Here is a 57671-nt window from a genome sequence, read left to right as displayed (position 1 = left end):
CGCCATGATGTTGTCGAATCGTATTTGGAGCAGCTCCTCCGTCATGGAGCTGCCATCGTACACGAACACCGCCATCATCTGCTTAAGATTCTCGATCGTGGGATCGCGGTAGAGTCGTTGGATCAACTTGATGCCCTCGGTCGGCATGGGCACGAACTGGCTCGGTCCGCCGGTGCCGCCGCCCATGAGAATGAGCTTGCCAACGCGGGAAGGATTAGACAGTCCAAAAGCCACCGTGCTGTGCGCCCCCATGGAATTGCCGATCACATGCGCGCGCTCGATAGCGAGATGGTCCAGCAGTGCTAACAGCGTGCGGGCATTAAGATCCGAGCGCGAGCCGGTGCAGACGATCGTGTCGCTCTTGCTCCACCCCAAGCTGTCCAGCAGCACGACCCGATATCCAGCCTCGACAAGCGGCTCGATATTGCGGTTGAAATTCGCCCAGCCGCTGGCTCCGGGGCCGGAGCCATGCAACATAACGACGGTCTCGTGACCCGCCTTCGTGTCATTGTAGTGAATACGGTATTCCTTGCCGTCCTCGTTGATGGTGGCAAAGCTGCTTGTGCTGGCCTCGGTAATGGTGATGTCCGTCATTGGTCAAAATCCTCAGCTTCCAATCAATCCCGTGGTTTCACAGGCAATATCTTACTCACGGCTGTGGCGGTGGCGATAAGCTTGCCCTCCTGCCACAATTCGCCTGTGACATTACAAACCTCCCGGCCATGCCGCACGAGCTTTGCCATACCGCGGAAGCCGCCCGGGGTACCGGGACGGATGAAGGATGTGTTGAGGTTGAGCGTCGCGATGCTCGCCCCTGGGCCAATCGCATTAATGATGAGCAGGGAAGTCACATCATCTAGCATGGCGCAGAGAATGCCCCCTTGCACCTGTTCGGCCGGGTTGAGGAACTGGGGACCGATCTGATAACTGCACTCGACCTCATCCTCATTCTCTCCGATCCGCAGCACCGCGCAGCCGAGGGTCTGTGAGATGCCGGGCAGTATCAACTCACCATCTCTAATTTTATGCAGCAGCCCGGTCATGTCATCGCCCTTTGAAATCCGGCTTGCGCTTCATGGACCATGCCCGCGTACCTTCATCCAGATCTTCGGAAACATCCGCGGCAGCAATATCCGCCTCGCACGATGCGATGTCCAACGCACCATCTGCGATCTGATTGAGATATTTCTTCATACCCAACAGTGCCAACGGTGCCATACCGGCCAGCCGGTAGCTAAGCGCATCAGTTTCCACCGCAAGCTTCTCCATCTCGACGATCTGGTCAAGGAACCCAACCCGCAGCATCTCGTTAGAATCCAGCTTGGCGCCGGTCAGCAGAATTCGCTTGGCATTACCAAGGCCGAGGCGCGTAACATAGCGCGCCATGCCCGAGCGGTAGAAGAGCAGGCCAAACTGCGCCGCCGGGACGAACATCTGGCACTCCGGAACGCCGAGCCTGAAATCGCAGCTCAACGCAAGGTCCGTCGCGCCGCCATAAAGTCCGCCATTCAGCGCCGCGACGGTGACCGGCCGCGCCGCCGCAACATCATTCACCATCTGCTCGAACAAGGCCGTCGTCTGCGGTCCACCAATGCTGCCGATATTGAAACCGCCGCAGAAACTCTTACCCTCCGCGCGGATGCGCAGAACCATAACCTCCTTGCAGCCATTCACCTTGGCGACATGCATCCGGATCGCCTCGAGATCCTCCAATTCCAGCCGGTTCGCCACATCAGCGCGCGCGAGACTGATCGTCGCGATGGCGCCGGTGATTTCGAGACTTGGTCTCTGGCCCGGAGTGGTCATTGTTCCCCTCAATTGAAATTATAGATTTCGAGCGTCGTCGCACCGGCTTCGATGCGTTTTAAAACATCCGCCTCCTCCAGCTCGCGCGCCTGCGCCTTGGCGACCAGTTCCGCCGCTCGCTCCCGAGGCAACGCCACAACGCCATCACGGTCGCCTACCACCAGGTCACCCCCGGAGATTACGATCTCACCAATATAGACCGGCGCATTGAGCCAGCCGACGGCGCCGTAATCCTTCAACGTGCCGCGAATGCATAGGCCGCGCGCGAAGACCGGAAAGCCGATCTCCTCCAGCAGGCCGGCATCACGTACGCAGCCGTCAATGACCAGGCCCCCAAGTTTTTTCACCTTCGCCGCGGTACTCATGATCTCGCCCCAATAACCATAGTCGTAACCGCCGCTGGCATAGACGACCATGATGTCGCCCGGTTGAGCGATGTCCATGGCGCGGTGCAGCCAGAGATTATCACCCGGCGGAGAATGCACGGTGAGTGCGGGGCCACAGAGGCGGAACGTGTTGGCCACCGGCTTGATGGCGCAAGGCAGCGCGCCGATCTTCCCGGCGGCCTCATGGATCGTCGCCGTCGGCAACGTCGCCGCGGCGGCAACCGTTTGCGCATCCACGCGCGTGATCTTGCGTTGCGTAGTGAGGCCGGCATTGTGATGCTTCATCAGTTATCCTGCGCTGTCTGCAATTGATGATAACGGAACTGCGCCCGCGCCTCGTCCAGCCGCATGCCACCGCGCACCGCTTCGCGGATCGCAGTCTCGGCCCGCTCTATAGATTCCGCGATGTCCAGGACCTGCTGCTCGCAAGTCCTGGGAATAACGACAACACCATCGGCATCGCCGCGCAGCAGATCGCCTGGTTCAACGCGTACGTTTCCAAGATTAACAGGCACGTTCACGGCATTAAGCTGCACCCGGTCCTTTCCGGTGCGCATCCAGCTATCCTTGCTGAACACGGGGTAGCCAAGCACCATGCACAGGGAAACATCCCGGCAAATGCCGTTTATGACCGTGCCGCCCAGGCTGCGGCGATGCGCGATCTCGGTAAGGATGTCGCCCCAGACGGTTACATCCTCGCGCCCGTCATTATCCAGCACTAGCACGCTGCCCGGCGGCACATCATCGATATAATCGCCGACAGTACCAGGCGGATTTGCGGCCGGGCCATAGGACAGCGTATAGGCGCGGCCGGCGAGGCGGAATTTAGGGTCGCGCCCCTTGATCTTATACGCCTGCCCATTGATCCGAAGCTTATCCAGGGCGTCACTCAGCGTCGCCGTGTCGAGCTTGGAGGCACGCTCCACATTCTTGTCGGTCATGCTCACGAATCCTTTAGCATCTGCTCATAGGTCTTTCCCATCACCTGGCTGATCGGCGTGCCGGACAGGATGCCCTTGGACATCACTGCCTCCTTCATCACTACGGTTTCGGCGATGTCGAGGATTTCCTCAGCTCTTGCCCGCGGCAAGAAAACGATACCGCTGGAATCGGCCAGCACATAGTCACCCGGATTCACGGCAATCTCGCCGATTTCGACGGGAATGTTCGTGCCCTTTTCCACCACGCGTCCGCGTGCGGTCCGGCAGGTGAGCCCGCGCGCAAAAACCGGAAACTGATAGGTGACCGCTTCGTCAATGTCACGCACCGCGCCATCGGCGATGATGCCGGCAACGCCGCGTGTCTTGGCGCCGAGCGAGAGCAGCCCGCCCCAGCAGGCGGCCTCTATGCCTGAGCGCTGCTCGATGACGATGACGTGGTCCGGCCCCGACAGCTCGATGGCCGTGCAGCCAAGATGCACCGGCGGCCCTGGCGGCGGCTCACCCGTGCCAAGTTTGAGCGTGGTCACCTGCCCTGCGATACGGCCGGCACCGGCACGAAGCGGAATGCCGGTAACGGCGCCATGCAGCTTCAAACGGTCGAGTGCATCCGAAACGGCGCAGCAATCCAACCGCCGCAGACGCTTCACGATGTTTTTGGATTCATCGCTCATATTTTCACTCCAATATCAGAATAATGTGCGCCAGGCAGCGAAGCACAGACCCGTGCCGGTTAACGCCGGTGTCCGGTAGCCCGGCACATACGAGACCCATTCCATATCCAGCTCCTTTGCCGCCTCGGCGACGACGAGCCAGTTACGTATCTCGGAGCTGCCGGCCTGTAAAAGCTTTGGATGTATGGACGAGAGATATTCCGTGTTCTGAGTTTTCAACGCCTCGATGATGGAATGATCGAGTTGCTCATCCACGACGAAATGGCTGAGCCCGCCGGACGCCAGAATTCCGACACGCAAATCCGCCGGATAGGCTGCAACCAGCGTGCGCAATGCGGCGCCCAACTGGCTGCAGCGCCGCGGCGTCGGCTGGTTTGGTGGATCAAAAGTGTTGACGATCACGGGGATGACCGGAAGCTCTTTTCCCGCGAGATAGCGGCGATGGATGAAGGAGAATGCATGTCCCTCAAACTGGCCCGGCTCCAGCCCCTCCATCGCCGCAATGTCGAAATCACGGTCGCATAGCTCACGGATCATCCAGCGCGCCATCTCATGATGCACCGGATAATCCTTGTCCCCATCCGGTTCCTGGCGCCACATGCGGGCCCTTTGTGTCCAGTGATCCTTAGGCGTTACCACGGCCTTGGCATTGCGGATCGTATGGCCGTAATAGATCGCGAAAGCCGGGTTATTGGTATTTCGAAACAGTTCCGTTTGATCGTCGCCGACGATGATCAGCACATCGAGTTTCGCGGCGTGAATGCGCTCGCGCAACTCGTCCATGGCCGCCTGTGCCATGTCAAAACGCTCACTCATTTTCTCAGGTGTAACCATTTCGCCAGCACCCGGCGGGGCGGCGGCGAGGAGCGTATCATAATCCGTCTTCTCGCCGGCACGATTATAGTAATATGGATTCTTCGGATCGATCTGCAAAAATCCTCGCTGCCAATCCTCGCGCTGCGAGGCGAGCATGATGCTGTGGGAAGAGCCGAATGAAGCAACGAGTTTGGCCATTAGTAGCCTCTTTCAGACGATGTGGTTGGACCGCAACTCCGCGATACGCTTAGCCGTATAGCCTAGAGCACTCAGGATCGTATCCGTCTGCTCCCCTTGCTCCGGCGCGGGACTAATTTCGTTCTTTTGGTCGTAGCCGGAGAGATGGAACGGCTGCCCCACGACTGAAACCTCACCAAGCTGCGGCAGGTTGAGCGGCCAGGCGATTCCGAGATGCCTCACCTGCTCATCCTCGAACACCTGATTCACATTGTAGATCGGCCCGCAAGGCACCCCAGCCTTCAACAGCGCCTCGGTCCAATCCGCCGTACCACGGCTCTTGAACGCCTCGCCGACCGCCGCATTGACCTCGGCGCGATTCGCCACGCGCTCTGATTCAGAACGAAACCCAGGCTTTTCGATCAGCGACTCAAGCCCAAGTGCCTTGCACAACCGTACCCACATCGTCTGCCCAATGGCGGCGATGTTGAGATAGCCGTCGCTCGTGACGAACACGCCGGTTGGCACGGTGAGCGGATGTTCATTGCCGTTTGAAACAGGAACCTTCCTATCCACTAGATATTGCGCCGCCTGGAAATCCAGCATCGCAATCTGGGCCTCCAGCAGCGAGGTATGGACCCAGCGCCCTTTGCCTGAAACAGCACGTTCGAGTAGCGCCGTTAGAATTCCCATTGCGCAAAAATGCCCGGCACAGAGATCGGCGATGGGAATACCGACGCGCATCGGCCCTTCGCCAGGCTTGCCGGTAATGCTCATCAACCCGCCCATACCCTGCGCGATGGAGTCGAAACCCGGCCAGTTTGCATACGGTCCGTCCTGGCCAAACCCTGAGATGCTCGCGTAAACAAGGCGCGGGTTTACCGCCTGCAATGCCTCCGGCCCGATGCCAAGCCTGTATTTCACATCGGGGCGGAAATTCTCGACAAAAACATCGGCGTCCTTCACCAGCGCATTCAGGATCTTCCGCCCTTCCTCCTCCTTCATGTTGAGGGTCAGACTTTCCTTGCTGCGGTGCAGATTTTCATAATCCGCACGGTTGTGAGCACGGCCGCCGATCATGTCATCGCCACCCGGCGCACCGCGCGGAATTTCAAGCTTGATGACGCGCGCGCCCATATCCGCGAATAGGCGAACAGCTGTTGGCCCGGCGCGCACGCGCGAGGCATCTATGATGGTGAGATGAGAAAGGGGACCGCGCCGCATGGCTTGCTCTCTTAAAACGGTGTAAACATTGTGACGGATTGACCATCTTCGCTTGGCCAGAAAACGGCCCTCACCCGCTGGCCGATCCGCAGGGTCTTCGGCTCCGCATCGAGGATATTCGTAAGCAGGGATACGCCTTCGTCGAGCGTCACATAAGCCAGCGTATAGACCGCGTCTTTTATGGCCATCGTGCTGAAGGAGTAGATCCTCCCCTCCCCTGAGGACGCGAACCAGCTCGTGTTTATACTCAGGCAATGGGGGCAGATATCCCGCGGGTAGTAATGAACCTCGCGGCAATCGTCACAACGCTTCAAAAGAAGCTTGCCCTCATTGGCGGCTTGCCAGAAGGGTGCCACCTCCGGCAAAATGCGCGGAGACATGATCTTGCGGCCCAAGGGCTTTGTCTCGGACATACTCAAATCCTTTCCATAATCAGCGTGCCGGCCGTATGACGCGAGGCGAGCGCGCCGCCGATGCCGTTGGCAAGCGCGAGATCGCAGTTTTGCACCTGCACGGCCGGATGCGCCTCGCCGCGCAACTGGCGCACGGCTTCAATAACCTTCGTCATACCGCCGCGATTGGCCGGATGATTGTTGCAGAGCCCACCGCCATCTGTATTGAATGGCAACTTGCCAATGCCGGAGATCAGCCCTCCATCCTGCACGAATTTTCCACCTGTACCTTTCTTGCAGAAACCAAGGTCTTCAAGCTGCATCAGCACCGTAATGGTAAAACTGTCATAGAGTGACGCGTATTTGATATCGGTCGGCGTCACTCCGGCTTCGGTGAACGCGCGCGGACCGGACCAGATGGCGGCGGAATAGGTAAGATCTACCTTGCCGCCCATTGCATGCTTGGGAGCTTCACCCGTCCCCCGGACCTTTACCAGCGGTCGCTTCAACTGCCTCGCAATTTCGGGACGTGCGACAATCAGCGCGCCGCCGCCATCGCTGACCACGCAACAATCCAGCCGGTGCAGCGGGTCGGAGACCATCGGGGAATTCACCACATCCTCGACGGTTACGACATTTTTCAGCATCGCATGTGGGTTGTGCTGGGCATGATGCGAGGCAGCGACCTTGATCCATGCCAGCTGCTCGCTGGTCGTGCCGAACTCATACATATGCCGCTTGGCCACCATGCCGTAGAGATTTGCCGTGGTTGGACCGAAGGGAAGTTCAAACGCGACGTCCGGCGCATCCGGGTCCGGCGATTTCAGAGATAGCGCGGCCCCCGCGGCCCGCGGCCGCCCGGCCAGCGTAATCAGCGCCACGTTGCAGCGTCCCGCCGCGATGGCTTCAGCCGCATGGGCCACATGCAGAATCGGCGCCGAGCCACCGCATTCCGTTGAGTCTACATGTCGCAGTTTCAAGCCCAGATATTCCGCCATGGTGGTGGCACCCAAGCCCGGGGCATCACCCGCGCAAAAATATCCGTCAATATCCTCTTTCGAGAGACCGGCATCCTCCAGCGCCCCCTTCGCGACATCGCCATGCAGGCGCACGACGGAGAGATCATCGGCTTTGCGGGTAGGGTGTTCATATGCGCCGACGATATAGGCTGATCCGTTAAGACTCATTTCCGTTTCCTTGCGCCATGTGCTTGATGAAGCGCTGCAAATGATAAGATGCGTCACCAAACATCTGGTTGATGACGAGAAGCCGTTTGGCATAATGCCCGGCGCGGCATTCGTCAGTCATGCCCATGGCACCATGCATCTGGATCGCCCACTGCCCCACGCGGCGCGCGGCATTGCCGATGGTCACCTTGGCGGCAGAGATCAGCCGCGCACGCTGCCCGGCATCCTCGCTGCCGGCGGCCAGCGCGGCAACGCAGGCCATGGACTTGCTCTGTTCCAGATCGATCAACGCATCCGCGATGCCGTGTTGCAGCACCTGGAACTTTACCAGAGGCTGGCCGAACTGCTCACGTGTCTTCAGATAGTCCGTTGTCAGGTCTATCAATGCTTCTATCGCGCCCGTTGCCTCGGCACAGAGTGCCGCGGTGGCGTAGTCGATCGCGGCCTGCAAAACCGCACGCCCAGCACCGGTAATCAACGCCTCACCGGAGACCGTGGCGCCATCCAGCGTCACATGTCCGGCAGCGCGGCCATCGAGTGTACGAAATGATTGAACGGAAACGCCAGGCGTTCGCGCATCGACGATGAACAGCGCATCATCCCCGGCGCTGACCACGAACCCATCCGCCGCATCGGCCCCGGGGACATTGATCTTTGTGCCATTCAGCAACCACCCTCTATTTTGCTGCACCGCCGTTACCGCGGGTTTGGCAAGATCATACCGCCAGCCTGATTCGAGATAAGCAAGAGAAAGTCTCCTCCTACCGACAGCGATTTTCGGTAACCAGGTGGAACGCTGCGCATCCCGTCCGGCTTTGGAGAGAATATAAGCGGCCGGCAGATTGCTGGCGATCCAGCTTCCGCCACCAAGCCGGCGGCCAAGCTCCTGCGCGGCAAGCATGATTTCCACAGCCGTCAGGCCACTCCCATCATACGCGGCGGAGATATCGAGGCCGAACAGGCCCAGTTCTGCCAATGCCGCCCAGCGGGAGGCAGACAGCGTCGCGGCTTCAGCATTGCCGCATTGGTGCAACGGATATTCTCCATCGCAAAATTTGCGCACCGCGTCGCGCAGCGCAAGGTGGTCGCCGGTGAGTGAGAAATCCATGGTTCCGTCCCGCCTTACGCCGTTAGGAAGGCTTTGCTGATCAGATTGCGCTGCACCTCGCTGGTGCCGCCATAAATCGTGATCTTGCGCGAATCGAGGTAATTGGCGGCCAGCGACATGAGATCCGGCGGCGCGACCGGCGGCACCAGCCCTTGGTCACCGCGCAGCGCGGCTTCGTCGAATGGCAATGCGCCGGGACCGGCAACTTCTAAAAGCAGCTCGTAGATCTCCTGCCGCAATTCCGTGCCGCGCACCTTCAGCATCGAGGCCTCAACGCTTGGCACCCGGCTTTCCTGGTTCTTGCTCAGCATCCGCAACCCGGTAAATTCCAGCGCCATCAGCTGGATTTCCAGCGCGCCCAGCCGCGCCGCCAGTGCCGGATCATCCGCCAGCCCATGCGCCTGGGCCAATGCCCGCACACGCGCGATCTGCTGTTTCGAGGAGCCAATGCCCGCAATACCGGTGCGCTCATGTCCGAGCAGATATTTGCCGTAGGACCAGCCCTTGTTCAGCTCACCCACAACATTCTCAGCGGGCACCCGTACATTGTCGAGATATATCTCGTTGAGGTCGTTACCGCCGTCGATCATCCTGATCGGCCGGACCGTGATTCCCGGCGTCTTCATGTCAATGAGCATGAAGGTGATGCCGTTCTGCGGCTTGGACGAGGACTCCGTGCGCACGAGGCAGAAGAGCATGTCGCAGAAATGCGCGTAGGATGTCCACAGCTTGTGCCCGTTGACGATGAAATGATCACCGTCACGTACCGCCGTGGTCCGCACCTGTGCGAGGTCTGACCCTGCGCCCGGTTCGGAAAAGCCCTGCGCCCACCATGTTTCGCTGCGGCGGATGGCCGGCAGATAACGCGCCTTCTGCTCTTGCGTGCCCACCGCCATCAGCACCGGCCCCAGCATAAGAATGCCGCTGGCAATGATGCGCGGCGCGCCGCCAAGCAGCGCCTCCTCGTCAAAAATATAGCGCTGCAGCGGCGTCCAGCCGGGCCCGCCATATTCTTTTGGCCAGCTCGGGGCGCTCCACCCGCGCTCGTACAATCTCTCGTACCAGGCGACATAATCGGCGCGCTCAAGCCTCAGCCCAAGCTCCACTTTGCGCTTCAGCCATGCCGGAAGATGGTCTCTGACGAAACTTCTGACCTCTAGGCGGAACGCTTCATCTTCTGCGGAAAATTCTAGTTTCATGTCCTCCTCAAGATGCCGCCGAAGCCACGATCAGCGCATCAAGCGCCAGAATACCTTCAGGATAGGCGACGAGCGGATTGATATCGATTTCCATAATGTCGGAATTTGCCTGCATCTGCCGGCTGACCAGCGCGACGGCACGCGCCAGCGCCTTCACATCCACCCCGGCGGCGCCGCGCACACCCTGCAGCAGGGGCGCGGCCTTCAGGCCCCCGATCTCCTCCAAAATATCCTGTTCCGAAAGATTGGCCGGCAGAAGGCGGAAATCCTTCAGCACCTCGATCCACACGCCCCCCATGCCGACCAACACAACTGCGCCCCATTCCGGGTCGCGCTTGGCGCCTACTACAAGCTCCAGCCCGCGCGGTCCCATGGCTTCCACCAGCACACCGTCCAGCACCAGCTCCGGCCGGTGCGTGGCAACGTTCTGCAGCAGGGTTCCCCAACCGGCACGCAGCGCGGCTTCGTCGGCCAGCCCCACCATCACGCCGCCCACGTCACTCTTATGTGGCAGTTCGCTCGCCTGCGCCTTGATGACGACGGGGTATCCGATTGTCGCCGCAACCGCGGCGGCTTCATCGGCAGTGGTGGCCAATGCGCCGGCGGGAACCGGCAACCCCAGGGCTTTAAGCCAGGACTTGCTTTGGTATTCGGCAAAAACGCCGGAAGGCGGAACCGCGCCCGGCAGCTTCAGCACGGCCTGCGGAGCGGCCGCCCACCGCGCGGCGCGCTGCAGCGCCTGGCCGTAGAGCGACACGCGTTTCAGCGCACGCAACGCCCGGTCCGGCGAACGGAAAAACGGCACGGCCGTCTGTTGAATCGCCTCGGTGAAAAACGGTTCCAGCGGGCCGTTATCGCCCATGATCACCAGCACGGCCGGCTTGGCCGCGCGCGCCAGCGCGGGGAGCACATGGCTGGCCTTGTCCTTCTGCGCAATCTCCGGGCCGCCCATCAGACACAGGACGATGGACCCCACCGCGTCGTCGGCCAGCACGACATCGATCAACTCGCCAATCAGGCCAGGGCTGCGCACGCCGATCGTGGTATAGTCCAGCGGATTCTCCGGCACCGCGTAGCTTGGCAGCTTCTCCTTCAGCCTGGCAACCGTTTCCGCCGCGAAGGCAGGCAGTTGCAGGCCAATATCCTCCGCGAAATCGAGCGTGATGTTCTTCACCGCGCCGGAAGCGGTCATGATTGCCGGCGCGCCGGACGGCGGCGCCGGAAAACGATGCAGGATCGCTACCGTATCGAACAGCTCGTCCAGAGAATTCACGGTGACCACACCTTCGTTTTGTAGAATAGCCATGGTCACCGCATGATCGCCCGAAAGCGCACCAGTATGCGACTGAGCGGCCTCACGCGCCTTGTCACTTTTTCCAGGCATCAGCAGCACAATGGGCTTACCCACCTTGCGCGCCCGCGCAACGATGTTCAGGAATAATTTCGGGCGGCGCAATTGCTCGGCATAGAGCGCGATGCAAGCTACCTGCTTATCCGAGACGAAATGCGCCAGATAATCCTCCACACCCAACGACGCTTCATTGCCCGTGGAGACAGCCTGGGTGAGCGGAATGCCACGCCCGATGAAGGCATCACGCAGATTCGCCGCCATCGCGCCGCTCTGCGCCAGTACGGCCACGCCGGGGCGGCCGCCGCACGGGTAGGGCGCGACCGTCTCAAAGGTGATGGGAATACCGTGCTCGAAATTGGTGAAGCCCATGCAGTTTGGGCCGATGAGCAACATGCCAAGCCCGTGCGCCACCTCGGCAATCTGCTCCTGCCTCGCCCGTCCCTCCTCGCCCGTCTCAGCATAGCCGGACGCGAAAATAACCGCTGCCCCCGTGCCGCGCTCACCCAGCGTACGCACCGCCTCCAGCACCCCAGCCTCGGGAATGGCGAGCACTGCCAGGTCGACGCCTTCCGGCAGCTCATCCACACTTTTTATGCAGCGGCGGCCGTTGATCTCGGTGCTGCTGCGGCTGATCAGGTGCAGTTCACCCGCATAACCAAAACGCTCAAGATTGGCGAGAACGAATCCGCCAAAGGAGCGCGGATCGGCCGAAGCACCGACGATGGCAATGGAGCGCGGCTTAAGAACATACTCAACCGGCCGCGCGGCCTGAAGGGCGGGATGGAATAAACTGTTCATTATATCGTCTCGTGTCTTCCGGCTATTCGGGTTTAATATTCCTGTACATCACTCTGGCATACCAAACAGAAATAGGCAAGACAGCCTTATGAGGCCCGCAGCACGCTAGTTTTCACATATTTTGTTTATATAAGTTAAGGAATTATTTGAATTTTACCGCCAACATGGCAACCATTCACAACAAAAATCCTCTTTGCCATTTGAATGCCAAAAGATATGGACAGGTATATCTTTAACCTGTAATAGGTATTTAGCGATCCCCTCTGGCGCCGCAGCACCAATTTGCGGCGCCAGAATATCGCATAGGTCTAATCGCACCAAAGCACCGGAGGAGAAAGCCGATGGCCCCCCCCCAAAGGCGCCTCGGTCATACACTAAGGGACGTTTTCACGTGATCATCGACTCCCACGCCCATGTTGTCATGCCCCCGGAGAGCTTCCGGTATATGGCAGAGCTCATCGGGGGGCGCGCCAACCCCTCCACTACCCCCAGAATTTCCGACGACTCTGTGCGGAAGGTGGCGGAAGAACTAGTCCGCAGCATGGACAGCGTCGGCACCGACGTCCAGTTCATCTCTCCCCGCCCTTACCTGCAAATGCATTCAGTAAAGCCACCCCGGGTTAGCGAGCTATGGTCCCAGCACTGCAACAACATCATTGCCCGCTACGTGGCCCTATTCCCCGACCGCTTCCGCGGTGTGGCCGGCCTGCCGCAGTTCATGACCGAATCGCCCGAGGTCCGTGTGGTCGCGGAGCTGAAGCGCAGCGTAAACGAACTGGGCTTCATCGGCTGCCTCATCAACCCGGACCCCACCGAAAGCGAAGGCACCCCGGCGGGCCTGGGAGACCCGTTCTGGTACCCGCTTTACGAGGCAATGACCGCGCTCGATGTCCCCGGCCTCATCCACTCCGCCGGCAGCTGCTCGGCGCGGGAGTCCTACACGCTGAAATTCATCAACGAGGAGAGCATCGCCATCATCTCGCTCCTCGACTCTAAGGTTTTCGAGACCTTTCCTGACCTTAAGATCATTGTCGCCCATGGCGGCGGCGCCATTCCTTATCAAATGGGCCGTTTCCGTTCCTGGAGCGTTCGCAAGGGCGAGACGGTGAGCTTCGATGAAAAGCTTAAAATGCTGCATTTTGATACTTGCAACTACTCCAAGGATGCAATCGAGCTGCTGTTGCGCGTCGCAGGGACCGATAATGTCATGTTCGGCACCGAGAAACCGGGCACTGGCTCCGCCCGCGACCCTATCACCGGCCGGGACTATGACGACATGAAGCCGGTAATCGAAAGCATCGAGTGGCTCACGGCCGCACAGAAGAAGAACATCTTTGAATGCAATTGCAAGCGCGTCTATACCCGCGCATTTTGCGAAGTCTCAACCCGACCCTGAAGGAGTTTCTATAATGGCGATGACCCGCGAGGACAACGAGCTGCTGACGCGCGTCGAGAACGGTGCGCCGATGGGCGAAATGATCCGGCAGCACTACTGGCTTCCCGCTGTTCCCTCAGTGAAGCTCGAAGCGGACGGCGCACCCGTTCACGTCAAGCTTCTCGGCACCTCCTATGCCGCCTTCCGCGCCACGGATGGTAGCGTGGGCATCGTCGACGAGCAGTGCCCGCACCGCAAGACGTCGATGCTGCTCGGCCGCAACGAGAATAACGGACTGCGCTGCATCTTCCATGGCTGGAAGGTAAACACCAGCGGCGCAGTTGTCGAAGCGCCGAACCATTCCGGCGACCAGGAGCGCTTCTGCAAGAACGTGCGCGTGAACAAATACACCGTGCGCGAGGCCGGCGGCATCGTCTGGGTGTGGCTCGGCAAAGGCGAGACCGCACCAAAATTCCCGGACCTGCCATTCACGAGCCTGCCGGTCTCGCAACGCTCGGTCACGAGCACGGAAGTTCCGACCAACTGGGTGCAGGGCGTTGAGGCTTCAATGGATTCCTCACATGTCGGCGTGTTACACGAATCCACCACGCAGATCACGGCTGGCGGCGGCAACGAGCGCATGCACATGAATGTTGCGCTGGCCCCGAAGTTGGAATTCGAGGACCAGCCCTATGGCTACCGCTATGCCGCCCTGCGCGATTTACCGGACGGAAAAATCTATGCGCGTGTCAACAACTTTGTCATGCCATGGTACGGCATCATCTGCGCGCCGGATGCCAAAGGCCCCAGCACGGTGTTCTTTTCTACGCCGGTGGACGATGTCACGCACCGTGCCTGGTTCGTACATTTCAACCCGCACCGGCCGCTCGGGATGACCATCATGTCCGCCACACCGGATGTATGGAATTACCCGCCCCTGCCGCCAGGCAATAAGGAAAACAACTGGGGCCAGAACCGAGACTTGATGAAGCGCGGCCATGCCACGGGATTTCCGCAGCACCTGGGCACCGAGGACTTCGCCATGTTCATCGGCCAGGGCCGCATTGCCGACCGCACGACCGAGCAGCTCTGCGCGGCAGACGGCGCGGTGCTTCGTGTGCGCCAGCAGCTTCTGCGTTCGGTGCGCGAGTTCATGGAGGGCAAGGTTCCCACCTTCGCCGGCAACCCTCTGCTCGACTATTCCAAAGCCGTATCCATCGGCGGCGTGCTGGCGGCGGATGAACATTGGCAAAGCCTAGTGGCCGCAAACTAACGAACGAGTCTTCAAATGCAACCACACACACTCCCGTTGCGGATCGCTTACGTCGAATCCGCAACGGACTTAATCAAGCTCGTTCGTCTGGTATCTGCCGAGGGTTCCACGCTTCCAGGCTTTTCGCCCGGCGCTCATATCCAGATCGAGCTGCCCGCCAGTGCCAACGTCTCCGGCGGCAACTGGCGCTCCTATTCTCTGATTAATTTCGATCCCGCGCTGGATACGGCCACGCCCGCCCGTGAATATCTCGTCGCTATCCGCCGGGAAGATGAGGGGCGCGGCGGGTCGCTGCACGTCCATCGCAACTTCAAGGCTGGCGATGTGGTGAACACCCGCCCGCCAGCCAATAATTTTACGCTTAACCCGCACCCAGGCAGCCTGTTGCTCGGCGGCGGCATCGGTGTCACGCCCATCATCTCCATGGCGTCCGAGCTTGCGCGCCTGAAATTCGGGTTCGATTTCCATTACACCGGCCGCAATGCTGGCCAGCTCGCCTTTACGGATGTGCTAAAATCCCGTTTCGACGGCCGGCTTCATTTGCACGCCGACGACGATCCCGCCACACGCCTCGACATCGCGGCCCTTCTCAAAACCCACAACCCCAGCCAGCCGATCTATGTTTGCGGGCCGAAAGGCATGATCAACGCGACCATCGAGATCGCCGAAGGTCTCGGCTGGGCGAAGGCGGATATTCATTTCGAACTCTTCACGGAAGCGACCGCGCGGGACGGTGATCAGCCGTTCGATGTGGAACTGAAATCCTCCGGCAGAACTTTCACCGTTCCGGCCGATAAATCCCTGCTGCAAACGCTGGAAGAAAATGGCGTGAACATGCTGTATGACTGCCGCTCCGGCTATTGTGGGCTTTGCTCCGTTCCCGTGCTGTATGGTGAGATCGACCACCGCGATACATTCCTGTCGGCGAACGACTATGCGAAAGGGGATGTGATGCAGGCTTGTATCTCGCGCGCCAAAGTTGGAAGCCACCTGGTTCTCGACCTTTGACCAATCGGGCCGGCGGACAACCCGCCGGCCTTCGCGTTTCTAATGGAGAATTCTATGACCAAACTCGTAACCTATGAACTGGAAGGCAAGATCGCCCTGATCGGCCTGAACCGCCCCGAAAAGCGCAATGCCATCAATGAGGATGTGATCAACGCATTGCGTGAGGCCGTGATCCGCGCCGGCGAGGAGGCCGATACTGGTATCCTCTTCGGCCATGGCAGCAATTTCTGCTCTGGTCTCGATCTGCGTGAGGCCTTGTCCCGTGCCGGTGCCGGAACACAGCCCGCGCGCAAGCGCAAGCGCCATTCCTGGCACGAAGTGTTCGACATCATCGCCCGCGGCCCCATCCCCTTCGTCGCCGCACTGCATGGCGCGGTCGTAGGCGGCGGGCTGGAGCTGGCAATGGCGGCACATATCCGTGTCGGCGACGAGACAGCATACTTCGGCTTGCCAGAAGGCCAGCGCGGCATCTTCGTGGGCGGCGGCGGCACGGTCCGCATCCAGCGCGTCATTGGCTACTCCGTGATGGCGGATATGATGCTCACAGGCCGCATCCTCAACATCCAGGAGGGCGAGCGCGAACATATCGTGCGCTATGTTGTGCCCGCCGGCCAAGCGTTGGAAAAGGCCATGGAGCTGGCGGCAATCATCGCATGCAATACCTATGACACCAACTGGCGCATCACCAACCTGCTCCCGCGCATCAATGATTTCTCTCATGAGGACGGGCTCTTCGTGGAATATCTCAATTCTAACATGGCCCGCACAGCCGAAACCGAATCCCGTCTGCGCGACTTCGTAGAAGGCCGCGCCGCGCCGCTGCTCACCAAGAAATAAGGCCAGACAAGCATGACCGCCATTCAACAGCGCGATTCCGCCGCCTATCTCAAATTCGCCGAAGGCGAAACCGCGAAAATCCCCGGCATCGGCGCCGATGTCGTCCCCCGCCCGGTCGACAAGGCCGCCATCATCGGCGCCGGCACCATGGGCAGCGGCATCGCCATGTCTTTTGCCAACGCGGGCATTGCCGTCACGCTCATCGATGTTGACGAGGCCGCGCTCAATCGCGGCCTCGCGCGCATGAAGGACAATTACCAAAGCAGCGTCAAGCGCGGCCGCCTCACGCAGGAGGCCATGGCCGAGCGCCTGGTGCGCATCACCGGCGCCGTGGGCCTCGCGGCCGTAGTGGACGCCGATCTGATCATCGAGGCCGTGTTCGAGGATATTAGCCTCAAGCAGAACATCTTCCGTGAGTTGGACAAGCTCGCCAAGCCCGGTGCGATCCTCGCCACCAACACCTCCGGGCTGGATGTGGACGCCATCGCCGCCGTTAGCAGCCGTCCCGCCGATGTCGCGGGGGCGCATTTCTTCAGCCCCGCGCATGTGATGCGGCTTCTGGAAGTCGTACGAGCGGAAAAAACCGCGTCGGACGTTATCGCCACACTCATGCAGCTCGGCCCCCGCCTTGGCAAATCCGCCGTTCTGGCACGCGTCTATCCCGGCTTCATCGGCAACGCGCTGTTCCGCAACTACGCGCGCGAAGCGCATTTCCTCGTCGAGGAAGGTGCGCTGCCCTACCAGGTGGACAAGGCCCTCACCGATTTTGGCTACGCCATGGGCATCTTCGCCGTGCATGACCTCGGCGGAAACGATGTCGGCCTGCAAACCCGCAAGGCCCAAATGGCGACCCGCCCCACGGACCGCCGCTGGAACGACCTCATCATCCGCCTGTGTGACCTCGGCCGCCTCGGCCAGAAGACAGGCAAAGGCTGGTACAAATACGAGTCCGGCAGCCGCACCCCGGAACGCGATCCTGAACTGGAGCAGATCGTCATCGACTATTCCGCTGAAATCGGTATCGCGCGCCGCGAAATCTCCGAAGAGGAGATAATCAAGCGCTGCCTCTACGGTATGATCAACGAAGGTGCAAAGCTGCTGGAACACAAGGTGGCGCTCCGCCCCAGCGACATCGACATCGTCTATGTCACCGGCTACGGCTTCCCCGCCAAGCGCGGCGGCCCAATGTACTATGCCGACCAGATCGGCCTGAAGAACGTCTATGCTGACATTCAACGCTTCCACGCTCAACTTGGTTTTTGGTGGCAGCCCGCCCCTCTGTTGAAAAAATTAGCGGAGGAAGGTTCTAGCTTCGCCGCCTACCAAATCGCCCTGCCATCGTAGCCGGACGGCAGCTCAAACAAAAAGCCGGTGGAATTTCCACCGGCTTTTTTATTCCCCGTTCGCCCTCTGCTTATTCTCCTGGACATGGCGGCCGGTTCCGCTGCAGCGTATAGCCATTATCCGCTTTGCCCGCCCGCGCCACTCGGTCCGCCTGTGCCATGAACATGGAAGGCGGCAGCAGGAAACATGCAAGCGACGGCACCAGGATCAACGCCCCCATCATGTTGCACAGGAACATGAAGGAAAGTAGAAGCCCCATATCCGCCTGAAACTGAATCGGCGCCAGCACCCAGGTCGCCACGCCCGCGGCCAGCGTAAAGCCCGTCAGCAGCACCACCCTCCCGGTAAACAATAGCGTTCGATGATAAGCGAGCGACAGACTCTCCCCGTCGCGCATATGCTTGAGCATGATGCTGAGCACGTAAAGGGCGTAGTCCACACCGATGCCAACGCCAAGCGCAATCACCGGCAGCGTCGCCACCTTGATCCCAATATGCAGCCATACCATCAGCGCTTGCCCCACCAGCGAGGTGAACACCAAAGGCAGAATGGCGCACAGCACTGCCCGCCAGGAGCGGAACGTAATGAAGCAGAACAAGATGACCGAAGCATAGACCAAATACAACATCTGATCATTCGCTGCCTTGATCACCATGTTCGTCGCCGCCTCGATACCGGCGCTGCCGCCGGCAAGCGTGATCTTCATGCCTTGTACAGAATTTTTCGGATCGTTAATGAAATTGTCCACCAAATCGACGACCTGGTTCAGGCTCTTCGACTTATGGTCCGTCAACGCCACGAAAATCGGCGCGAAAGTGCATGATTCGTTCGCCAGATTCGGCGGCACATACCGCGAATCATCATTGAGCGAACGCTGGTACGAGCTGATATCATACCATTTCGGCGACCCTTCCGCGAGCATCGTTGCAATCAGCCGGGACTCCGAGGCGATCGACGAGGTCGACAGCACCTGCGGCAATTGCTGCAACCGCCACTCCAGGTCATCAAGCTTGGACACCACAGCATAAGACGCACACTGATAAGGCTGCGTATCCACCATGATCACGAACATGTCGCTGCCAATCACATAATGGCTCGTCGTATAGGCGCTATCCATATTGTATTGTGATTGAGGGCGGAATTCCGGCGCGCCCGTTGAAAGATCACCGATCTGCAAGCCCCGCCCCACATACCAGCTCCCGCCGGCAATGCCTGCCGCAACCCCGATGGCCGCTGCCGCGTAACCAGGCCGCGTGAACAGATCCAGAAAACGCCAAATCAGATGCGCATCCGCCACGGCGGGATCGTCTGAATCTGTACGCATATTGCGCAACGCAGCCTTCTTGCTTACTCCGGTATAGCTCAACAGAATCGGCAGCATGATCAGATTCGTAAAGATCAGCCCCCCCACACCGATGGAGGCGATCAGCGCCAACTCCCGAATTGCATCGATCCTGATGGTCAACAGCACCGCGAAACTCAGCATATCGCATGTCAGCGCAGCAAAGCCCGCAAGGAACAACCGGCGGAATGTATAACGCGCCGCCACCAGCGGATGCGTACCGCGCCCAATATCCTGCATCACACCGTTCATCTTTTGCGCGCCATGGCTCATGCCTATGGCGAACACGAGAAACGGCACCAGCACCGAATACGGGTTGAGCGAAAAGCCCAGCAGCGGCACGAACCCGAGCTGCCACGTCACCGCCACAAGCGACGCGCATACGACCAGCAGTGTGGAGCGCACGCACCGCGTATACCAATAGAGCATCGCCACCGCGATGACGACGGAAAGCGCGAAGAAATCCAGCACCTTGTTGATGCCGTTGATCAGATCGCCCACGATCATGGCAAAGCCGGTGATATGTAGCGTCACGCCCTCAGCCGCATATTTCACGCGCAACGCATTAAGCTGCCGTGCCAGATCGCCATAATCTAACGCCTTACCCGTGATATTGTTCTTCTCAAGCAACGGCACATAGATCATACTGGACTTGAAATCCGGGCTTACCAACTGCCCGATCTGCCCCGTCTCCTGAATATGCTGTCCCACGACCGCAAGAGAGGCCTTGCTGCCGTCATAGTTCTGATCGATCACCGCACCGCCACTTAACCCCTCCGGCGTCACCGTCGTCCAGCGCGTGTTCGGCGTCCATAGCGAACTCATATAGGGCCGGTCCACGCCGGGCAGCAGATACACCTCGTCGCTCAGTTTTTGCAGTGTGCTTAGATATTGCGCATTCAGAACCGTCCCGTCATTCGCCTCCACTGCGATCCGTACCGCGTTACCCTGCCCTTGCAACAGATTATAATGCTCAAAGTAATTAACGATGAAGGGCTGGTGCGCAGGGATCATCTTGTTGAAGCTTGCGTTCAGTTGCACGTGGCCTGCTTCCACCCCCATGAAGACCGTCATCACCAGGCACAATAGCAGAACGACAGGCCTGTTGTTGAATAGTAGCCGCTCCAGAAAGCTCCCTGAACGCATATCGAAATTCGCGATGTCGGCAATTACCGGCACCTGGCTGTCAATCACACCCGCCACTGTACGCACTCCCCAATTCAGACCGCACCTGAATCATTTCAGACCGAGTTGCTGAATGTTCCCGGTCATAATTCCCCGGCTGCCCGCGAACACGAGCCTGCCATCAGCCGCCTGAGCCACGGCGAACACCGCCATCGGCATATGGCGGTTCGCGGCCTGATAAGTCATGCCGTCATCCGCACTCTCATACACGCCACCATCCGCGCCGGTAATCAGTAGATTTCCCGAAGACAGCAGAATACCATCCGTTAAATCTGCCGTGCCTGGCATCGCAATCTGCGACCAACTCTGCCCCCTGTCGATGCTGCGCACCAGGGTGCCGGCCACGCCGTACGCTACCACATTGCCTTTCGCCGTTCCCGTAACGCCGAACAGTGTTGCGTTCGCCGCCTTTGCCACCTGCGGAAAACTCTTCGCGCTGTCGCTTGAGCGGAACACCAGACCGGTTTCCCCGACCACGTAGATATCACCGCCAATTACTGCAGCGCCATACAGATTATGGCTAAGCGAATCCCCGACATCCAGGCTTGCATCCTGCCATGTAGCGCCGCCATTATCGCTGCGCATCGTCATGCGATAAGCGCCGAAGGCGATCACATCCCGCGGGCTCAGCGCCAGTGCACAAAGAAACGGTGTCGAAGCGCCACGCTCCTGCAGATGCTGCGCCCGATCCACCGCCATCGGCGTGCCCACAGAGGGGTTATTGTCCGCCACCGCCTGTTGCGCCGCCTGCATCATCAATTGGTCCGCCTGAAATCCATTCAACTGAATGGTCCAATCTTTGCCGCCGTCGCTCGTGGCGAGGATCACACCGGAATTACCGACTGCCCAGCCATGTTGCCCGTCAGCAAAGGCAAATCCGGTAACCGTAACATCTACCGGCACGCTCGCCTGAGTCCAACTCACACCGTCATTATTTGAATAGATGATAACACCATGCTCGCCGCCGGCGACAATCCGGTCGCCGGCATTATCGAGCGCGTCTAGGAACACGCCACTAGGCTTCAACACATGGATCGCAGGTTCATCCAGGGCCAAAACATCAGTCGAGGCTCGCACCATTCCCGGGGCCAAGGCACCGGCAAGGTATATACATACCGCCCCTATTTTCTGCACTCGAGCCGCCATATTCATCTATCCATTAACTCTCAATACTTCCGTGGTGTGCCTAAGTATTATTGCCCAGGCACACCTCTCATGTTTCCAACAGAAACGATCAGAACTGCGATTCAGCCGCCATCATATTCGGGTTGAAATCGTTCGCGGGATTGGCGTTGAAATCCAAATCTCCACCATAGATGAGATCCGTCCACGGTCCGGAATCCAACACGTACTGGTCCGTCTGCAGATCGTAAATGGCAGTCTTCCCGAACAATGTCCCTGGCACTTGCGGGCATACCTGATTGAAATTGGTCACCACCTTCCATAGATTGCCCTGTGCGTCGTATTGCTCCTCCACTGTTATAGTCCAAGTATCCTCGTCCACATACATCCGGCGGTGCGGCACCACATGGCGCTGGCCCGGCGCCAAGGTCGCATCCAGCACCCATACCCGATGCTTTTCCCAGCGCGTGTATTGCGGATTTACGAAGTTCTTTTGCAGGATCACCGCCGGACTTTGCAGATACTGCGCATTGTTATTGTAGGGAACATACATCTCCTTCTTGCCCAGCACCTTCCAGTCATACTTGATGGGTGAGCCTGTGAAACCGAATTGATCGTCCCAGTTACCTACGCCTCCCGATAGAGCGTCCGGTGTGTCAAACTGCAACTCTGGTGCCTTGCGGACGCGCCCTTGTCCAGGCAACAGCTGCCACGCTTCCTGCGGCAACTGCAGCGGGTTTGTAGAGTCATACTCCACGAATTGTTCGCCCTCTGAGGTCGGCGGCGCAGTGACGTGAACGCGAATTTTGGCAAGAAACCCATCATAGCTTGCCACACTCCCACTCGGCAAGTAATAGGTGTTAGTTTCATTAACCTTGATAGTCTGCGTCAGTTCGACCTGCCCGTTACTGACAAGGAAAGCCGAGAAGATACCGTTATAGTAAACGCCGAACCAGCGGCATATATGGTTCCAAATGATCTCTGCACCCTGATTTTCACCCTCGTCTGGAATGGGAAATGGAATGCCGCCATACGCTCCGGTAAAGCCGTAGCGTGCACCTTTGGAATTAGGCTGCGCATTCAAACAGTTCTGTGCGGTGTTATCGTATACCCACTGCGGTGCGCAGGCGGTACGGTGAGTGGGATATATATCAACGCTGTACCCATATTTCCTAATTAGCGCCGCCACGCCAGGAGAGATAACATCCTGATATTGTTGGAAGTTGCTGGAATCTATACTCAAGAGCTTTTGATCGGCCGCGAAAAAATCCGGGATCGACCGGCTGCTCGGCGTCCAGTCGGCGGGGGCTGTAAAGCCGCCAGTCCAGGGCGGGATGCTGCCGTCGGCATTGCCCGCCTTCTCCGCCCCCAACGGCGTCAGAGTGGATTTGAGTAAATCTGCATTCCGCGGTGCTGCCGCCCTCGCCGGACACGCGGCTTTCAGGGCGATTGCGCTGCTGGCGGCCAGAAGGCCGAAATATCTTCTCTTCATTATTGTCCTCATCTCTTTTCTTTGGTTGGACTTACTTTTTTAGAAGGTCCGCTGAATGTAGAAAGAAATATTTCCACGATCCGCGAGTGGTTGCTTCGAAGAGCCATTGGCGCGTAAACTCTTGGATCCGAGATAATCCTGATAGGTCAATCCAGCCTGCCAAACCGCGTTATACACCATTTGCACACCGACGTTCAGCGTTCCCGTGCCCGGGTTCATGGTCGTGTCAAACTCCGATCGGCCGGCCGGGAACCACTGGAATCCCAGCGGAATGTTCAGGTTCGTGTTGGGGAGCACGTTGTAATAGGTCGGCGTTATGGCAATATCAAAACCGACGGCGCTCGGCGTGCGGTCCCTTTGCAGCATGACCTTATTGTGGACGGTCAGAACGTGGTTATACTCAATTTCCCCTACCACCGCTGCACCGCCAGGCATCAGCGGCAAACCGGGGGTGATATATAGCGCCGAAACCTGCCCGTGCAGCGTATCGCCATAGGCCCAGCCCGGATTCGAGTTTTCATTCATACCGGGCATCATCACCGGCGGGTTGCTTACCAGGTCCTGGTGAATGCGCCCCGAGATTTCGCCCGCGACATTGACCGGCCCCACAGTGGTCGAAAGGCTGGTGCCGTAAACCTGGATGTCGCGCTGATAAGCGACACGGTACGTTCCGACCGTCCCCGTGGCCAGATTTACGCCCGTGCCAGGTAGCAGGTAGATTTGTGGGGTCTTCGCGTCAAAACGTAGCCCATACAAACCCCAGTCATAATTGCCGATCTGGAACTGCGCTGAAACACCAAACTGCCCATTCTCCTGCGGTGGTGACAAGTCCGCGCCACGCCCGAAATACACACCCGGTACAACAACAATCCGCTGCGAACCACCCCCCAACAAGTCCACATTCCAAAAATAGCTGCCAGAACCAGGTAGAAGGCTTGGCTGCCACTGGAACTGGTAATACCCCTGCAGGGTCAGCCAGTTGTTAGGCTGCCATGTCAATACCGCTTGCCCCACAGGTGCGAATATCTGCTGCGCTTGCGGGTTCGCCAGCGTTACCGCGTTGTTCACGTTGATCGGCGACATGGCACCAGCGATGCCGTTACCCGCAAAGAACAGACTCTGCCCCCACATCAACACTTGGCGCCCAACCTTCAGGGTGACAGTGTTGCTTCCATCACTATTAAAAGAATGTGAACCATAGGCATAGGCGTCCAGAAGCTCGGCATAGCGCCCGTCCGACGCCACAGTGCCCGAGGCAAACTTCTGGTTGTTCTTGTTATAGTTATTCAACGTCAGAGGCGACTGATTCTGGTTGCTCTGCAAGTACATCGTGTCGATGAACGCCGATGCGCTCACGCGCATGCCGAAATTTCCATCCGTCACGTTTAGCGATGGTACAACGCTAAACGTATTGGAGACCATGCCATGCTGGAAATTCTGGTCTCCGTCATTCTCGTTGGCATTATTGAGAATACTTTTCGATGGCGAATTAACGCGGAACGCATTTGAATATTCCAGCGTCGTATCCAGGCTGACCTCCAGCCCGTTATTACTGTAAAGCTGGTACGCATGGCCGAGCGAAGGCGCCAGCATGACGAGGCCGGCACCGGCCAGACTCGCCATGCAAGCTGAACCGCCTCGCAAAAGGTGCCACCGCCCGGATGAAGCAGCGGAATTCTTGGTATCTGCAGACATATCAACTCTCCCCTTATTTTGCTTAGAAAAACCCCTACTCATGCACACTCCCGCCATTCTTGCCGTTCCTTGGCGGGAGCGCGCCGTTCGCATCCCCAGGCTCAGGCTCTGTTCACTACGGCTACGCGCGGGACGGCTGCCGCCGCGCCTGGCAAGGGCTGCAAATAGCTCATCGTCTCGGCAACCTCGGCCACCATCGCATCGATACGCTGCGGCGCGCAGGCACCGGCAACGAACCGATCGGGCCGCAGCAACACAACGGCCTCGTCATGCTGGCCAAACCACTCCTTCAGATCGCCGCTCTTGTCGCCAAGAACTGTGATCCCGTTATAAAGCGGCACTTCATGCGCTTGCTGCACCATGGGCACGGCGCAAATAATTTCTGTGCCGATCCGCTCAAGAATCCTGACCGTCCCGGCGGACATCCACCTGTCCGGCCGGCTACCCCAACAAATCAGCGCAAACTTGACGCCGATGACATCGTCGAGCTTCACCGTCTCGCCGGAGGCTTTCGTTACCATCGGTTGGATGAACATGCGCCCGACCGCGCTTGCCTTGCCGTTCTGCACCCCGCCGAATGTCACCACCCCCCGTTCGTAGCGCGGCATCGGCTTGAAGCGCATTTCCAGGAAATAGCGCTTCACCGGCGGGAACAGATTGGCGATCCAGATCATCGTATCGCGCACCGCCACGCCGACCGGGTTGCGTACGGCCAGTATCTTGCCCACGGTCTCGGAGAGTTTGATCATCGCCGCCGCATGGGGGCGGCGCTCGGATTCATACGTATCGAGCAGGCCGCCGCCGGCAATGCCCGTCAGCACGCTCACGAGCTTCCAGCCCAAATTCGCCGCGTCACGAATCCCGCTGTTATAGCCTTGTCCCTGCCACACCGGCATAATGTGCGCGGCATCGCCTGCCAACAGCACGCGCCCCTTGCGGAAGGTCGAGGCCAACCGCGCATTATGCGTATAAACGCGCGCGCGGATCAGATCGATATTCTTAGGATCCGGCACGACTTTCGCCATCATGGACTCCAGAATCTCGCGCGGCACATCATCTCCCTGCCCCTCACCCGGAAACAGCAAGAACTCATAGCGCCGCACACCATGCGGCAACGCGATGGAAACAAACGGCCGTGCTGGATTGGCATGCAGATACGCATTCGGTGAGCCGGACGGATCGTTGGCCAGATCAACGACAATCCAGCGGTTGGAATCCGTGTTGCCCTCGAAGGAAATATCAAGCGCCTTGCGCACCAAACTGCGCCCGCCGTCGCAACCCACCACATAGCGCGCGCGAATCGTCCGCTTCGCGCCATTCGCATCCTCTGCTTCAATGTCCACGCCGTCGTTATCCTGCGTGAAGGCGTTCACCGTATGGCCCAGCAATAATTGCGCGCTCGGGTAACGCCCAAGTCCCTCGGCCAGAACCTTGTCTACCAACGGCTGGATGAACGCGTTGCGGCGTGGCCAGCCGAAAACCCGCGTCTTCGGTTCGATGGAAGCGAACACCGTACCGCGCCCGTTCACGAACCGCATCCACTGGTCCGGCGTCGTGTGCGGCAGTACCGCCTCCGCCAGCCCCGCAGCCTGAAAGGCGCGCAGGCACTCGTCATCCATACCCACACCGCGCGGATAATCGATGAGCTGCGGCAGCCGCTCGACGACCACAACCTTCAAATCATGCCCCGCCACATAATTGGCCAGTAGCAGCCCTACGGGGCCGGCGCCAACAACGACTAGATCGGCAATATCCGCCTGATGACTCATTTTTTCCAACTTCTAAGACGCAATTCTTGTTTTCCTGCCCGTAAAACTCCGGGATTTCGGCCCCGAATAAGCTTTGTGGTATACCAGCGCAACCAGTTTGACAGATTTGTGCATTAAGTGCACAGTTTTGCCCCCATGGAGGGAACATACAAAACTGTACGCGCGCTTGAGCGCGGACTTGAAATTCTGTTCGAGCTGAACAAAATCGGCCGTGCCACGCCCGCCCAGCTCTCCAAGGCCACCGGAATAGACCGCACCACAACTTACCGGCTGCTCCACACGCTCGCCGCCCAAGGGCTCGTTGGCCGCAGCCCGGCGGAAGACAGCTTCTACCTCCTGCGCGACACCCGCCGCCTGTCCGACGGCTTCATCGAAACCGATCAGGTTCTCTGGCTCGCCGGGGTCGAACTCGGCAAGATGCTGCTCAAGGTGCAATGGCCGAGCGACTACGCCACTTTCGACCGCGGCACCATGCTGATTCAGGAAACCACTCACAGATTCAGCAGCCTTTCGGTGCACCGCAACATGGTCGGGCGCCGCCGCACGCTTTTCAGCAGTGCCCTCGGCCGCGCAGTGCTCGCCGGCGCCACGGATTCGGAACGCGAAATGATTTTGCAGATCACTGAGTCTTCCCTCGGCCGCCCCGCGCCCCGCAACATCGACTCCCTGCTCGAAGACTTCCACCAGCGCGGCTATACTTGGTCCGTCGGTGGGTCTGAGGGCCATATCAGCGCCATCGCCCTGCCTATAAAAGGCAAGGACCGTGTCGTCGGCGCGGTGAACATCGTCTTCTTCAGGCGCGCCAGCACGCCGGAGGAAATTGCTGAAAAGCACCTGGACTCCCTCAAAAGCTGCGTCGCCGCCATCGAGGCGGGCATCACCAAAACGGCGGAGGACACCCGTTCTCTTCACGGGCCGACTCCGGAATCCTCCTGAAGCGCCCCTCTCAGGCATAAGATGCGCCACCTTGCATTCTAATTAGCACATGTGGTATGCCAGACAACACAAAAAATATACAATTAGACGTAAGGAGATAAAGCGTGCTCCCAACGCCGCAAAACCGCCCCGGCCCGCGCCTCTCAGTTCCTGGTCAGCCATAAGGATACCAATTTCATGGAAAACCCGGACTACGTCGTCATCGGCGCCGGCACGGCCGGCTGTGCCATCGCTGCCCGCCTCTCCGAGGATTCACGCAACAAGGTCGTGCTGCTGGAAGCCGGTGGCTACGATAACCACCCATACTTACACATGCCGCCCGGGTTCCTCCAGGCGCTCAAAAATCCCGATCTCACCTGGCAATATCTGTCCGAATCAGAACCAAACCTGAACAACCGCACCATCTCGCTGCCGCGCGGCAAGGTACTCGGCGGTGGCTCCTCCATAAATGGCATGATCCATATCCGCGGCAACCGCTGGGATTTCGACCGATGGCGCGACGAATTTGACGCCACCGGCTGGGGGTACGACGATGTCCTCCCCTATTTCAGAAAATCTGAAAATAGCTGGCTTGGCCAGGGCCCCTTCCATGGTGCCGGTGGCCCCGTGCAGGTAAACCGCGTCGTCAACAAGGATATCTTCACCGCCGAAATCCACGCAGCGGCCATAGCACTCGGCTACAATACCTCGAATGATTACGACGGCGCCCTCAATGAAGGTTTCGCCGAAGCCCAGGTCGCCATCGACTCTCGCGGCCGCCGGTCCTCATCCGCGCGCGCCTATATCCGCCCCAATCTCAACCGCCCCAATCTCCGCGTCATCGACAAAGCCACCATTACGCGCCTTGTCATTGAAAACCGCCGCGCCAGGGCCGTCGAATTCGTGAAAGACGGTCAAACCTTCCGCCACACCGCCAACGCGGAAATCATCCTCTCCGCCGGCGCCTATAATTCGCCGAAAATCCTCCTCCTCTCCGGCGCCGGCCCGGCCGAAGAGCTCCGCGCGCAAGGCATCACCCCCATTATCGATCTCCCAGGCGTTGGCAAGAATTTGCAGGAACACCCGCGCATGCCGCTGCAATACGCGGCCTCTGGCCCATTCACCTTCATCAACCAGCTGCGCTGGGACCGCGCCGCCATTTCCGTCCTCAACTGGGCCCTCTTCGGCAAGGGTCCCTTCGCCTCTCAAGTTTGTTCAGGGATTCTACTTTTAAAAACGCAACCAGACATCCCGGCCCCCGACATCCAGCTCCTCTTCACCCCCACGCGCATTGACGCGAATTTGTGGTTTCCCTATTTCACCAAACCTCAAATCCACTGCTTCTACACCACCGTCTGCCAGCTCCGCCCCTATAGCCGCGGGGAGGTTACCCTCCGCAGCGCCAACCCGGCGGCCTCACCCAAAATCCGCCTCAATCTGCTCTCCGACGCACGCGACTACACCGTGCTACGCGACGGCATCCGCCTCGCCCGCAAACTCTTCGCGACGGAGCCGCAAAAAAGCCTGGTGAAAGAGGAAATGCTCCCCGGCGCCCACGCGCAAACCGACGAGCAACTGAACGTCTCCATCCGGGACCTGCTCGGCATCACCCATCACCCCGTTGGCACCTGCGCCATGGGACAGAGCAATCTCAGTGTCGTGGACCCGCAATTGCGTGTACGCGGGGTGGAAGGGCTGCGCGTGGCCGACGCGTCAATCATGCCCACCATTGTCAGCGCCAACACCAACGCCGCCAGCCTGATGATCGGCGAAAAAGCAGCAGACCTCATCAAAAGCACTTAATTTTGAGATTGAAACATTGAATATCCCAGAGAAGGCCCAAACTATTTCATAGGAGTGATTGTTGAGTGCCACTGAGAATTGTTGGGGTGGAATGTCAAACAGCGTTGAATAGTTTCCAGGTAACAGCGTGTAAAATCGCGTGCAAAGTTGATGGTGTGGAACGCCCCCTCTTTCTGGCGTTTACCGGCGGAGATCTGCGGTAAGATGAACTGGAAACTTTTGGGCGCTGTTACCTGGAAACTATTCAACGCTGTTTGACAATACTTACGGGCAAACCCCGGCGCGTATGAAATCGCCGCGCAGATTCTGGGACACAAGAACCCCGAGACGACGCGCCGCTTCTATTGCGGACTCGAACAGGATGCCGCCGCACGGCATGTGAACGCCGTGCTGACGCAGGATCGGCAGCAAACGAAGATGCTGGCCCTGGGGGCGTTCCACCGGCCGCGGCGGCGCAAAGCGGTAGGGCGCGGCTGATGGCCAAGAAGCCCCCATCGGAAACCATGGTGCTGCGCGTTTCCGACTGGCCGCCGCATGACAAAGCGCTGTGGGACAACGGGACCACCCCGGCCTCCGGGCTGCGCCGCCGCCGGCGGCACGCCGAGACACTGCGGCCAAAATCTATTGAGCTCGCTTGGAAGGGCTACGGCCGCTTCCTTGCCGTACTGGCGGCGCAAGGGCCGCTCAACCCGGAACTCAATCCGGGCGACCGGGTCACCTACGACACCGTTGCCACATTTTTTGATGCTCTGCGCGCTGAAAACAATAAAGACAACACAATCAAGGCTCGGCTGTTCCACCTGCGCACGGCGCTGCGTATTATGGTGCCGGCGCAAGAATTTGATTGGCTGATGCGGCCGGACGGCTGCGCGCTGGACACGCTCTTTCCGGCGGAGCCCAAGGAAAAGCCGTTTATCCCAAGCGCCGTGGAGTTGTTTCAGTGGGGCATGCGGCTCATGCATGCACCAGAACCTGAGACGTGGCCATCGTCTTCCAAGGAGAGCCTGCAATTCTGCCGTGATTTTCGTAACGGGCTCATCATCACCCTGCTGGCCAGCCGGGCGCCGCGGGTCGGTGCACTCGCCCAAATGCGTCTCGGTAAGAACCTATATCGCCAGAACGGCGAGTTTTGGGTGCGGCTGCAAAGTGCAATCGTTAAGAATAAACGTGAGATCGAGTATAGCCTGCCGCCGGAATTGACCGCCTTCTTCGATCGCTATCTCGCGGAAATCCGGCCGCGCCTGCTGGATCCGGCACGAACCGACGCTGTCTGGGGAAATGGAGATGGCGGCGCGTTTACCGACCGTTCGATCGAGACGATGGTGTTCCGCGCCTCATTGCGCGAATTTAGCCACAGTTTCGGCCCGCACATTGCCCGAGATGCCTTCGCCTCCACGCTCGCGGAAGCCGACCCGAGCAATCCCGGTCTGGCCGCTGTCGTTTTGGGGATCACCGAAGGTGTCGTCGCCGCCCATTATCGCCGCGCCCACCAAGCTGACGCCGCGCGTAAATTGCAAGCAAACTTGCGAGATGAGCGTGAGCGCACGCGCCACATTGCGGAGCGCGCCTTCGGCAGGCGCTCTGGCTGAAAACACAATGTTATGTGCTTTCAGCCGACGATGTTTTAATCTGCTTCATTTTATTGAGATCAGCGACCCGAAGCTTAAATTGGTTTCCGCATCGAGCGTTGCAGCAATGTAGATGACGAGTCGGTCAGTTTAATCATGTACAAACGCGATCTGCACATCGCCCAAGGTAACCCCGAGTTTGCTGATGGTGGTGTGATTGATCACCACGCCGGGGCCTTCACGGAACATCCAATCGCTGACTGAAACCCTGTGAGTGCTGGCACCCGTATGAAGCTCGGTCACGTAGGTCATATGAAACGCATTGCCGTCCTGCTCGCCTGTGGCAACACCGATCACATCGCCTGCGGTTCCTTCCCAGCTTTGCGGTCCGGTTTTATGGAAATGCCAGGTGCGGCTGGTTGGTTGGCCGTTGGCACCACCGATATAAGTGAAATGTTCCTGCAGGGTCATGGTCGTGCCGTCCCAACTGCCATGGCAATCGACGTTGAATTGGTTCCGCACATTGCCAAAACGATCGATGAAGATGCCATAGGCGGTGGAATGGCCAGGGAAATAATCATTGAGCGCCATGGTGGGAGAGCCGCCGGCAAAATCCTGCGGCTGCATGGTGGTGCAGGCGCTTAAGCCACAGGCGGCGAGGGCCGGGAGAACAAAGTTTAACCAACGCATTTTAAAAGTCCTTATCTGATATTTTCAAAACGAGCGGTCAACCCGTTCCTATTGGGGGAAGCCTACTCCATTTTGAGTTCGGTGGAATGGGGACCAAATCAACTTGAACCGATGCCGGGGTTATTGTGCTGCTTCAGAGTCTCTCAAAAACCCGCCGCGCTGCTAAAATAATCTTTTATTATCAGCATATTATTCTTGACAAATCCGTTACGATATCCTATTTATATGGGGCAGATCATCATCCATTCCGGCTAAGCCGAGGTGCTAGCGACTTTGGTCGCCAACGCAAGCGCGTCCGATCTGCCGCCCGAAAAATCATCGCTCGGCCAAATTCGGAATATTTTTTACAGGACATTTTATATGACTAAAGACAGCCAACCGGGCGCGAACCGTGAGGTTCGGCCTGCTGCGCCAACGCGCACCCGCAAAATGCGAACTGTCAATAATGCCGCCGAGACAAAGCGCCTTAAAACCGCGCTCTTCGCCGCACTTGACAGAACAGGCCTCAATCTGAAGGAGATCGCCGAAAAATGCGAACTCGAGAGTGCCAACCGGCTCTATAATTTGAAGAATGGACACAGCGAAATGTTGTCCGTTCAGACTTACCTGGCTCTTGCCCGGCATTTGAACCTGCCGATCAGCGAGTTGCTCGGCATGCCTGATCGTACACCGTCTACGCCGGCTTCCGTGCGCGGAAGTGCTGCGATTCAGGTCGCGGCTGAACGCTTTGCCCGGTCATTCACTTTCGTCAGGACAGCGACTCAGGAATTCTATGAGCGGCATGTCGAGCCTAACGATCCAGCACGCAATCAAGCGGCGAAGATCAACCTTCTGTCCGGCTTCCTCCGCATTGACTGTGGATTAGAGGCGGTGGCCCAGGACATCACGGAGTTGCTCAATCAACTGCGCGAGGTCGTGCCAGAGCTTCCGCCCCTCCCACCCCTATGACGCCACGCCCCGTCCCGCTTCCTGCGGACGGGGCGTTTGGCGTTCATGGCCCAAAGCGGAATCTGAATGAGGCGCAGTGACAGCTTGGTCGCCTTGTCAATATTAATAAATATCAATTACTTATGAATTTTAGTTTTGAATTCGATCTGTAATTTTCGCAGGCGACCAAGCTGTCCTCCTTGGCGTGTCTCACCATTCGGAGACACAAAATGGCCCGCAAGTCCGCGCCAGCCCGCCAGAATTTCCCCGCCGATCCCAGATCAACGCTTGCTCCAACGCCTCGTCTCGATGATACTCAGCTCCCCGTCACAGAGTCCGAGCGGGCGCTATTTGCCGCCTGCTTCGGGAAGCTGATCGACCAAATCCTCGCGGAGCCAGACTGATGCGCCACGCTGCCAAAGTCCCACCCCAACCGCTGTCAGCGGCGCTGCGCGTAGCCGTCTACGCGCGGGTGTCCACAGCGCGCCAGGCCGAGGCCGACCTCTCCATCCCCGATCAGATCCGCCAGGCTGTGACCTGGTGCCAACGCCTGGGCCATGAATTGGTGCGTCAGTACATTGAGCCCGGCGCCTCCGGCACCGACGAAACCCGCCCGATCTTCTCGGAGATGCTCAGCGACGCCAAATCCCAGCCCCGGCCGTTTGACGTTATTCTGGTCCACAGCTTCAGCCGCTTCGCCCGCGATAATCTGGCATACGCCATCGCCAAGCAGGCGCTGAAAAAGGCCGGGATCGCCATCCAGTCCATCTCGCAGCCGCTGAACGACGACCCCACAGGGGAGCTGGTGGAAGCCGTCCTCACCGCCGTTGATGCGCACCACTCCCGGGAGAACGCCAAGCACACATCGCGCGCCATGAAGGAAAATGCGCGCCAGGGTTTCTGGAACGGTGCGCGCTCTCCCTTTGGCTATGAAGCCGTTGAAGCCGAACGGCGCGGCGACAAGATAAAAAAGAAGCTGGCGATCTGCGAGACGGAAGCTGCCATCGTCCGGCGCATCTTCGGCCTCTATCGCGGCATCGAGGGGCTGCAATACGGCGTCAAGGCCATTGCCGCGAAGCTGAATGCCGAGGGCGTGACCTTCCGCGGTAAATCCTTCATGATTTCGAACGTGCATCGTATCCTCACCGGCGAGACCTACACCGGGCGGCACCACTTCAACGTCTCCGATTCCAAGACGGGCGCCATCCGGCCGCAGGCCGAGTGGATCGCGGTTGAAGTCCCGGCGATCATTCCACGTGCGACCTGGGAGTCGGTCCAGGAGCAGCTGGCTGAACGCGCCCCAAGCAAGACCGCCGCGCGGATCGTCAATTCTCCGACGCTGCTCACCGGCATCGCCACCTGCGCGCATTGCGGCGCCGGCATGACGCTGCGCACGGGGAAAGGCTACCGCTACTACGCCTGCGCCGGCCGCGCCCAGAAGGGGCCGACCCGTTGCGGCGGCTGCGCCGTGCCGATGCCCAAGGTGGATGACGCGGTGCTGACAACCCTCACTGAACAAGTCTTCGCCCCCGACCGCCTGCTCGACCTCGTCTCAGGCTATCTCGACCAGGCGAGGGCCGAGGCGCAGACCCACCGCACGCAGCTTGGCCAACTCAAAGCTGATCTCACTGAAACTGAGGGGGCCATCAACCGCTTGGTCGGCATGGTCGAAGCCGGGCTGATGGAAGTCGGCGACCCGGCGCTGGCAGAGCGGCTCAAAGCGCTGAAGGCCAAGCGCGCCAGCCTGCAAAGCCAGATCAGCACGGCCTCAAATACCGAACCGGCGCAAAAACCGCGCCTCACCGAGACGAAACTGGCCAAGCTCTCAACCGCCATCCGCACCGCATTGTGGCAGGCGCCGCCGGAGATGCGCAAAGCCTACCTCAAGCTGTTCGTCGACAATGTCACTATCAGCAAAGAGGAAATCCGCGTCAGCGGTCCAAAAGGAGTGCTGGCGAAAGCCGCACTTAACGACCTCCCGAACACGCTGGGGGAAGTTATTACTTTTGTTCGAGAATGGCGTCCCGTAGGGGACGGGAACCCAAAACACCCACAACCTATTGAGGTAATTAAGAAAATTACCACCAGATTTAGTGCGCCACCGAGGTGTGACACATCTGTGTGTCACACCGGCATTTTTGGGTCAACAAAACTTTTCATTGTAAATGGTTAGGGCCGGGAACCCTGCCGGCCGATCGTGGCACACTGGCGCAGCTTGCAATCAATGCTTATAATCGCATCATTGCTGACGGAGGTGAAACCATGGCGAGCATCACAATCAGGAACCTGGACGATTCCCTGAAATCGCGCCTGCGTGTCCAGGCGGCTGTTCATGGCCGTTCGATGGAAGACGAGGCACGGGATATTATCCGCTCCGCCCTCAACCACGAACCAAAACGGCAAGCCAACCTCGCCACCGCCATCCGCGCCCGTTTCGCCCCCCTTGGCGGGGTGGAACTTCCAGCGGTGCCGCGCGATGCAATGCGAGCCCCCCCGAGCTTCGAGGAATGATCCTCCTCGATACCAACGTCCTCTCTGAGCTGATGCGGCCAACCCCGGAAGCCGCAGTTGAACGGTGGCTTGCCGAGCAACCCGCAGCCAGCGTGTTCATCTCCGCCATTACCGAGGCCGAACTGCGCTATGGCGTGGCGCTGCTGCCTGCCGGCAAACGCCGCTCCGCGCTGGCTGTGACCATTGAAGCCATGCTGGTGGAGGATTTTGGCGGGCGCATCCTACCCTTCGACAGCCAGGCCGCCATCGCCTTTGCCGAGATCGCCACGGCGCGCCGCCAGGCCGGGCGGCCTATCTCCCAGGCCGACGCGCAAATCGCCGCCATCGCCCGCTCCCGCGGTGCGACGCTCGCCACCCGCAATGTGGCGGATTTCGAACAATGTGGGATTACCATCATCAATCCGTGGCACACATAGCTATACGGAATCTCAAATCGAAGGCATTTTTTGGTTTATTTTTAAAATTATGACTTGCAGTATTAAGAAAATAAAAAATGATTCATTACTTTCATCGTTTGGTTGAATAATCGGGAGTGAAGGCTTTCATTTTGAAAGCCAAGCTCAAGGACACAACCGCTATGGATCACGATCACATCATCTCTATGCAAAATTCTGACCCCGGCTACCTGGCCGGCAATGCCGACCAATTTCATCACAATATTTTGCCGCCAGATTTTTCGATACGTAGCGAAAACCCTGCCTCACCGCCATCAGACGACGAAAATGACATTGTTCTCGATAACCAGAATCTCACTATAGCATTTGAAAGTGAGCGGCAAACAGAGGAATTTAACGCGATCGTCGAACGTTGTCGCGCGGCAATCAAGACGATGAACGTCACCGATGAAAAATCTGAATATGCCGCACGGCAATACCTCGCCGATATCGGCATAATAGTTCACTCTAACAATTTTGACATCGACGAATTTGCCCAAAATTTTGACCATCAAAGGGCTACTCAAGCGAATCGCAGAAACCCGTATCTCTTCGTGATCAAATGTCTCGGCGGAGCCGGCGACATCCAACGAGCGAGCAACCAAAGCTTAGCCTTGACCTACGCCGTACGAAAATGCCTGGAAGAAAATAGAGAGATTTCAACATGCTTCAAAAATCTCAGCATTCGCGAATGTTTAAAGTTGTACCGTATGGAGAGACAAAAAGATCACAAAGAGGAGGCTGTTTCGAGCACCACGAAAGTCAAAATCGAAGGTGTGCCGAATCGCCTACTCGGGCGCGGAAAAGTCGCAGTCGAAATTGAATTTAATACCAAAGGTGGGCGCTTCATCTGCGAATTGGATTTATAGCTGGCCGTTCTATGCCGGCTCACGACGAAGGGAATAGAAACTCATCCGTAATTCTGGAAACCAATACGTACAAATCGTGGGCACGCCACCAACTTGATTTGCTGCTTTCAGGCTAATCGCCGTTATCCGCGCACCAAGTAATCTTGTCAGAATCGATTTCGAGATAGCCCACGATCAAACCGAGGGGCATCAACAAATTCTGCATTAACTGCACTGAATTTTACACAAGAAGTCGCTCATTTTTGGTTGCATGCCAGTTAAAAAATCTCGTGCAAAGCAGCAACAATGCGCTCGACATGTTCATCAAACAGCAATCGGCCATTTTCTACACTGGCACCATGCGCCACTGCCAACACTCCCGAGGCCGGCACAAAATTCTCCGGAACCGGGGAAAGATCATAGGGCGGAAAATGAGCAGGACCGTCCGAGGGGATTTTCTCCATCATCACCAGCGCTGGTTTCAACAGCAGCATCAACGACGTTTCCATCAAGCTAGCATGTTCAAGCTCAATGCCCGGACAGCCATTAGGGAACACGCGGTCGAGCGTCTCTTTCGTAATGAAATCCCAGTAGGCTAGGCGCACGATTTTGACATCGGTGATGCCATCGCGGCGTAATTCGCGCAGAGCGAGGTCCACCCCTTCTGTTGCGGGCGCGTAGTTTTCAAAATGTCCGTTCACCAAAACCAGACGCCTCACACCAGATTGAACGAGCTGGCGTACGACATCGCGAACCACCAGTGAGAATGTGTGTGCATCCAGGCTGGTGGTTCCGGGAAATCCCTCGCCTCCACCCGTTTTTGGTTGCGACCGGCAGCCATAGGGCAAAGCTGGCGCAACAATACCATTGACCTCATGGGCAACCCGCTCGCACACGCCCGTTGGCAACACCACATCCACACTGAGTGGTAAATGCGGGCCATGTTGCTCTGTGGCGCCCAAAGGTAGAAAGACAATGACGTTCTCGTCCATCTTTTGCTTAAATTCCGGCCAGCTTAGTTCCGCCATAAACACGCTATCGACCATCTTTATCTCCTATCTTGTACAGATTGCGGCTTTACCACGGCACTTCGCCACGATCGACGCAAAAGGATTGCCCTGTCACATTGCTGGCAAGATTTGAAGCCAGAAAAATATAGGTGCCTGCGATGTCATCGGGCTCCATTAATCCTGGTAAAGCCTGCGCACTCAGGATATTTTCGAGAAGTGTTGCTTCTTGTACGCCGGAATGCTCAGCCAGGCGCGCTAACGAACGAAGTGAGTTTTCGGTTCGCACCCAGCCAGGGCAGATCGCATTTGCGGTAATCCGTCGGGATCCGAGTTCCTTGGCCCAAACCTTGGTCATGCCGATGATCGCGTGTTTGGAGGCGACGTAGGCGCTGAACAGAGGCTCCCCAACACGCCCCCAAATAGAGGAGGTACTGATGATCCGTCCGCCGGCAGACATCATTGGCAAGGCCGCTCTGGTGACCAGAAAGGTTCCTGTAATATTAATATCGATAATCCGGCGGAAAATTGCCTCGTTTTCGGCGCTGCAATCCGCTAGCGGGGTTACGCGTTCAAACCCCGCATTATTAACCAATATATCGATATGCGGAATATTAGTCATAAAGCTCTGGATATCCGCCTCGATCGCAATATCAGCTTGGTGGCCGGTTGCGCCAAGTCCCCGCGCAACCTCCATAATCGAATCATCGTTGGCGACTATATGCAAATCCGCGCCGGCATCGCGGAATGCCCTGGCAAGGCCAAGGCCGATCCCCATACTGGCACCAGTGATAACAGTTACCCGCCCGCTGAGATCAACTGAGTTCATCTTGCATCTCCCGGCGCGGTGGCGGTTGGGATAACCGGCTGATCTACAGCAGCACTCGGCTTGCGCTTCATGAAGGCCAGCATTGTACCGATAGCAACAACGGCCACACCAATATACCAAGCATCGTAAAGATCGCCGGGGTCACCTGGCGACATGCCGGCACTATAGCCGACATACAAGATCACCAATATTGAAAATGCCGGCAGAATGGTCAGCATGGCCGCTACACCAGCACTATGCTTCATCCAGAACAGCCGGATGGCAGCGGCCAGCATCGCGGCGTAGCTCAAAACCAGGGTAATCGTGACCGTGTCATAGTAAAAGATGATTTTGGCAAGCGGCTTGAGCCAAACCAATATAATACCGAAAGCCACTACGCTCGCGACCGATATAAAAGGTGCCTTGTACTGGTTGGTTTTGCCAAAAATACCCGGCAGATGCCCCTCAGCACTCATCCGATACATCGTTCGTGCACCAGAATTTATGGAAATCTGCATGCCAGCACAGCACGATGTGATAACAACGAAAAGCGCGATCCAGGCTAATGAATGCGGCAAATAAACATTCGCGACGGCAGCAATAGGTCCGCCGTTGCCGTCCTCGACAATTTTAGAAAGCTTATCAACCGGAACAGCATATTGCCAGCCAATCGCGGCGAGGCTGTAAATCACGAAGGCCAGAGACAGGACCAACAAAAGAGATCGTTGGACCGTACGAACCGGCACTTTAGCTTCTTCGATATAATTTATGGCAGAGTCGAAATTCGCCAGCATCCAGAGACCAAACAGCAAGCCAGCGCCGAGAGAGCCCCACCCACCGGCGGCTTTGACCGAGTACAAGTCGGTAAATGACAGATTATGCACCTGCGGATCCAAAATACCGCATAGGCCAAGGCCTGAGACGACGAGTATCTCGAATACGAGGAAAATTCCTGCGACCCTTGCCGTCAACTCGATGCCTCGGAAGCTGACGGCAAAAAAAGTCAGCATCATGACGGTGCCGATGATACGCGCCTGCGTGTCGCCGGCCAGCGACGGAAACAGCGCCTGAACATATTCAGCCCCGATGACGGCTGTCATGGGGGCGACTGTTGCGGCCATGACCGTGTAAGTCCAGCCAAGAACTGTACCCATGCCCGGATGTAGAAAGCGCTCGACATAAGTAAACACACCCGCAGCGGATGGCGCCTCGCGAACGAGACGCACTAGGCAGAATGCCAAAATCAACATCGGGAAAAAGTAGGCCACGACGAGGGAGAGTGGGGCTGCGTGTCCCACCATCGAATAAAGCACGGACATTGACGAGGCTGCGACCCAGGCCGGTGCATTGAAACCCAATGCTGCGAGCGTTACGCCATAGGTATTTAGGCGCCCTTTATTCAGTGTCGTGGCGACTTCAGTTACCGCCCCATGGCGGTCATAACCGATTAGATCAAAAAAGCTCATGGTGCCCTCCGAAGAATGTTTTTCTAATTTTTGACAAACGTTCAGCTATTCATAACGCCACCGCCATTTACGCCTATGACCTGGCCGGTCATGAATGTCGCGGCGTTTGAGGCCAGAAACAAAACCACTGCCGAAATTTCTGAGGGAAGGCCAAGCCTTTTCAGGGGATAGAGTTTTGCTTCCTTCTCGATATAGTCGTTACCCAGCCGGCCGACCAAAGGCGTCAGAATGCCGCCAGGTGCTACAGCATTGACTAAAATTCCTTGACTGCCGAGTTCGCGTGCAAGACTTTTCGTGAATGCGATGATGCCACCCTTCGCAGCACTGTAATGCGTAAGGTTTTCGCAGCCGAGTTGACCGAGATCTGAGGCAATATTGATGATCCGGCCGAAGCCTTGTTCCCGCATCAAAGCCACCGCCCCGCGAGCGAAATAGAATGAGCCATAGAGATGCACTTTTATCATGTGATCCCATTGGGCGTCCGTCATTTCACTCAGCGGGACTTCAACCAGGTAGCCAGCGTTATTAACGAGCACATCGAGCTTCTCAATATTCGCAAAAATGCCTGCGGCCGTTTGCGGATCTGAAACGTCGCCGTGACGGAGTAAACAAGTTCCTCCTCGCGCCTCGATCCCCTGCTTCAACCCAACCAGATTATGCTGAGTCGGCAAATCATTGGCGATTATCGTAGCGCCCTCACGAGCGAACGCCTCACAAATGGCAAAACCTATACCACTGCCCGCACCCGTTACCAGCACGGTCTTTCCATGAAAACGTCCGCCGTCTACCGTCCGCTCGGCTTGTAACGCAGCCAAATGCTGCTCGCTCGTCAACCAACCCAGAGTGGCACCGAGTTGATTTTGATCACTCACGGCCGTAACCTGATTCTGTTTCAATCCGACTTGCAATCAGGCAGAGAATCTCAAACATAAGCGTTGCACCGACAAGCGCTGTCATCCCTGCAGTATCGTACGCAGGTGAGACTTCCACAACATCGGCGCCGATGATGTTCAGCCCCTGCAAGCGCCGCAGCATCAGCTGGGCTTCACGCGTGGTCAAGCCACCAATCTCGGGCGTGCCCGTGCCTGGTGCCATGGACGGGTCAATAGCATCAACGTCAAAAGACAGATAAACCTGCCCGGTACCGACAAGTTTTATCGCCTCGTCCATAATCAAGTCCACACCCTTGGCCATGACGTCTTCGATATAACGAATCGTCACCCCCTGGTCGCAGGCCCATTGATGCTCATTTGCATCATAGGAGGAGCCACGAATACCGATTTGGATAACCCGCTTAGGATCGAGAAGTCCTTCTTCGATCGCTCTTCGGAAGGGCGTTCCATGGGTGTAGCGCGCGCCGCCAAAATATGTGTCGTTAGTATCAGAATGGGCGTCGAAATGAATGAGGCCGACCGGCGCTTCTTGGGCCAGAGCGCGCAAAATGGGCAACGTGATTAAATGATCCCCGCCCACCGCAAGAGGTACGGCACCGGCCGCCTTAATCTCTTTAAAAAACTCCTCAATAAACTCCAAGGAATTTGCGATTGAAAACGGATCTGTTGGGGAATCACCGATATCCGCGACAGCCACAAGGTCGTAGGGCGATATTCCCGTCACATGATGTGTGCGCCGGATCAGCGTTGATTGGCTACGAACTTCGCGTGGCCCCTGGCGCGCGCCAGGGCGGTTGGTTGTCCCCCCATCAAAGGGAACGCCCGTGAGCGCCACATCGAGTCCGACGGGAGAAGACCGTAGAGGAAGGCGCATGAATGTCGCGGGGCCAACGAAACGTGGCGTCACGGCGGCGTCAATGGGCTGCGGTCTATCAAAATCATTCATATTTTAAGCGGCCTTTCGATTTATTAATGTCGCACTTCAATCTTAGCCATGCCTATCCATCCACCGGATGGAAGCGTAGAGCGGCCTCATCTCAGGATATTCAGACGCTGCTTATCTCCTTTCCCGACAAGAGGCTGAAATTCCATGTTACTTAATTTTTGTAACTTTACGCTATTTGATTGGATGGCATCAAAGAATTAGAAACCTACGAAATTAAGTTTTAATTTTCTGAAAGTGAAGTGCGCATAGACGGCGCCTTTTGCTATATCGACAAATGCGCGACGTAGCATGAATTATCTATTCCCGCGTTAACTTATTGCGCTAATTTATTGATAACACTTATTTTTTGTTAGAATTTTGCGTGGACGGGCCTCCTTCAAGCGGTACATCGTCCAAATCAGTTCCGGGTCCCTATCCGGTATGATCTGGCGCAGGGGCGATTTGGCCCGTTAATCACTTTGGGCTATGTAGAAGTTAGCGCGCATCAGCTGCAAATATCATGGGTTAGGACGTCCAGACTTATGCTCCAACTATCCGGAATTGACATCAGACTGATTCGCTTGTTTGTAACGGTAGTGGAATGCCATGGCTTTTCCGCTGCGCAAGTCGAGCTAAATCTCAGCGCCCCGACAATCAGCACACATATGCGCTCTCTCGAAACACGTCTGGGTGTAAGATTATGTCAGCGTGGCAGGTCTGGCTTTTCTCTCACACCGCATGGTGAGAGTATCTACATTGCCGCAAAGCGGCTGCTGGGTGCGTTGAATGATTTTTCGGTGGAGGCCGGCGCTGCGCGGCGTCAGCTAGTGGGCGAACTCCGGCTTGGTATGGTCGATGCCCTACTAACCAATAAAAACTTATGCCTAGCTGATGCTATCTCGATCTTTCTTGAGATGTCGCCAGATTTAAGAATTCATATCTCTACGTCTTCACCGAATGAAATTGAAAAGCAGGTGATCGATGGATATCTGCATGCAGGGCTTGGTTCATTCCACCGGCAATTAAGCCTGCTAGCGTACCACCCCGTAATACTCGAACGCCAGGGATTGTTTTGTGGTGTACGTCATCCGCTATTTACACGCCAGCCGCATAAAATCTCGATGAAAGATCTTGAAATGTGCGATTACATTGATCGAAGCTACATGACAGACGCACGCGCAGAGCGCCTGTTCCCATCCCTGAAAATATATAACAGTGTCGGAACAATGGAAGCGATTGCCACGCTGATTTTGTCGGGCCGTTTTATCGGACATTTGCCAGTACACTACGCACAATACTGGATCGACCGGCTGGAGATGACGGAGATCCGACCAGATATATTTGGATTTGATTCACAATTCCATATTATAACACGCGCCGGGAAAAGCCGACCGCTTCTGTTTGATGCGTTTATCCGGGCGCTGAAAGTTGCACAGACAAAGCAAAATTCGGTCGGGGGGGGACCCATTTCACAATAAATTGTCCAAGGCGACGGTACGATTACCTTCCAATATTTGCCGCACCGCAATCTCTAGTCATACGAACATCGCCGATAACTATAAGCCCCGCGCATCCCGGCTAAACAGAAACTCCTGAAACCCGACAAAAGCCGCGCGAATACCAGGCGCGGCGCCCAACTCCGCCGTGGCGTCGGCCAGGGTTTGGTAACGCAGCTCCAACAGCCGGGCGAGTTTGTCCTGGTCCAACTCTTCCACGCCCTGGGCCACGTACTGGCCCATCACGAAGTCCAGGAATGCCTGGAGCTTGGCGTCGTACCGGGGGAGGATTTCGCCCCGGTGCTTCTCCACGCGCTCGGCGCGGGTGATGGGCGGCAGGGCGAAGGCGATGTAGGCCAGGATGTCGAACACATCGCTCTTCTGCGCATCTATCACTTTACCCATCTCTGCCAACTGCTCGCCGCCAAAGCCCCGTTCGGCCAGCGTGTTCAGCAGCGCCTTGCGCGTGTCTGGGCGGCCCCAGATGGTCCGCAGCTCCTCCTCGTCCCTGAACAGTTCCGGGAGCTGCCCGAACAGGCTTTCCATGAACTGCTTGGCGGAAATCGGCTTGCCATCCGGCCCCCAGAAGCTGGTGGTGCTGATATGCTGGATGGTCCGCTCCTTGCCGTCCGCCAGCTTGATCTTCACGCGCTGGACATGTTCCGGCTCTTCGGATTGCCTGACTTCCACCTCTGGCTCTCTGGCAGCCGTGAGGTTGCGCGGTGTGACCGCAACCGGCTCCATCGGCTCGCCATCCCATTCCGGGTCCTCGAACATCTCATACGCCCGGACAAAATCCAGGATGGTGAAATAATCCTTGCCTTCATACAGCCGGGTGCCGCGCCCGATGATCTGCTTGAACTCGATCATGGAATTTACCGGCCGCATGAGCACGATGTTGCGCACATTCCGCGCATCCACGCCGGTTGAAAGTTTCTGGCTGGTGGTGAGGATGGTGGGGATGGTCTTCTCGTTATCCTGGAAGGTCCGCAGAAACTGCTCGCCCAGCGCCCCGTCATTGGCCGTTACGCGCACGCAGTAATTCGGGTCTTTGCTGGTCTTTATCTGGTTGATGAGGTCCCGCACCGCCGCCGCATGGTCCTGCGTGGCGCAGAACACCAGCGTCTTCTGCCGCTGGTCGATCTCGGCCATGAACGTGCGGACGCGGTATTCCTCCCGCGCCTTTATCTCGATAATCCGGTTGAAATCGCCCTCGGTGTAGCGTTTGCCCTCCACCACGGCGCCGTCCACCACCTCGTCATCGGGCGTGTACACGTAATCATCCAGCGTGGTGGCAAATTGCCGCACCTTGAAGGGCGTCAGAAACCCATCATTGATGCCCTCCTTCAGCGAGTAGGTATAAACCGGCTCGCCGAAATAGGCGTAGGTGTCCACATTGTCCTTGCGCTTGGGCGTGGCGGTGAGGCCGAGCTGCACGGCGGGGGCAAAATGCTCCAGGATGCCGCGCCAGGAGCCCTCATCATTCGCGCCGCCCCGGTGGCATTCGTCGATGATGATGAAGTCGAAAAAATCCGGCGGGTAATCACCAAAGTTCGGCGCCGAGTTCCCCTCGGCATCCCGGCCGCTCATAAAGGTCTGGAAGATGGTGAAGAAGATGCTGCCGTTTTTCGGCACGCGGCCCTTTTTGCGGATCACATCGGGGTCGATGCGGATAAAGGCGTCCTCTTCAAACGCCGAGAACTCGGTGAATTTTGACATGGCTTGTCCGGCAAGATTATTCCGGTCTGCCAGGAAGAGAATACGTGGGCGGCGGGTAGGCTGTCCACCAAGGTTCCATCGGCTTTGAAAGAGTTTCCAGGCCAGGTGGAAGGCAATCGTCGTTTTGCCGGTGCCGGTAGCAAGCGTGAGAAGGATACGTTTACGGCCATTAGCGATGGCTTCCAGCGTATTATTGACGGCTACTTCCTGGTAATAACGGATCGGCTCCTTGCCGCTCATGTCCTCAAACGGGATGGCGGCGAAGCGGTCCCGCCAGGCGTTCTGCTCGGCGAAGGCGCGGCCCCAGAGTTCGTCCGGCGTAGGGTAGCGGGGCACATAGCCTTCCGCCCCGGTATGCATGTCTATCTCGTAAATGCCCGCGCCATTGGTGGAATAGGCGAAGCGGGCCTGAAGTTTTTCGGCGTATTTCTTGGCTTGGCCGACGCCCTCGGTATCCGGCAAATCCCGCCGCTTGGCCTCTATCACCGCCAGCTTGTGGTTGCGGTAGGTGAGGACGTAATCGGCAATGTCCCCGCGTGCGCGTTTGCCCGCCCCTTGCAGGCGGCCCAGCGTAATCTCCTCCCGGCGCACCCGGCTGGCTTCCACCACGCCCCAGCCCGCCTGTTTTAGCGCGGGGTCGATCAACTCAGCGCGGGTCTCCGCCTCGTTCATGCAGCTTCCTCATGCAGGGCCGCTGCGGGGAGGGCGGTGAGGTCGCCGGAGAAGCCTTTCTGCAGGATGGCTTGTTTGAGGTCTGCCAATGCAGCCAGCTTCTTCTGGTAAGCTATTTCAAGCAATTCAATTTGCTTTGAAAGACCTTCCATGGCTTTCATGAGATTGTTTTGTTCTACCAAGTGTGGAACTCGAATTTTGAACTCACTAAGAGTCGTATTGCTCAGGTTAAGCATTGTTGCGCCTGTGGAAAGTGCTTCCAACTTTTGGCGGTAGTGTTTTGAACGGAGTAACGCCGCCAAAAAATGTGGGTTTGTTTTTTCAAATACACGGATATAAAAGCATCCTGTGCCGCAAAGCCAGCCATCTTCTCGTGCAGTTACAACCGCACATCGGCCAATTTCTCCTCGCCGACCAATAACAACATCGCCCGCCTTAAGACAATAATTTTGGAGTCGCTCTAGTGCGGCCGGATCGATGGTTTTTTCCGTATCAGGGATGATTTTTCCGTCTATAATATGCGCTGGATTTACCAGAGGTGTTCCGCCCGTGACATAGTCCGCTTTATGCAAAAGAGACCCGAACGGTCCTGTGAAAACATCGCCTCCAATTGATCCGAGCGATTTCTCAATCCAATTTTCGCTCTGCTGCAAGAAGACAGATTCCACATAATTTTCAAACAGCTCGCGGGCGTTGCCGAGGTTCTTCTCGGCGTTGGCGGTTGCGGCTGCGATGCCCGCAAAGGCCTCATCGAGAATGGCGACAATGCGCTTCTGCTCGGGGAGCGGCGGGTACGCAACAATCTGTTCAAGTAATAGCCTATAATGGCGTGCGTACCCAAGGCTCTCAAAACGGATGGACTGAAGCCAATAATAAAAAAACTTTGGATTCAGAAAGGCTTTCGGCTTTAGAATTTTGACCCCATCGGCGCCAAGAACGAATGGGAAATCTACGTATTTCAGCGCCTTGGTGTGGTCTCCAAAAATTATAACGGGGCGATCTGGCGCGTAGAGATCAGCCTCGTCGTGCCAATAACCGTTTATGAATTCGGCCTCTTGAGAGATGATAGGATATTCACCCGACTCAAGAAAATCCGCGCGTTTGATTTTTGTTCCGTATTTGACGGGTTCGATACACCTTTCAAAGTCTTGGACAGTCCAGCCTGCCATCACAGCAGCCCCCGAATACCTTCAAGGATTTCCGCACTCTCCGCATCCAGACGCAGAATCTCGGCAATAATGTGCTGCGGGTCGCGCAGCGCCACCTCCTCGGCCTGGTTGGGGTTCTTTACGGATAGATCGAAGCTGGTGGGGTCGATGCTGGAGGCATTCACGGACCACGATTTCTCAGAGTCCGCAAAGCTCGCCTGGAGCGTGACGAACTCAGCGAGGTCAGCATCATTCAGCGCGCTGGTCTTGCCCATGCTACGGCCAGGGTCGAGCTGGTAGTACCAAACCCGCCGCGTGGGCGCGCCTTTCTCGAAGAATAGCACCACCGTTTTTACCCCCGCGCCCTGGAACGTGCCGCTCGGGCAGTCCAGCACCGTGTGCAAATTGCAGTTCTCCAGCAGCTCCTGGCGCAGGGCGCGGGAGGCGTTGTCAGAGTTGGACAGAAACGTGTTCTTGATGACGATGGCGGCCCGTCCCCCGGCCTTCAGCGATTTTATAAAATGCTGGAGGAACAGGAAGGCGGTTTCCCCGGTCTTGATGGGGAAGTTCTGCTGCACCTCCGGCCGCTCCTTGCCGCCAAAGGGCGGGTTGGCGAGGATGACATCAAAACGGTCCTTGTCCTGAATATCGGCGATGTTCTCGGCCAGGGTGTTGGTGTGGATGACGTTGGGCGCCTCGATGCCATGCAGGATCATGTTCATGATGGCGATGACATAGGCGAGGCTCTTCTTCTCCTTGGCGTAAAAAGTGCGCTTTTGCAGCGTGTCGCGCTCGGCCGTGGTTTTGGCGCGTGCGTTCAAATACTCAAAGGCTTCGCACAGGAACCCGGCGGACCCGGCCGCGCCGTCATAGATGCGCTCGCCGATCTGGGGCTTCACCACGGCGATCATGGCGCGGATCAGCGGGCGCGGGGTGTAATATTCGCCCCCGTTGCGGCCGGCATTGCCCATGTTCTTGATCTTGGCTTCGTACAGGTGGGACAGCTCGTGCTTCTCGGCCTGGGAGCGGAAATGCAGCCCGTCGATCAGCTCCAGCGCGTCCCGTAGCGAATAGCCGCTCTGGAACTTGCTGCGGATTTCCGAGAAGATTTCGCCGATTTTGTACTCGATGGTGTCCGGCCCCGCCGCGCGGGATTTGAAACCCTGGAGGTAGGGGAAGAGGTCGCGGTTCACGTAGTCGATGAGGTCCGAGCCGGTGAGGGCGCGGTCATGGTCGAAGGTGCCATCCGGCTTTTTGGGCGCGGCCCAGGAGGCCCAGTTATGCGGCTCGGCGATGATGCGCGTGTAGGGCTGGCCGTGCAGCTCCGCCTCGGTGGCGCGGGTGAATTCCAGATCGTCCAGGTATTTCAGGAACAGCATCCAGGAGGTCTGCTCGGTATAGTCCAGCTCGGTGGTGCAACCGGCTTCCTTCCACAGCACATCGTCGATGTTCTTGAATATCTGCTCGAAGCTGGTGCCGCCGTTGCCGTTACTGGCGCGGGAGGCTGGCCGGGCGGCGGGCTTGGGCTGCGCCACGGGCGCCCGGGCTTCCTCTTGGGATGGCTCCGCCAGGGCCACGGAGCCGCCCCGGCCCCGGCCTTTGACGATCCGCCCGTCCTCGATCAGCGCCGCCTGCACCCGTGCATAGGTGCCGTCCTGCCAGCCCAGCTCCGCCTGGAGCCTGCCATTACCGGCACTGCCCCCAAGTTCCGCCAGAACCTCCAAAAACCGCTCTTCCCGTGCCATTCAGCCTCTCCGATTCGCGGCAATAAGCCGCCGATGGTGACTTTGCGGGATGCGAGTGCCAAAGACAACGGTGGCACCGCCGATGGCGCAGCTCAGCCGAAAAATTCGAATTTTTGCAGACCAAATTGCTGGCGAAAGGCCCGAAAACCAGCGTTTACCATTCTGGTCAGCACGCGTCGCCTTGGCTTGGTGCTGGCCAGTCCATGTGGTCGGCAGAGACAGCAGCGCTTGGATTGCACCGGATACTGTGGGGTTGGCGTCATCCATCCGAAGGGCACTGCGCAGGTTCGAGGCCCATGGACGCCCGGCGATAGGGTTAATCGTCGAGAAGCAGCGAACCATCCGGCCACGCCCCTCTTCGTGTCCGGCCCAAGGCGTACGGCACGGCTCCGGAAAAGGACCCCGATTCGCTAAGGTGAGTGGCCAACTTCGCCAAATGGCGGGGTTGGTCCTGCTTTGCCCTGGCCCCATCACTCACCAGAATAGGTTCCCTTGGTAATACTGACCTATCCAGCTACCATAACCTAAGATTCTAACCTAACGCGCGCGCGAGAAAATGACCGGCAAAAATTCTTCACACGACCCATTTCGGCAAATTGCAAACGCTTGGTTCGGCGATCCGGCCATCGGCCCGAGGCTAAAATCGGCCGTGGCTGAAATTTCGAAATATGCGCAGGACTCAAAAAAATTCGGCGCGCCGGCGGAACGTAAAAAAAAGCTTGGCCAGGCCGGGGCGGCGGCGATCAAGCTGCTAAGGCACCTCGGGGACATTGACCCCACGACTCGCAGGCTGCTTTTCGGCGGCGGCGAAATCCCGGCTCACCCCGAAGCTACACACACCGGCCTGCAGGCAGCCGGGCCGGCACTCAATGCGGACGCCGTGAGCAAGTTGGTTGAGTTCGAGGGGCTCCTCACGGAAATGGCGGCGAACGCGAGCAAGCTGGTCGCTGCGACGCCGCCCCAGCGCGCGGGCGCTCATGAATTGCCCGATGCCGTGCAATTTGGTGTTGAATGCCTTGGCTCCTTCTGGCGAAAATATCGAGACGATGCACCGACGAGCGGCCAGAATCGTGACAGCTTTGGCAATTTCGTGGAGGCCGTTCTGTGTGCCGATCCGGTCAATGCATCGTCGGCCAATATCAGGACAGCGCTGCGGTACTTTTTTGAAAAACATGACCATGAATAAGCTGCGCCCCTGAGCATCACATAGTCGCCGGCCGGTAAGCGACCTTGCCTGGCAGATCAGGGCCAGCCAAAAAAGTTGAATTCTTGCAGGAAGCTGTGGTGGCGGCATGATGCGCTGATGTTGTTGATGAGTGTCTCAACGAGGCAGCCATGCGACACAAGGCCACTAATCCCACGTCTCTCGAAGTGCAATTAGCGCAGGCTGGCGGTGTCGCCAACGGCGATCAACACGGTGCAGCCCCGCTCTCGGGCCCCCGCCACCAATCTGCAGCACCTTCGGTCGATCAGGCCTTCATGAACCTGGCGCGGCTGCTGGGCCGCCAGACGGCCCGCGAGGCTGCCCGCAATAACGCCGCCGCAGCGGATCACCTCCAAAATGACCGATAACTGCCAACCTGCAGAAGCTGCTGACGAACAGGGCGCGGCGGCATTTGACGTCGCCCCGTCCATCAACTGCGCCGAGCCCAACATCGATACACTGGTGCCCGCCATTCAGGCCGCGCGGATCTTTCACCGCACGACGCGCACGCTGCGGAACTGGGAGTCGCGCGGCTTGCTATCTGGCGTGCGGATTGGCCGTTCGCTCTATTTCAAAATCAGCGACATCGAGCAACTGATCACCGGCGGCGAAGCAGCTGCAACCGCCCCCCAATCGCCTCCGATGTCCTCGGGGGGCGGGGCTTCGCTGCCTGACGGCGGTGTCTACCTTCACACGAATTCCGGTGAAGACGGTGCAGCGTAGCACGGCAACGAAATCTGCATCTTACGGCACTGTCGGGAAAACGGCTGCCGATGAATGCGATTTATTCGTTGCCCACCCTTTTCCCGACTTTCCGCAAGTTTCCGCAACCTTCCATGGAGGCAAAAATGGAGCAAATCTCATTCAATTTTGAGGCCTTTTTCCCAGCGAGCATAACGGCCGACAGCCAGCTGACCGAGCCTGGGCACGCCACGGACGCCACCTCACCCAACCAGCAGGCCGAGGCGTCCGCCCCCGTACTTCAGACGCCGCAGAACAGCAACGCGGCCTCCCCCCGCGAGCCGGCCAAGCCGGCCATCGCCCCGAAGGTCCGCAGACCTCGCGAAACGATTGTCCTTGCCCCCCCACCGCAGCCGGAGACACCCGCGCCAGCGGCTGCGAATAGCGAGGCTCGCAAATTTCCAAGTTTCGCGGATGCGCTGTCGTTCTTGGAAACCGCTCCCGACCTGACGCCCACCAAGCGGCGCGATTACCGCTCCGCGCTGATTTCGGCTGCAAAGTTGCTGGGGCAGCCGCCGCAGGGCATTCGGTTGGACTTGCAGGCACTATCTGACACCATCCTCGCGCTAACACCCAAGCTCCGCGGCCATCAAGTTAAGCGTCGGCAAAACATCCGGTCAGGCATCAATAAAGTCGCGGCGCTCATGGGGCTGGCCCACCCCCATCAGCCTGGCGCTGACGGGCTGATGCCGGCGTGGCTGGATCTGAAGCGCCGCCTGGATGCTGAATATGACCGTCACCACCTGACTCGCCTCGCCCGTTATTGCAGCGACCGGAACATCGAACCCGAGGCCGTGACGTCTGCTGTGTTCACCGCGTTTGGCCGTGATCTGGCCGCGAGTGCGATCATCAGTGACCGCACGGCCTACCTGCGCAAGGTCACCAATCAGTGGGCGCGCCTGATCGATCGCTACCGAGAATTGGGCCTACAGGCGCTGGTCTTGCCGGACAAAAAGGCACGCCTGACTTTTCCGGCCACGAAATTTATGGAATCATTCAGGCAAGAACTTGATAAATTCAAAGCTGCTATGACGCCTGAAAATCTTGGCGCGTTGCATGACGACCTCGATCTCCCCGCAGAGCAGCGCCCATTCCGCCCCAGCCGGCCATTGAAACCCAGCACCGTGGCCTTGCGGGTTTATCAGCTTCGTTGCGCGGCCAGCGCCCTGATTCATGCCGGGCATGATGCGAAAGAACTCACAAACCTGGCCGGCTTGTTTACGCCGGCCAGCCGCGTCAAAACGGTGGTGCGGATTTTGCGCGAGCGTGGTGCGGAGCCGCGCTCCTCATTTGTTGCTGGCATTATCGAGGCACTGCGCCATGCCGCCCGCTTTTGCCAAGCTGATGCATACGTCCATGCGGAATTGGCCCGGATCAAGGGCATTGTCGAGCCGGCGAATAACGGCGTCGTGTCGAAAAACCGTGAGCGGCTGCGCGCCATGATTGAGCCGAACACGCGCGCGATTATCATGATGCTGCCGCAATTTTTGCTGGAAGGTGCAAAAAAATGCACCGACCCGCTTGATGCAGCCCGGCGAGTGCGTGTCGCGGTAATGATCGAACTGCTCACCGTCGTGGCACCACGTCTCGGAAATCTGAACTTGCTGCATCTGGAACGTTCACTGCGCCGGGCAACCAACGGTAAAAGCCGCGCCATGTATTTAATCGTCGATGAGACCGAGGTCAAAAACGGGGTGCCCATCGAACGCCTTTTGCCAGCCGCGACGGCTGAACTTATTGAAATTTGGCTGGAGAAATTTCGTCCTCTTCTGGCTAAGCCCGGAAACCCCTGGATATTTCCCGGAAAAAAAGAAAAGCCGATGACCAAGGATCTGCTTGGCTCCTGGATCACACGTGCCGTGCGTGACTATGCAAAGGTTGAGGTCCACCCTCATCTGTTCCGGCATTTTTGTGCTTGGCTGCATCTGCACTACCACCCCGGCGATTACGAGGGCGTGAGACGCCTCCTCGGTCATAAACGACTCGAAACGTCTATAAAATCTTATATCGCATTTGAGCAAGACGTCGCCGCGGCGCGGCATGATGATGCCGTCCTTAAGGAGCGCCAGGTTGCCAAGCGCGTCGCCCGGCAGATGCTGGAGGGTTTCCGTCCCGGCAAGGTCACCAGAGGTCCGAAAAAGGGGGCGTTCCATGCCGAAAAATCCTGATCCGCGCCGGAAATGGCGCCGCCTGCACGAATGGCCGGCCGCCTATCGGCAGGCTTGGCAGGAGGCAACCGCGCCCGGAGATGATCTCGACGAGGCCAGCTACGGCAAATCGTTGCGGCCATCCTCACTCGACACGATGGCGCGAAATTTTGGGCGCTGGCTGACTTTCCTGGATGGGCGTGGAGAACTGGACGATCGCGTACCGCCCGCGCAGATGGTAACCCCGGCCCGGATCGCAGACTACCTGCGCGAGTTGCAGGAAATGGGATACTGCGCGCAATCGAGCGTCCTGGCTATCTCGGGCATCAGTTGCGCGATGCGAATTCTTGCGCCCACACGGGACTGGCGCTGGATCTGGGCGCCCAATGGCGTGAAGCTTTCGCCGCACCTTAAAGGCCGCCGTAAGGAATTTCCGGTGCCACACCCTTCCGAACTGTACGGCTGGGGGCTGGAGTTGCTCGCGCAGGCTGATGCGCAAAAGCGGCCCCAGCGCCGGCTGGCGCAGTATCGCGATGGGCTGATCATATGCCTGCTCGCCAGCCGCGCAATCCGCCGGCGCAGCTTCGCGGCAATGCAGATCGGGAAGCATCTGTTTCGGAACGCAGATGGCTGGCGCCTCAAATTTGAACCCGAAGATGTGAAAAATCGCCGCTGGATCGAGTTTGATGCGCCCAAAACCTTAACCCCGTGGATCAACCGCTACGTCTCCGAAATCCGCCCGGCATTGCTTCTGCGCACCATGAAGAGCGTGACAGCCAACGGCATCGCCAAGGCGGCTACCGCGCTCTGGGTCTCCTCCGATGGCACGGCGTTAACCGAGGCCGGTTTGACCACCGCGATGTGGAACCGCTCGGGGCGGAAATTCACGCTGCCCTTCGCCACCCATCGCTTCCGCCACGCCGTCGGGACGCATGCGCCTGTTGATGACCCCGAACATCCCGGCATTGCCACGAGCTTGCTGTCGATCGGTGCTCGGATGCATGCGAAGCACTACAATCGCGCGCGCGACCATGTCGCCGAAACAAAATATTATAGCGCCATCGAGGAGGAGCGGAAGAAGTCAAAACTGGTGGCAAAACACCTCATCGCGCAGAACCGGAAATCCAACGACGAATCCTAAAAATTTTTATAAAAACAGTGATTTAAGCTTGACTTTATCGTTACGATATTCTATATATTGTGTGCAGACGCATCCTGCGTATGCGGACGCTCTGGGCCTCTTGCTTCCACTCTAATGCGGAAACATCGCGGCCCTGTCTGCAAGCGGCAAAATCTTATAATTAGCTGCCTCGAGCGTCCAGCGCGCAATCACCCCGACACCATCCAACAGCTCTCCAGTAACCTGGAGGTAAAATTCGTGTTCACGACTGCATAATGCAGCCATGCGCATGACTGTTGGCGTGTTTTTTATAAGGACAATATATATGACTAAAGATCAAAACGCCAGAAACCCCGGCATCAACACAAATGCCGCATCCGCCGCCCCGCAATGGGCGGAGGAGCGGGTTCGCCTGCAATTGCTGATCGGCGACTTTGTCCAAAGCCTGGCGGCTCACAACGAAGCCGTCGGTGCCACCGCGGCCGAAGTCGCGAAGAAGTTGGCCGCGGGAGGATCCGCTGATCAAACCTTCATCATCGCCGAATCGATGATGAGGGTCCTAAATATGGCCAAAACGCTCAACGGCCATGCTGAAGCCCTCGTCACGTGCACCGAGAAGTTGCTCGGCACGTTCCCGACGACAGGCTACAGTCACTAGCAGAAACCCCTCAGCCCCATCCGGGCTGGGGGGTTTTCTGCATAATCGGCTTGGTTGGGGAACGGATGGTCCGCTTCCTCGCCGTCGGCAAGAGAAGCGGGCGTTCCGCCAACGGCAAGGTTGGCCACGATAGCGGCTAGGCGGGTTTGCAATGGAGTTTCAAGGTAAGCTGCCGTTACAATGGCCCGTCAGCTACCGTCTGCCTTGTCGCATAAATCCTAAGTTACGCGACAGCCAGAAGCGACCCATCCAAGCTATCGGCCACCAGCAGCGCCGATCCCCAAAGCGGTCGTTCGCTCGCACGGGCCGATAACGGCTCTGTCCCTGCAAGGAGGACAGGTTGTCTGCGTTCCGACCTTCATGCCCCCGTTGGGCGCTCCCGAAAGGACGCCGCCAGCATCGTCCGTATCCGGCAGTTTCACGCCCATCCTTGTAATTCCCCGTTTTTGGCTACCTTCAGAAAGCGGACACTACAGGCATGGGGTAGCAGGGGGGCTTTCCAGCCGTACGCCGGCTCTGGGCGGGTTCCCTAAAGCCGGACGTTCAGTGGCTTGGGCAGGACCGGCGTAGACAGGAGCGCTGCGACAGTTTTGTTAGCGTCCCGGTGGTTCTATTGTGGATGAGATACCCATGCGTCGCTCCTGATCTGTTCTCGAACGGCGGGATATGTTACCAATCCATAGTGGGTATGATGGGGATGTATGGGCCAATGCAATTTGAAAAGCCAGCTAGCGCTGACATGTCGACCGAAAGTGATGTGGAGCAGAAGTTCATATATCCCCTTCTTGTCGCCGAGGCGCCTAGCGGCCTTGGTTTCGCTGGCGCAGGCATTCAAACCAAAGCCAATCTGAAAAGCTTTGCGATCGGAAAAGGCAATACTAGCAAAATATACTATCCGGATTATATCGTAATGATGAGCGGTATGCCGCTCATAATTGTCGAGGCAAAAGCGCCAGGGATTGACCTCGCAGAGGCATTTCGCGAAGCGCGCCTCTATGCAATTGAGCTAAACGCAGTTTATCCTACTGGCCTGAATCCAGCCTCTAAGGTGATCGCAACAAATGGTTCACGCCTTCTTGCAGGTCTCGCAGACCAAGCTGATCCAAAGCATGATCTATCATACGATGAGATCGGACCTACCTCAGAGAAGATGTCGAAATTTACGGCAGAGTTTGGGTTTAAGGCTGTCAAAGCTGACTATGAGAAGCTATTGCCAAGATTCCGGCCACAAAAGCTCTGGAAACCTCGAAAGCTTGTAGGAGGAGGTGCTACACAGAGAGAAGAGGTTGCACTAAACACGTTTGGAGCCACAATATCCGCCGATTTTTCTCACATATTCAATCCGATTAATCACCAAGATCGGGTTGCCATTGTCAAGCTTGGTTACATATCCTCTAAAAGGAGAGAGCGTTATATTGAACCCATCGATAGGATCATACGTGCGGCTACTCCGCCATCCATCTCGCGCTCAAGAACGATTGAGAATACAGCCGCTCCGAATGAGATAATCAAAACCTTTAGGACCGGCAGAAAACTCGAGCAACAGGTGTTGCTGTTAATTGGAAGCGCAGGGGCCGGGAAGACAACCTTCGTAGACTATTTGCAGGAGGTTGCACTACCAGCAGACATAAAAGCCAAGACCGTATGGGTTCGCATCAATATGAATCCTGCGCCGATTTCGCGCTCAGAGATTTATGATTGGCTCCGAAGGGAGATTGTGGAAGGTCTCCGTTTGGCAAGCCCTCAAACGGATTTTGACGACCTAGACGTAATAAAGGCAGTTCATGCCCCTGATATCACTACGTTCCGCAAGGGGATAGGGCGCCTCTTGGAAAAAGACACGGCGGCCTGGAACGCGAAGCTGGCCGATATTCTAAGCAGTCTGATGAGTGATCTACACAAAACTGCGCTCGCCATGACGCGCTATTTGATCGCTCAAACCGGAAAACTTCTCGTTATTGTATTGGACAATTGTGATAAGCGTTTACGTGACGAGCAGCTACTTATGTTCGAAGCTGCTCAGTGGCTGCAACGAGAATTTACCGGATTAGTCGTACTCCCCTTACGAGAGGAGACCTATGATAATCATCAGAATGAACCGCCTCTCGACACTGCTTTGAAGGATCTGGTTTTCAGAATCGAACCTCCATTGTTTCAAAACATACTCCAGAGTCGTGTACAAATGGCGCTCAATAGCATCGCCACCAAAGGCTCCAAGATGCTTAGATACAGTCTTCCAAATGGAATGCACGTTGATTATCCCGCATCTGATCAGGCCTATTATTTGTCTTCGATTATGCGATCGATATTTGACCATGGGCTACATGTCCGCCGGCTGATTGTTGGCTTATCAGGCAGGAACATGCGCCGGGCGCTGGAGATCTTCTTAGAATTTTGTACGAGCGGCCATATCAGCGAGCCTGAGTACCTAAAAATAAGACAATCGAAAGGGCAGTATGTTCTACCGTTACAGCTAGTAACAACGGTACTTCTAAGGCTTAACCAGCGATTCTACGACAGTTCGCACGCCTACTTGAAAAGTCTTGTCCAGGTAGACGAGCACGATGCCAGGGTGAACTATTTCGTTCGCTTAATGATTATACGGACACTGTTAGGAAGAATGGATGTCCACGGCCCCAAGCGGCTCAAAGGGTATGAACATGTTGGAGTGATTAGGAGGGAGCTGTCAGGGTATGGGGTCGAGGATGCCGTATTTGCACGCGAGCTGGAGAACTTGGTCCGAGGCTTCTGTGTTATAACGGAGGATTATCGCGTTGAGAACTTGACCGACGAAGATCTGATTGCGCTCGCTCCGGCCGGGCTAGTGCACAATCAGATGATGGCCGATGTCTATTATCTCGCTGCAGTGGCTGAAGATACGTGGTTCTTCAAAAAGGATATGGCTGATGGAATAGCTGCACGTATAAAGAGTGAAGAGACTCACTATACTCCTGCCACGTCATTTTCTAATGCAGCCGACTTAATAAAGATGCTCCGCGCATCGCGCGAACGAGAGCGTAGCGCCATAGATGCTTTTCGTGATCCAAAAGCATTCGATGATCTAACTGACTTGACAAAAAGCCTGCACGCTGTGGAGAAATTCGAGCGCTCTATCGTCCCACCACCCTGGTATGGCTCTCACGTTCGTTATCCTGTTGGCAGCACCCATTTGGCGACTGTGTTGGCGATCAAGGACTTCGGCATATTTGTTAATATGGAACCCGAACTTGACGCGCTTATCCCTGCCAGCAAAATGAAGGCAGAATTCATGTCGGATCCTGCCTTCACAATTGGTAGCGTTATCCACGTAAAAATTATCCAGATGGACCAATTCAATCGGCGGATGGCTGTGGTGCCGGCGTGACGCCCGCTTGTCCCATCCGACGTTCTAAAGTCGCCAGTCCGATTTTGACCAAAAACCGAATGTCCGGTATCCGCTTCAGTCGGCCGTAAGCCGACAGGCTGAAATCCACCCTACCGAGACATGCGGTGTCGCGTAACTTGTAAATTGCGCGACAGCGCGCACCAAGACGCAACCCATTGCTTTTCTTCATGTTCATTTGTCGCGCGTCTCTGCCGCAAATTTCCACCCCACCCGCGACAAAATTGGCGACACATTCCTTCATGTTTTTGCGGCGAACGGCTGCTTTCGGGAAGTGCCTCGGTAATCCCCCCTGCCATTAAGGGGATTGATAAGTAGAATTTTCTCGGCATTTTACGCGAGGAGA

General features: G+C 57.5%; 48 protein-coding genes (1 of these 48 running past the window's edge). 21 read left to right on the top strand and 27 right to left on the bottom strand.

What is annotated here, in order from left to right; translation table 11 throughout:
• The 13 genes in view from QQJ84_RS08350 to QQJ84_RS08290 are tightly spaced (at most 23 nt apart) and all read right to left on the bottom strand, a layout consistent with a single transcriptional unit that may run on beyond the window.
• Positions 1–594, bottom strand: the 5' portion of a protein-coding gene (locus tag QQJ84_RS08350; RefSeq protein ID WP_284257682.1) for an alpha/beta fold hydrolase. 270 nt of this gene lie to the left of the window's left edge; the window shows 594 of its 864 coding nt (coding positions 1–594); the start codon lies at positions 592–594; its stop codon lies off the left edge, out of view.
• Between the two features lie 23 nt (positions 595–617).
• The gene (locus QQJ84_RS08345; protein ID WP_284257681.1) at positions 618–1043 is read right to left on the bottom strand and encodes a PaaI family thioesterase; all 426 of its coding nucleotides are present in this window, start codon (positions 1041–1043) and stop codon (positions 618–620) included.
• Between the two features lies 1 nt (position 1044).
• Positions 1045–1806, bottom strand: coding sequence for an enoyl-CoA hydratase/isomerase family protein (locus QQJ84_RS08340; protein WP_284257680.1), 762 nt, complete (start codon positions 1804–1806; stop codon positions 1045–1047).
• A gap of 8 nt (positions 1807–1814) precedes the next feature.
• Complete coding sequence (locus QQJ84_RS08335; protein WP_284257679.1) at positions 1815–2477, bottom strand: 4-carboxy-4-hydroxy-2-oxoadipate aldolase/oxaloacetate decarboxylase; 663 nt, start codon at positions 2475–2477, stop codon at positions 1815–1817.
• Entirely contained in the window at positions 2477–3133 is a 657-nt protein-coding gene (locus QQJ84_RS08330) for an RraA family protein (RefSeq protein WP_284257678.1), read from the bottom strand. The genes QQJ84_RS08335 and QQJ84_RS08330 overlap by 1 nt, the downstream gene beginning before the upstream one ends.
• 2 nt (positions 3134–3135) lie before the next feature.
• Entirely contained in the window at positions 3136–3804 is a 669-nt protein-coding gene (locus tag QQJ84_RS08325) for an RraA family protein (protein WP_284257676.1), read from the bottom strand.
• A 15-nt stretch (positions 3805–3819) separates the two neighbouring features.
• A complete protein-coding gene (locus tag QQJ84_RS08320; RefSeq protein WP_284257675.1) occupies positions 3820–4818 on the bottom strand; it encodes a DODA-type extradiol aromatic ring-opening family dioxygenase in 999 nt (332 codons plus the stop codon).
• A gap of 12 nt (positions 4819–4830) precedes the next feature.
• Positions 4831–6021: a CaiB/BaiF CoA transferase family protein gene (locus QQJ84_RS08315; protein ID WP_284257673.1), complete on the bottom strand. Its 1191-nt coding sequence runs from the start codon at positions 6019–6021 to the stop codon at positions 4831–4833.
• 11 nt (positions 6022–6032) lie between these two features.
• Positions 6033–6434 (bottom strand): Zn-ribbon domain-containing OB-fold protein, encoded by a 402-nt coding sequence (locus QQJ84_RS08310; protein WP_284257672.1) that lies wholly within the window; start codon positions 6432–6434, stop codon positions 6033–6035.
• Between the two features lie 2 nt (positions 6435–6436).
• Positions 6437–7600, bottom strand: coding sequence for a thiolase domain-containing protein (locus tag QQJ84_RS08305; RefSeq protein WP_284257671.1), 1164 nt, complete (start codon positions 7598–7600; stop codon positions 6437–6439).
• A complete protein-coding gene (locus tag QQJ84_RS08300; RefSeq protein ID WP_284257670.1) occupies positions 7590–8708 on the bottom strand; it encodes an acyl-CoA dehydrogenase family protein in 1119 nt (372 codons plus the stop codon). The genes QQJ84_RS08305 and QQJ84_RS08300 overlap by 11 nt, the downstream gene beginning before the upstream one ends.
• A gap of 14 nt (positions 8709–8722) precedes the next feature.
• The gene (locus QQJ84_RS08295; RefSeq protein ID WP_284257669.1) at positions 8723–9907 is read right to left on the bottom strand and encodes an acyl-CoA dehydrogenase family protein; all 1185 of its coding nucleotides are present in this window, start codon (positions 9905–9907) and stop codon (positions 8723–8725) included.
• A 7-nt stretch (positions 9908–9914) separates the two neighbouring features.
• A complete protein-coding gene (locus tag QQJ84_RS08290) occupies positions 9915–12056 on the bottom strand; it encodes an acetate--CoA ligase family protein (protein ID WP_284257668.1) in 2142 nt (713 codons plus the stop codon).
• A gap of 391 nt (positions 12057–12447) precedes the next feature.
• Between QQJ84_RS08290 and QQJ84_RS08285 the strand changes: the two genes are divergently transcribed.
• Genes QQJ84_RS08285 through QQJ84_RS08265 form a run of 5 tightly spaced genes read left to right on the top strand, consistent with a single transcriptional unit; the run spans position 12448 to position 17893 of the window.
• Entirely contained in the window at positions 12448–13452 is a 1005-nt protein-coding gene (locus QQJ84_RS08285) for an amidohydrolase family protein (protein ID WP_284257667.1), read from the top strand.
• A gap of 13 nt (positions 13453–13465) precedes the next feature.
• Entirely contained in the window at positions 13466–14704 is a 1239-nt protein-coding gene (locus QQJ84_RS08280) for an aromatic ring-hydroxylating dioxygenase subunit alpha (protein WP_284257666.1), read from the top strand.
• Between the two features lie 36 nt (positions 14705–14740).
• The gene (locus tag QQJ84_RS08275; protein WP_284257665.1) at positions 14741–15712 is read left to right on the top strand and encodes a PDR/VanB family oxidoreductase; all 972 of its coding nucleotides are present in this window, start codon (positions 14741–14743) and stop codon (positions 15710–15712) included.
• A gap of 54 nt (positions 15713–15766) precedes the next feature.
• Entirely contained in the window at positions 15767–16549 is a 783-nt protein-coding gene (locus QQJ84_RS08270; RefSeq protein ID WP_284257664.1) for a crotonase/enoyl-CoA hydratase family protein, read from the top strand.
• Between the two features lie 12 nt (positions 16550–16561).
• Entirely contained in the window at positions 16562–17893 is a 1332-nt protein-coding gene (locus QQJ84_RS08265; RefSeq protein ID WP_284257663.1) for a 3-hydroxyacyl-CoA dehydrogenase, read from the top strand.
• A 70-nt stretch (positions 17894–17963) separates the two neighbouring features.
• Here QQJ84_RS08265 and QQJ84_RS08260 read toward each other — a convergent pair whose 3' ends face one another.
• The 5 genes from QQJ84_RS08260 to QQJ84_RS08240 form a co-directional block, all read right to left on the bottom strand.
• Complete coding sequence (locus tag QQJ84_RS08260; RefSeq protein WP_284257662.1) at positions 17964–20438, bottom strand: efflux RND transporter permease subunit; 2475 nt, start codon at positions 20436–20438, stop codon at positions 17964–17966.
• A 33-nt stretch (positions 20439–20471) separates the two neighbouring features.
• On the bottom strand, positions 20472–21572 hold the full coding sequence (locus QQJ84_RS08255) for a WD40/YVTN/BNR-like repeat-containing protein (RefSeq protein ID WP_284257660.1): 1101 nt from the start codon (positions 21570–21572) through the stop codon (positions 20472–20474).
• An 82-nt stretch (positions 21573–21654) separates the two neighbouring features.
• A complete protein-coding gene (locus tag QQJ84_RS08250) occupies positions 21655–23034 on the bottom strand; it encodes a DUF1329 domain-containing protein (protein WP_284257659.1) in 1380 nt (459 codons plus the stop codon).
• Between the two features lie 39 nt (positions 23035–23073).
• A complete protein-coding gene (locus QQJ84_RS08245) occupies positions 23074–24729 on the bottom strand; it encodes a DUF1302 domain-containing protein (RefSeq protein WP_284257658.1) in 1656 nt (551 codons plus the stop codon).
• Between the two features lie 101 nt (positions 24730–24830).
• Entirely contained in the window at positions 24831–26498 is a 1668-nt protein-coding gene (locus QQJ84_RS08240; protein WP_284257656.1) for a bifunctional 3-(3-hydroxy-phenyl)propionate/3-hydroxycinnamic acid hydroxylase, read from the bottom strand.
• A 135-nt stretch (positions 26499–26633) separates the two neighbouring features.
• Here QQJ84_RS08240 and QQJ84_RS08235 point away from each other — a divergent pair, with 135 nt between their 5' ends.
• The 3 genes from QQJ84_RS08235 (at position 26634) to QQJ84_RS08225 (ending at position 30805) form a co-directional block, all read left to right on the top strand.
• Positions 26634–27434, top strand: a complete 801-nt coding sequence (locus QQJ84_RS08235) for a helix-turn-helix domain-containing protein (RefSeq protein WP_284257655.1) — start codon at positions 26634–26636, stop codon at positions 27432–27434.
• A 177-nt stretch (positions 27435–27611) separates the two neighbouring features.
• A complete protein-coding gene (locus QQJ84_RS08230) occupies positions 27612–29216 on the top strand; it encodes a GMC family oxidoreductase (protein WP_284257654.1) in 1605 nt (534 codons plus the stop codon).
• A gap of 476 nt (positions 29217–29692) precedes the next feature.
• A complete protein-coding gene (locus QQJ84_RS08225) occupies positions 29693–30805 on the top strand; it encodes a tyrosine-type recombinase/integrase (protein ID WP_284257653.1) in 1113 nt (370 codons plus the stop codon).
• A gap of 129 nt (positions 30806–30934) precedes the next feature.
• Here the strand turns inward: QQJ84_RS08225 and QQJ84_RS08220 are convergent, their stop codons facing one another.
• Positions 30935–31474, bottom strand: coding sequence for a DUF3833 family protein (locus QQJ84_RS08220; protein ID WP_284257652.1), 540 nt, complete (start codon positions 31472–31474; stop codon positions 30935–30937).
• 273 nt (positions 31475–31747) lie between these two features.
• On the opposite strand from QQJ84_RS08220, the gene QQJ84_RS08215 reads away from it, so the two are divergent.
• From QQJ84_RS08215 to QQJ84_RS08190, 6 genes are all read left to right on the top strand, one after another.
• A complete protein-coding gene (locus tag QQJ84_RS08215) occupies positions 31748–32422 on the top strand; it encodes a helix-turn-helix transcriptional regulator (protein ID WP_284257651.1) in 675 nt (224 codons plus the stop codon).
• A gap of 209 nt (positions 32423–32631) precedes the next feature.
• Positions 32632–32805 (top strand): hypothetical protein, encoded by a 174-nt coding sequence (locus QQJ84_RS08210; RefSeq protein ID WP_284257650.1) that lies wholly within the window; start codon positions 32632–32634, stop codon positions 32803–32805.
• Positions 32805–34574, top strand: coding sequence for a recombinase family protein (locus tag QQJ84_RS08205; protein ID WP_284257649.1), 1770 nt, complete (start codon positions 32805–32807; stop codon positions 34572–34574). The genes QQJ84_RS08210 and QQJ84_RS08205 overlap by 1 nt, the downstream gene beginning before the upstream one ends.
• 89 nt (positions 34575–34663) lie before the next feature.
• Positions 34664–34912, top strand: coding sequence for a FitA-like ribbon-helix-helix domain-containing protein (locus tag QQJ84_RS08200; RefSeq protein ID WP_284257648.1), 249 nt, complete (start codon positions 34664–34666; stop codon positions 34910–34912).
• Entirely contained in the window at positions 34909–35328 is a 420-nt protein-coding gene (locus tag QQJ84_RS08195) for a type II toxin-antitoxin system VapC family toxin (RefSeq protein ID WP_284257647.1), read from the top strand. The genes QQJ84_RS08200 and QQJ84_RS08195 overlap by 4 nt, the downstream gene beginning before the upstream one ends.
• Before the next feature lie 131 nt (positions 35329–35459).
• Positions 35460–36215, top strand: coding sequence for a hypothetical protein (locus QQJ84_RS08190; protein WP_284257646.1), 756 nt, complete (start codon positions 35460–35462; stop codon positions 36213–36215).
• Positions 36216–36472: 257 nt separating this feature from the next.
• On the opposite strand, the gene QQJ84_RS08185 is transcribed toward QQJ84_RS08190, so the two are convergent.
• From QQJ84_RS08185 to speB, 5 genes are read right to left on the bottom strand one after another with little or no spacing between them, the layout of a single operon-like run.
• Positions 36473–37240 carry a creatininase gene (locus QQJ84_RS08185; protein ID WP_284257645.1) on the bottom strand — a complete coding sequence of 256 codons (768 nt, stop codon included), beginning with the start codon at positions 37238–37240 and terminating at the stop codon, positions 36473–36475.
• 31 nt (positions 37241–37271) lie between these two features.
• A complete protein-coding gene (locus QQJ84_RS08180) occupies positions 37272–38030 on the bottom strand; it encodes an SDR family NAD(P)-dependent oxidoreductase (RefSeq protein ID WP_284257644.1) in 759 nt (252 codons plus the stop codon).
• Entirely contained in the window at positions 38027–39475 is a 1449-nt protein-coding gene (locus QQJ84_RS08175; protein WP_284257642.1) for an APC family permease, read from the bottom strand. The genes QQJ84_RS08180 and QQJ84_RS08175 overlap by 4 nt, the downstream gene beginning before the upstream one ends.
• A gap of 41 nt (positions 39476–39516) precedes the next feature.
• Positions 39517–40347: an SDR family NAD(P)-dependent oxidoreductase gene (locus QQJ84_RS08170; protein WP_284257641.1), complete on the bottom strand. Its 831-nt coding sequence runs from the start codon at positions 40345–40347 to the stop codon at positions 39517–39519.
• Positions 40340–41314 (bottom strand): agmatinase, encoded by a 975-nt coding sequence (speB, locus tag QQJ84_RS08165; RefSeq protein ID WP_284257640.1) that lies wholly within the window; start codon positions 41312–41314, stop codon positions 40340–40342. The genes QQJ84_RS08170 and speB overlap by 8 nt, the downstream gene beginning before the upstream one ends.
• Before the next feature lie 521 nt (positions 41315–41835).
• On the opposite strand from speB, the gene QQJ84_RS08160 reads away from it, so the two are divergent.
• Positions 41836–42771, top strand: a complete 936-nt coding sequence (locus tag QQJ84_RS08160; protein ID WP_284257639.1) for a LysR family transcriptional regulator — start codon at positions 41836–41838, stop codon at positions 42769–42771.
• A 78-nt stretch (positions 42772–42849) separates the two neighbouring features.
• Here QQJ84_RS08160 and hsdR read toward each other — a convergent pair whose 3' ends face one another.
• From hsdR to QQJ84_RS08145, 3 genes are read right to left on the bottom strand one after another with little or no spacing between them, the layout of a single operon-like run.
• On the bottom strand, positions 42850–45180 hold the full coding sequence (gene hsdR / locus QQJ84_RS08155) for an EcoAI/FtnUII family type I restriction enzme subunit R (RefSeq protein WP_284257638.1): 2331 nt from the start codon (positions 45178–45180) through the stop codon (positions 42850–42852).
• A complete protein-coding gene (locus QQJ84_RS08150) occupies positions 45177–46349 on the bottom strand; it encodes a restriction endonuclease subunit S (protein ID WP_284257637.1) in 1173 nt (390 codons plus the stop codon). Before QQJ84_RS08150 ends, hsdR begins: the two co-directional genes overlap by 4 nt.
• The gene (locus QQJ84_RS08145) at positions 46349–48073 is read right to left on the bottom strand and encodes an N-6 DNA methylase (RefSeq protein WP_284257636.1); all 1725 of its coding nucleotides are present in this window, start codon (positions 48071–48073) and stop codon (positions 46349–46351) included. The genes QQJ84_RS08150 and QQJ84_RS08145 overlap by 1 nt, the downstream gene beginning before the upstream one ends.
• 556 nt (positions 48074–48629) lie before the next feature.
• On the opposite strand from QQJ84_RS08145, the gene QQJ84_RS08140 reads away from it, so the two are divergent.
• The 6 genes from QQJ84_RS08140 (at position 48630) to QQJ84_RS08115 (ending at position 57307) form a co-directional block, all read left to right on the top strand.
• On the top strand, positions 48630–49259 hold the full coding sequence (locus tag QQJ84_RS08140) for a hypothetical protein (RefSeq protein ID WP_284257635.1): 630 nt from the start codon (positions 48630–48632) through the stop codon (positions 49257–49259).
• Positions 49260–49634: 375 nt separating this feature from the next.
• Positions 49635–50000 (top strand): helix-turn-helix domain-containing protein, encoded by a 366-nt coding sequence (locus tag QQJ84_RS08135; RefSeq protein WP_284257634.1) that lies wholly within the window; start codon positions 49635–49637, stop codon positions 49998–50000.
• 50 nt (positions 50001–50050) lie between these two features.
• Complete coding sequence (locus tag QQJ84_RS08130) at positions 50051–52186, top strand: site-specific integrase (protein ID WP_284257633.1); 2136 nt, start codon at positions 50051–50053, stop codon at positions 52184–52186.
• The gene (locus tag QQJ84_RS08125) at positions 52170–53306 is read left to right on the top strand and encodes a site-specific integrase (protein ID WP_284257632.1); all 1137 of its coding nucleotides are present in this window, start codon (positions 52170–52172) and stop codon (positions 53304–53306) included. The genes QQJ84_RS08130 and QQJ84_RS08125 overlap by 17 nt, the downstream gene beginning before the upstream one ends.
• Before the next feature lie 304 nt (positions 53307–53610).
• On the top strand, positions 53611–53943 hold the full coding sequence (locus tag QQJ84_RS08120; RefSeq protein WP_284257631.1) for a hypothetical protein: 333 nt from the start codon (positions 53611–53613) through the stop codon (positions 53941–53943).
• Positions 53944–54652: 709 nt separating this feature from the next.
• A complete protein-coding gene (locus QQJ84_RS08115; protein WP_284257630.1) occupies positions 54653–57307 on the top strand; it encodes a S1 RNA-binding domain-containing protein in 2655 nt (884 codons plus the stop codon).
• The last annotated feature ends 364 nt before the right edge of the window (positions 57308–57671 follow it).

Source organism: Acidocella aquatica (assembly GCF_030160635.1).
Classification (GTDB): domain Bacteria; phylum Pseudomonadota; class Alphaproteobacteria; order Acetobacterales; family Acetobacteraceae; genus Acidocella; species Acidocella aquatica.
The sequence above is the reverse complement of the archived record's forward strand: the minus strand, read 5'-3'. Positions and strand labels throughout refer to the sequence as shown.

Excerpts from the sequence above, each read along its gene's own strand:
- QQJ84_RS08175 (WP_284257642.1), bottom strand. The coding sequence starts at position 39,475 with ATGAGCTTTTTTGATCTAATCGGTTATGACCGCCATGGGGCGGTAACT.
- QQJ84_RS08135 (WP_284257634.1), top strand. The coding sequence starts at position 49,635 with ATGACCGATAACTGCCAACCTGCAGAAGCTGCTGACGAACAGGGCGCG.
- QQJ84_RS08325 (WP_284257676.1), bottom strand. The coding sequence starts at position 3,804 with ATGAGCGATGAATCCAAAAACATCGTGAAGCGTCTGCGGCGGTTGGAT.
- QQJ84_RS08125 (WP_284257632.1), top strand. The coding sequence starts at position 52,170 with ATGCCGAAAAATCCTGATCCGCGCCGGAAATGGCGCCGCCTGCACGAA.
- QQJ84_RS08235 (WP_284257655.1), top strand. The coding sequence starts at position 26,634 with ATGGAGGGAACATACAAAACTGTACGCGCGCTTGAGCGCGGACTTGAA.
- QQJ84_RS08310 (WP_284257672.1), bottom strand. The coding sequence starts at position 6,434 with ATGTCCGAGACAAAGCCCTTGGGCCGCAAGATCATGTCTCCGCGCATT.
- QQJ84_RS08225 (WP_284257653.1), top strand. The coding sequence starts at position 29,693 with ATGGCCAAGAAGCCCCCATCGGAAACCATGGTGCTGCGCGTTTCCGAC.
- QQJ84_RS08115 (WP_284257630.1), top strand. The coding sequence starts at position 54,653 with ATGCAATTTGAAAAGCCAGCTAGCGCTGACATGTCGACCGAAAGTGAT.
- QQJ84_RS08240 (WP_284257656.1), bottom strand. The coding sequence starts at position 26,498 with ATGAGTCATCAGGCGGATATTGCCGATCTAGTCGTTGTTGGCGCCGGC.
- QQJ84_RS08185 (WP_284257645.1), bottom strand. The coding sequence starts at position 37,240 with ATGGTCGATAGCGTGTTTATGGCGGAACTAAGCTGGCCGGAATTTAAG.
- QQJ84_RS08295 (WP_284257669.1), bottom strand. The coding sequence starts at position 9,907 with ATGAAACTAGAATTTTCCGCAGAAGATGAAGCGTTCCGCCTAGAGGTC.
- QQJ84_RS08250 (WP_284257659.1), bottom strand. The coding sequence starts at position 23,034 with ATGAAGAGAAGATATTTCGGCCTTCTGGCCGCCAGCAGCGCAATCGCC.
- QQJ84_RS08145 (WP_284257636.1), bottom strand. The coding sequence starts at position 48,073 with ATGGCACGGGAAGAGCGGTTTTTGGAGGTTCTGGCGGAACTTGGGGGC.
- QQJ84_RS08205 (WP_284257649.1), top strand. The coding sequence starts at position 32,805 with ATGCGCCACGCTGCCAAAGTCCCACCCCAACCGCTGTCAGCGGCGCTG.
- QQJ84_RS08305 (WP_284257671.1), bottom strand. The coding sequence starts at position 7,600 with ATGAGTCTTAACGGATCAGCCTATATCGTCGGCGCATATGAACACCCT.
- QQJ84_RS08130 (WP_284257633.1), top strand. The coding sequence starts at position 50,051 with ATGAATGCGATTTATTCGTTGCCCACCCTTTTCCCGACTTTCCGCAAG.
- QQJ84_RS08150 (WP_284257637.1), bottom strand. The coding sequence starts at position 46,349 with ATGGCAGGCTGGACTGTCCAAGACTTTGAAAGGTGTATCGAACCCGTC.
- QQJ84_RS08315 (WP_284257673.1), bottom strand. The coding sequence starts at position 6,021 with ATGCGGCGCGGTCCCCTTTCTCATCTCACCATCATAGATGCCTCGCGC.
- QQJ84_RS08320 (WP_284257675.1), bottom strand. The coding sequence starts at position 4,818 with ATGGCCAAACTCGTTGCTTCATTCGGCTCTTCCCACAGCATCATGCTC.
- QQJ84_RS08290 (WP_284257668.1), bottom strand. The coding sequence starts at position 12,056 with ATGAACAGTTTATTCCATCCCGCCCTTCAGGCCGCGCGGCCGGTTGAG.
- QQJ84_RS08265 (WP_284257663.1), top strand. The coding sequence starts at position 16,562 with ATGACCGCCATTCAACAGCGCGATTCCGCCGCCTATCTCAAATTCGCC.
- QQJ84_RS08280 (WP_284257666.1), top strand. The coding sequence starts at position 13,466 with ATGGCGATGACCCGCGAGGACAACGAGCTGCTGACGCGCGTCGAGAAC.
- QQJ84_RS08255 (WP_284257660.1), bottom strand. The coding sequence starts at position 21,572 with ATGAATATGGCGGCTCGAGTGCAGAAAATAGGGGCGGTATGTATATAC.
- QQJ84_RS08140 (WP_284257635.1), top strand. The coding sequence starts at position 48,630 with ATGACCGGCAAAAATTCTTCACACGACCCATTTCGGCAAATTGCAAAC.
- QQJ84_RS08345 (WP_284257681.1), bottom strand. The coding sequence starts at position 1,043 with ATGACCGGGCTGCTGCATAAAATTAGAGATGGTGAGTTGATACTGCCC.
- QQJ84_RS08195 (WP_284257647.1), top strand. The coding sequence starts at position 34,909 with ATGATCCTCCTCGATACCAACGTCCTCTCTGAGCTGATGCGGCCAACC.
- QQJ84_RS08330 (WP_284257678.1), bottom strand. The coding sequence starts at position 3,133 with ATGACCGACAAGAATGTGGAGCGTGCCTCCAAGCTCGACACGGCGACG.
- QQJ84_RS08230 (WP_284257654.1), top strand. The coding sequence starts at position 27,612 with ATGGAAAACCCGGACTACGTCGTCATCGGCGCCGGCACGGCCGGCTGT.
- QQJ84_RS08270 (WP_284257664.1), top strand. The coding sequence starts at position 15,767 with ATGACCAAACTCGTAACCTATGAACTGGAAGGCAAGATCGCCCTGATC.
- QQJ84_RS08340 (WP_284257680.1), bottom strand. The coding sequence starts at position 1,806 with ATGACCACTCCGGGCCAGAGACCAAGTCTCGAAATCACCGGCGCCATC.
- QQJ84_RS08245 (WP_284257658.1), bottom strand. The coding sequence starts at position 24,729 with ATGTCTGCAGATACCAAGAATTCCGCTGCTTCATCCGGGCGGTGGCAC.
- QQJ84_RS08220 (WP_284257652.1), bottom strand. The coding sequence starts at position 31,474 with ATGCGTTGGTTAAACTTTGTTCTCCCGGCCCTCGCCGCCTGTGGCTTA.
- QQJ84_RS08120 (WP_284257631.1), top strand. The coding sequence starts at position 53,611 with ATGACTAAAGATCAAAACGCCAGAAACCCCGGCATCAACACAAATGCC.
- QQJ84_RS08335 (WP_284257679.1), bottom strand. The coding sequence starts at position 2,477 with ATGAAGCATCACAATGCCGGCCTCACTACGCAACGCAAGATCACGCGC.
- QQJ84_RS08300 (WP_284257670.1), bottom strand. The coding sequence starts at position 8,708 with ATGGATTTCTCACTCACCGGCGACCACCTTGCGCTGCGCGACGCGGTG.
- QQJ84_RS08200 (WP_284257648.1), top strand. The coding sequence starts at position 34,664 with ATGGCGAGCATCACAATCAGGAACCTGGACGATTCCCTGAAATCGCGC.
- speB (WP_284257640.1), bottom strand. The coding sequence starts at position 41,314 with ATGAATGATTTTGATAGACCGCAGCCCATTGACGCCGCCGTGACGCCA.
- hsdR (WP_284257638.1), bottom strand. The coding sequence starts at position 45,180 with ATGAACGAGGCGGAGACCCGCGCTGAGTTGATCGACCCCGCGCTAAAA.
- QQJ84_RS08180 (WP_284257644.1), bottom strand. The coding sequence starts at position 38,030 with ATGAACTCAGTTGATCTCAGCGGGCGGGTAACTGTTATCACTGGTGCC.
- QQJ84_RS08160 (WP_284257639.1), top strand. The coding sequence starts at position 41,836 with ATGCTCCAACTATCCGGAATTGACATCAGACTGATTCGCTTGTTTGTA.
- QQJ84_RS08210 (WP_284257650.1), top strand. The coding sequence starts at position 32,632 with ATGGCCCGCAAGTCCGCGCCAGCCCGCCAGAATTTCCCCGCCGATCCC.